Raw genomic sequence first — 57,303 nt, 5'->3', positions numbered from 1 at the left:
TGAACCCGGTGCGGCGGTCCAATGTGGACCCGAACCTGCCGACCTGGGGCCGTGCCGAGTACGAGTGGGTCGGCTGGGACGGCAACGAGAACATCGCCTCGTACATGCCGTTCGCCGGGCACCCGAACTCGATCAACCAGGACTACTACGTCTCGTGGAACAACAAGCAGGCGCGCGACTTCACGTTCGGCGGCTTCGGGCACAGCGCCGTGCACCGCGGTGACCTGCTGGACCGCCGGGTCAAGGCGTTGCTCGCGTCCGGCCAGAAGGTCACGCGTGCTTCTCTGACGAAGGTGATGGCCGAGGCCGCGGTGGCCGACCTGCGCGCCGAGCAGGTGCTGCCCGAGCTGCTGCGAGTGCTGGAGTCGGCGCCGTTGGACGCCTCACTCGCCCCGGTCGTGCAGAAGCTGAAGGACTGGCAGCGCTCCGGCTCGTTGCGCAAGGAGACCGCGAAGGGCAGCAAGACCTACGCCCACGCCGAGGCGATCAGGATTCTTGATGCGTGGTGGCCGCTCCTGGTGCAGGCGCAGTTCAAACCATCGCTGGGTGATGGTTTGTACGACGCCATCGCGAGTGCCCAGCAGGTGGACGAGTCTCCGTCCGACACGCACGGCTCCGCGCCGCACAAGGGTTCGTCGTTCCAGTACGGCTGGTGGGGCTACGTGGACAAGGATCTGCGCAAGGTCCTCGGCGACCCGGTGCAGGGCGCCTTCCCGCAGAGCTACTGCGGCGGCGGCACGTTGTCCGGCTGCCGCACGGCGATGGTCTCGTCGTTGCAGCAGGCCGTGGCCAAGCCCGCAAACCAGGTCTACCCAGGTGACGCCGACTGCGCCGCCGGCGACCAGTGGTGCGCCGACACGATCATCCACCGCGCCATGGGCGGCATCACCCACGACAAGATCCACTGGCAGAACCGCCCGACCTACCAGCAGGTCGTGCAGTTCCCGTCCCGCCGAGGCCAGAACATCACGAACCTGGCCGTCTCCGGAACCGCTTCCGCGTCGTCCCACGAGACGGGAGCGAACAACCTCCCGCCCCGCCAAGCACTGGACGGCAACCCGTCGTCCCGCTGGGCGAGCGACTGGAGCGACAACCAATGGATCCAGGTGGACCTTGGCTCTGTGCAACGAATCGGTCGCGCAGTGTTGCACTGGGAGTCGGCCTACGGCAGCGGCTACCGCATCGACGTTTCCAATGACGGCGCGACTTGGCGGAACGTTTTCGCAACAAGTAGTGGCGACGGCGGCGAGGATGTCGTAGCGTTTGCAGCACAGGACGCGAGATACCTCCGAATGACGGGTACCCAACGGGCCACGCGTTACGGATACTCCCTGTACGAGCTTGAGGTCTACAGCTTGTAGGCCTTCGAGATGAGGACGCCGATCCACCCCCAGGGGTCGGCGTCCTCTACTTATTTCAGGCCCTGAACAGGTAGTTCCGCGCGGTCTGCCCGATCTTCGCGGTCGGCACCCACTGGTTGCCCTGCCACGTGCTCATCCGGTACCCGCGCTCGTCCAGGAAGTCAGCGACGTCCTGGACCCGATACCCGAACCGTTCGACGTGCCGTTCCTCGATCTCCAGCAACAGCGCCGGCTTGAACCGCTCGATGGTGTCCTTGCCCCCCTCGAGCACCCGCAGCTCGGCCCCCTCGACGTCCGCCTTGACGAAGTCGAGCCGCGTGATCTTCTGCTCCTCGACGAAGTGGTCCAGCGTGTCCGTCTTCACCACGACGTCAAGATGCTCTTCGAACTCCTCGTTGGACCCGAGCCCCTTGGCCCCCACCGTGAGGAACGACCGCCCGGTGACGGGACTCCCGTGCCGCACCGGCACGCTCATGACCTCGCGCCCCTGCCCGTTCCCCAAAGCCACCGAGTACCTCTTGATGTTGCTGCCCTCGCGCGGCCGCAAGACGTACGACAGGGCCGGATGCGCGAACACCAACGGCTCAACGCTGTGCACAGTCCCTTGTGGACCGACCAGTCTCGACAACGTGACCGTGTAAAGCCCCAAAGCAGCCCCGACGTCAACACAGACGTCTCCAGGCTTCACGATCTTGCGGAGCCCAATCAGCTCCGCCTCGGCATAGGGCGTGAGCCGGGCAAGCGCCCGCAACCCGGCAACCACCGCGGCACTGCGAAGTTCGGTCAACACCCGAACCAGCCTAGACGTGTCCGTTCGTGTGCTGTTCGCCCGCTGGCAACCCGATCTGATCAGCGAACTCGGCAGCGATGCTGGAGCCCCCGTAAACACTCAACGCCTTGGCCAGGTGCTGCCGCAAGTCCTTCCGATGCTGATCCTCAAGCTGAGGCAGAGCCCGCTCAACACTGCTGACCAACGACTCGGCCCAGTGCTTAGTCGGCTCCAGCTGCGCGATCTTGACCAGCTCAGCGAGGTGCCCGGACAACTTCACGGCCTCCTCAACCTGATACCCGTTGCGCTGCAACCACCAAATCGTGGCCGTCCCAACGTCCGTGAGCACCTCGTCCCGCAAGTACCGCATCTCAGCCCGCTCAACGTCCCGCTCAGCCAACTTGAACGTGGAGTTCCGCAGCAACTCGATGTGCTTGCGCGCCATCTCCAGGTCTTCGTCGCTGACGCTGACCTTGACGGTCTCGGCCCTGGCCCACACATGCGTCCCAGGCACCTGCCGCTCAGTCGCGAGCTCGTCCCCGAGCTGATGCTGCAACGCCGCATGGTGCACCAACATCGCCTTGCCGCTGATCTCCTTGGCCCGCTGCAAAACGTGGTGGATGGCCGCACTCTTGGGCGCGTTGTGCCTGAGCCCAGTGGCCAGATCAAGCCGCCACACCACCGTCAACTTCACGTGGAAGTCCAACCCGTAAACCGCACTGGGCAACGGCGTCTCGAACTCCTGCTGATGACTGCTGGCCGGCGGCACGAACGTGAAGTCCTCGGCACGCCTGGGCACCCGCCGGCGCCACCAAGCCTTCAGCGCACCAAGCGGTCCAGGACGGAAGTCGGGCCAAGGTCTGCTCACGCCCCTTGCGTACCTGACGTTTGTGCCCGACAGAAGGTGGCCTGCCTCACTTCCCTCCAACGGCCGCAGGCTTCTCTCGCCAGCCCTCACGGTGCGTTACCTCACGGCCTGTCCGGCGCGTTGGCGGGGGCGCTGGTCAACTCGGTGGCGGCGCCCCGGTAGACTGCTGTCGCCAGCCCTAGTAGCTCAGGGGATAGAGCATCGGTTTCCTAAACCGTGTGTCGCAGGTTCGAATCCTGCCTGGGGCACCACCTTTCGCCGGGTGAAATCAAGCCTTGACCTGCAGCAATGCGGTCGAGGCTTGATCTTTTTCAGCGACCCGACCGCACAAAGCTGATGTACGGCTCGTAGGCCGACAGGTCGCGGTGCGGTTCGTAGGTGCTCAGGTAGTAGTAGTCGGCCACGATGTTGGCCTGTTGTTCGGTGTTGAAGTCGGCGAACGTCTTCCCGCGCAGGCCGTCCGCGCCGCCGTAGTCGTAGAGGCCCTTCCTGAAGAAGCCGGCGATGGCGGTTGGCAGCAGGCTGAGGACGCTGCGACCGTGTTGGTACTGGTAGGCGTGGGTCAGCTCGTGGACCAGCCAGCGCTCGTAGCGGGCCTGGTGTTGCGGTGTGGTCAGAACTCCGCGGGGGAAGGTGACCAGGCGGGGCAGGGTGCGGGCTACGCCGAAGCTGCCCAGCAGGCCGCCTTCGGCCAGGCGGATGAAGCTGATGTCCAGGGCGTCGCCGAACACCTGGCTGGCGATTTCGGCCTCGCGGGATTCCAGGTTGCGGCGGAACACGGGTCGGAACACCTCGCACCTCCCTGACCCGCGGATGGTAGGCGGGTTGCTCCAGCGCGTGCAGCGCGTCAAAAACTTTCGCTCGGGCGGAAACCTTTCCACCCGGCTGCGGCAACCAGGTGCTGAAGGAAGATCGAGCGCTGGGAGTTGCTGCGATGAAGAAGCCCGTGACCATGCCGGACCGGAGGCGGACACGCACCCGCCACCGGAAGGTGATCGCCGCGGCGCTGACCGCTTCGGCGGTCGCCGGTTCCTGCTTGGCCTACCTGTACGCACGGCCCAACGACGTGGTGGCTGTGGATGCCGCCGCGTACTACCAGTTCGTGTCGGCGAAGAGTGGCAACGCGCTGGACGTGGCTGGGTCGGACAACGCGGACGGGGTGCGGATTCAGCAGGAGCAGCCCGCCAGCGGGTCTGCCAGCCAGCAGTGGCGGGTCAAGGCGGTGGAGGGCGGGTTCTACCAGCTGGTCAACCACAACAGTTCGAAGGTTCTCGGCGTGCGCGAGACCAATGTGGAGCAGCAGGCGGACACCGGTGCGGACTCCCAGCAGTGGAAGATCAGTGAGGTTGGCGACGGCGAGGTGAAGATCGTCTCGCGCAGCAGCGGGATGGTGTTGTGCGTCAACGAGGGTGCGGACAGTCAGGCCGTTGTGCAGGCTGCCGACCAGGGTGGTGCCGGGCAACGGTGGAAGCTCGCGAAGTCGGTCACTGCGGCTACGCCCAAGCCTCCTGTGTTGGTCGCGCAGCCTAAGCCGTCCACGTCGGCGGCGCCCTCCCCCTCCGCACCACCGGCGACAAACGGCCGGTACTCGTGGCGCAACGTGCCGATCGCCGGTGGCGGGTTCGTGACCGGGTTTGTCTTCAACCCCAGCCGCAAGGATCTGTTGTACTCGCGCACCGACATGGGTGGCGCGTACCGCTGGGATGCCAAAGAGAACCGGTGGATCCCGTTGACCGACTGGGCCGGGGAGTGGAACCTGCTCGGCATCGAGAGCATGGCGACCGACCCGGTCGACCCCGAACGGCTCTACCTCGCTACCGGCACCTACACCAACGAGTGGGCCGGCAACGGCTCGATCCTGCGGTCGACGGACCAGGGCAGGTCGTTCCAGCGCACCAACCTGCCGTTCAAGCTCGGCGCCAACGAGGACGGCCGGTCCATGGGCGAGCGGCTTGCGATCGACCCCGCCGACCACGGCACGTTGTACTTGGGCACCCGCAAGAACGGGCTGTGGCGCAGCACCGACTTCGGCGTGACGTGGAACCAGGTCGAGAGTTTTCCCGTCAAGGACGGCGGCAGCAGCGGTGTCGGCCTGTCCTTTGTGACCTTCGGACCCGGTAAGACGATCTACGTGGGTGTGGCCGACAAGAGCACGTCGCTGTACCGCTCGACCGACGGCGGCAACACGTGGCAGGCCGTGCCCGGTCAGCCCACCGGTCAGCTGCCGCACCACGGTGTCCTGTCCGGTGACGGATCGCTGTACCTGACCTACACCGACGTCCCCGGCCCGAACGGCATCAAGGCCGGTTCGGTGTGGAAGTACACGCCCTCAAGCGGCGCGTGGAAGGACATCTCGCCGATGCCCGGCAACGGTTTCGGCTTCGCGGGGCTCGCGGTGGACCCGCAGCGTCCGGGCACGGTGATGGTCACGACCATCGATCGCTGGTGGCCGTCGGACGAACTGTTCCGCTCCACCGACGGCGGCGCCACCTGGAAGGCGCTCGGCGACAAGTCGGTGCGCGACGCGTCCGGAGCGCCGTACGTCGGTGACCACATCGGACACTGGATGGGCGCGCTGGCGATCGACCCCTTCGACTCCGGCCACGTCATCTACGGCACCGGATCAGGCCTATGGGCGAGCAAGAACGTGACCGCGGCGGACGAAAACCGTTCTGTCCACTGGACGATCCCCGTCAAGGGACTGGAGGAGACCGCGGTGCTCGGCCTGGTCGCGCCGCCCAAGGGCAAGCTGATCAGCGCTCTCGGTGACATCGGCGGATTCCGCCACGACAACGTGAACGAAGTGCCGGCAGCTGCCACGTCCGGACCGCGTTTCACCAACACCACCGGCATCGACTTCGCCCAGGCCAAGCCGAACGTCGTCGTCCGCGTCGGTTACGGCAACGAGGCGCGCGGTGCGTACTCCTCCGACGGCGGTGCCACCTGGGCAGCGTTCGCCGGTGCACCGGTCAACGGGGCGGGCGGCGGCACGGTGGCGGTCTCGGCCGACGGAACCACGATCGTGTGGACCGCGTCCGGGCAGCCGCCGCACGTCTCGACCGACCAGGGCCGGACCTGGAAGGCGGCGACAGGTCTGCCGTCCGGCACGCAGGTCGTCGCCGAGGCGGGCACCTTCTACGCGCTCAGCCGCGGCACCCTGTTCGCCAGCACCGACGGTGGCAAGAGCTTCACCGCACGCGCCAACGGTCTTGCCGACGGACGTCTCAAGGCCGGCACTGGCGAACTGTGGATCACGCACGGCGGCGGGCTCCTGCGTTCCACCGACGGCGGCGCGAGCTTCACGAAGCTGAACGGTGTGCAGAGCGCCGACGGCGTCGGCTTCGGCAAGGCCGCTCCCGGTGCCCGTCACCAGACCGTCTTCCTCATCGGCACGGTGAACGGCGTCACCGGCATCTTCCGCTCCGTCGACGGCGGCACGGCCTGGACGCGGATCAACGACGATCGCACCCAGTTCGGCGGCACCATCGGCGGCGTCATCACGGGCGATCCCGAGGTGTTCGGCCGCGTCTACGTGGGCTCCAACGGTCGCGGCGTGCTGCTCGGCGAGCCGTCCTGATCACCGGGCGGCCACGGCCCATGCCCCGGGCCGTGGCCGCCTGGCCTACCGAACCAGCAGGTACATTGCCGCCCGATGGGGGCATGGCAGGGAGAGGGCAGCCAAGCAACATGGTCGTCGACCACAGATCGGCGGAGTTCCACGACTTCTTCGAGCGACACCACGCGGAACTGGCCCGCTTCGCCTGGTTGCTGATCGGCGAGGCGGAGGCCGCCGACGACCTGGCCGCGGACGCGCTGGTCGCGTTGTGGCAACGCTGGGACCGGCTGCGCGAGGCAGAGCACCCGCTCGCGTACGCCCGCGGTGTGGTCGCGAACATGGCGCGGGAACGCATCCGTGCCGCGACGCGGGAACGGCGCCGCATCGCGCTGTTCTGGTCGCGTGGTCCGCAGCAGGTGCAGGACCCGGACGTCGCCGCGGTGGTGGACGTCCGGGCCGCCCTGGACCGGTTGCCGTTCCGCAAGCGGGCGTGCGTCGTCCTGCGGCACGCCTTCGACCTGTCCGAAAAGGACACCGCGCTCGCGCTGGGGATCTCGGTCGGTGCGGTGAAGAGCCAGACCTCGAAGGGAATGGCCGAGTTGGAACGCGTGCTCGGGGCACGAGCGGCCGGGGACGTGGCCGCGGGGAGGGGAAGCCGGTGAACGAGCAGATCAGCAGGCAGCTGCGGGAGGCGGCCGAGGCGCATCAGCCGAACCGTGCCCGGATCCTCGCCCGCGTCGACCGCGGTCTGGCCAACGCCACGGTTCGCCCCACGTCCGGCATCGCCAGGTCGTGGCCCAGGGCGGCGCTCGCCGGGGTGACGGCGGCCGGAGTCCTGGTCGCCGCGGGGATCGCCTTCGCGGGCTTCGTCCCCACCGGACCGCCCGCGGAAACCTCCATCCCCCTCGCCCCGCCCTCGACGACCTCCACGCCGCCCAGCACCACCAGCAGCTCGCCTCCTCCAGTGGCGCAGAGCCAGTCGACGCCGGGCACCGCGACCCCGCCGTCGACCACCGGCAACCGGCTGTCGGACGGGCCGTTGTCCGCCAAGGGATCCGTCGACCCGAACAGCCACGCCTTCTGGACCCAGGACCAACTCGTCCTCGAGGTGGCCCAGCCGCTGACCAAGCTGATCGTGCAGGTGCACATCGCCCAGACCGGTGGCGTGCAGCGCTCCGGCCAGTGGCAGACCGCGCCAGGTGACGACTTCACCGTCACCGTGCAGGAGATCGACGGCGAGCTGGTCTACCAGTGGGAGCTCAAGCCGGGCCGCACCGTGCCGGCCGCGCAGCAGATCTTCGCGGCGCAGTCCAACCACACCGGCGGCGCTCGGGACGGAAAGGCCGACCGCTTCGGCGTGATGGCCACGGCAGGCGGTCGCGACTACGCCGTGTGGGGTGGTTTCACGCGCTAGCGGCGGTAGCGGACTTCCGTCAGCTCGGCGCCGTCCTCTGTCTCCGTCTTCGTGACGCCGTCGGCGCGGAACCCGATGCGTTCGTAGAAGCGGCGAGCCTGGACGTTCGTGTCCAGCACCCAGACGATCACGTCCGGCTCGTCGCCCAGCGCGGCCTTCGTCAGCTCGAAGCCCAGGCCCTTGCCCGCGGACGAAGACAGCACGTAGATCGCGTACAGCTCGAAAGCCGCGTCGGCGTCGCGGGACTGGCCGGCGGAGGCGAACCCGACCACCTCGTCGTCGACGAGCGCCACCCAGACGCCGCCGTCCGGGATGAGGCGTTGCCACATCGCCGTGCGCCGTTCGACCGACTGTGCGGCGAGCACCTCGTCCGGCATCAGGCCGGCGTAGGCGCTGCGCCAGGTCTGCACCTGCACGGCAGCGATCGCAGGTGCGTCATCGACAACAGCGAGACGGACTGCCATGGCATCCCCCAGTGGCATGATCGGGTGCATGCGGATCATCGTCGACGCGGATCCCGGCATCGATGATGCCCTCGCTTTGTACTACCTGCGCGCACAACCGGACACCGAAATAGTCGCCATCGGCACGGTGCACGGGAACGTGCCGGTCGACGTGGCGACGGCCAACGCGCTCAGGCTCACCGAGCGGCTGAACATCGACGCGCCTGTCGCCATGGGCGCCGCGAAACCGCTCGCGCAGCCGCTCATGACGGCGGAGGACGTGCACGGTGCGGACGGACTCGGCGGGTACGCGGGAGACGACCCGACGACGACGCACACGCACGAAAGCGCGGCCGAGCAGATCGCCCGTTTGGCCCGCGCAGAGCCCGGCGAACTGAGCCTGCTCGCGATCGGGCCGCTCACCAACGTCGCGCTGGCGCTGCAGATCGAGCCACGCCTCCCGCAGCTGCTCGACCAGGTCGTGGTGATGGGCGGCGCGCTGAACGTGCCGGGCAACATCACGTCCTACGCCGAGGCCAACTTCTGGCACGACCCGGAGGCCGCGGACCTCGTCCTCGGTGCCGGCTTCGAGCGCCTCACGATCGTCGGCCTCGACGTCACGATGGCGAGCCATGCACCGGGCGAGTGGCTGGAAGCGCTCCCGCACGACAACTACGCGCGGCAGTTCCTCCGGTTCTACGCGGACTTCTACGAGAGCTTCCTGGGCAGGCCCGGCTTCGTGCCGCACGACCCGCTGGCCGCGGCGATCATGCTCCACCCCGAGCTCGCCACCTACGTCGAGGACCGGTTCGCGATCGAGCTCACCGGCCGGTACACCCGCGGCGCGATCGTCGCCGACCAGCGCTTCCTCGCCGACGGCAGCCCGTTCGGCCGGGACATCGGCCTCGACCGGACCACGGCCAGGTACGCCGTCACGGCCGACAAGGAGCAGTTCCTCGACCAGTTGAGGCACGCTGTGACACAACCATGACGAACCACCGACGCGATCCGGACAAACAGCCGGGACCGTCGGAGGTATGAACGTCCACTTGAAACGATGGCTCACGGTCTCGGCTGCCGCTGTGGTCATCACGGCGGGCGTCGTGGTCGGGGGTTCCTACTGGCGGCTGGAGAGCAATCTCAAGACCGTCGATCTCGCCAAGGAGATCGGAAACGCCAGGCCTCCGTCGACGCCCGGCCCTCCGTCGACGCCTGGCCGTCCGCTCAACATCCTCCTGATCGGCAAGGACGACGGGCGGTCCGACACCGCCATGGTCGTGCAGCTCAACGCCGCGGGCGACCAGGCGCGGGTCGTCAGCATCCCGCGCGACACGATGGTGCCGAGGCCCCGGTGCGGGAACAACCCGCCGGCGAGCATCGCCATGTTCAACAGCGCCTTCTCCACCGGCGGAGCGGCGTGCACCGTGGCCACGGTCGAGCAGCTCAGCGGCATCCGGATCGACCACTTCGTGCAGATCGACTTCAACGGGTTCCGCGACGTGATCGACCGGCTCGGCGGCATCGACATCACCATGCCGGAGCCGATCGACGACGAGAAGAGCGGGCTGCACGTGCCGGCCGGGCCCAGCAAGCTGGACGGGACGCAGGCGCTCGCATTTGTCCGGACGCGCTACAGCATCGGCGACGGCAGCGACCTCAACCGGATCAAGAACCAGCAGCTGTTCATGCGCGCACTCAGCGAAAAGATCGCGAACGAAAACTGGCTCGCGAGCCCGCAGAAAACATTCGCGCTCGCCGACATCCTGACGAAGTCGATCGTCACGGACTCCGAAATCGGCTCGATCAGCAAACTGGCGGACCTCGCGGGAAAACTCACCGCGTTGAAACCGGAGAGCATCACCTACGTCACGCTGCCGACGGAGACCTACCTGCCGGACCCGAACCGGGTTCAGCCGAAGCAACCAGAAGCGGAGGCGCTGTGGAAGGCGGCCTGACCTAGCAGGCGGCGCCCTGCCATTCGCTGCGGGTCGGCACCTCGGGCCACGGCTGAGGAGACCCCCGGAACTCCTCAGCCGTGGAAGTTTTGCCCCAGTCAGCCACTACCACTGTGACGGTCTCCCGGTCTCGTGAAGGACGTGGGATCGAGGTTGTCAGACCACCTCGCTAGGGTGGGTCACTGACGGCCTGTCCGGTGTCTGCACCGCAGCTCAGACGGGCGGTCCTCGTTTTCCGGTCCGGACGAGGTGGAGGCCCCTTGGGACCCCGTGGCGTCTTCGCGGAGCGCTTTGCGCTGCTCTACGCGGAGGCAGGAGACCCACCGCTGAAGCGGGTCACGGAGTCGGTCACCCGTGCCCGCCGAACGGACGAGCAGGGCCGACCGGTTCGCGTACCGGCACAACGCGTCAGCGACTGGCGGCGCGGGCGCAACGTGCCCGCCCGGTTCAGCGGGCTGAGCGCGGTGCTCGAGATCCTCGTCGGCGAGGCGCGCAAGCGGAAGCCCCAACCGGCGATCGACGGGCTGTACGACCTCGACGCGTGGCGCACCCTCTGGGAAGAGGCGCTCGCGAGCCCGGTCACGGAAACCGACACACCTCCGCCGGAAGACAGCGCGGTCTGCCCGTACATGGGTTTGAGCGCATTCGGCCCGCAGGACGCGAATTGGTTCTTCGGCCGGGAAAGGGCGACGAACGCCCTGCTCGCCAGAATCAACGAGAACGGCATCACGATGCTCGTCGGCGCGTCCGGTGCCGGCAAGTCGAGTTTGATGAAAGCGGGTGTTCTCCCCCGCCTCGACAAAGACGCCATCGTCATCACTCCGGGCACCGATCCGCTCAAGGAGCTCGAACTCCAGGTGCCGGACCTGATCGTCGCATTGGAGGCCGCCGCCGACTCCGAGGTGCTGGTGGAGTTCGCGCACGAGGTGCAGGTCGCGATCGGCGACCGGGTGGTGGTCGTCGACCAGTTCGAGGAGGCGTTCACGCTCGGCGGCGACGAGAACCGGCTGCGCGTCTTCGTGCAGGCCCTGCACGCGGCGGCGGGGAAGACCTCGGTGCTGCTGGGCGTGCGGGCCGACTTCTACGCCCGCTGCCTCGACTTCCCCGAGCTCTCGGAGGCCCTGCAGAACCGGCAGATGGTGCTCGGCGCGATGTCGACGGCCGAGGTGCGCGACGCCGTGGCGAACCCCGCCAAGGCCGCGGGTCTGCAGCTCGAACCCGGCCTGGTCGACCTCATGCTGCGCGATCTCGGCGCGCACAACCGCAGGGGCAAGGACGCCTACGACGCGGGCGCGCTCCCCCTGCTCAGCCACGCCTTGCTGGTCACGTGGCAGCGCAGGCAGGCGGGCCGCCTCACGATCTCCGGCTACCGCGCGGCCGGCGGTATTCAGGGCGCCGTCGCCACCACGGCCGAACGCGCCTGGTCCGACCTCGACGAACCCGGCCAGGCCGCCGCCAAGCAGCTGCTGCTCCGGCTCGTCCGGGTCGGCGACGACACCCAGGACACCCGCCGCAGGTCCAGCCGCCACAGCCTGCTCGAGGCCGCCACGAACCTCACCGCCACGGAACGCGCGCTCGAGGTGCTCACCCGCGCCCGGCTGATCACGGTCGACTCCGGCAGCGTGGAGATCACGCACGAGGCGTTGCTGCACGCCTGGCCCCGGCTGCGCAGCTGGATCGACGAGGACCGCGCCGGCAACCTCGCGCGACAGCGGCTCGAAGAGGACGCCACGACGTGGGCGACGACCGAGCGCGACTCGTCGCTGCTCTACCGCGGCGCACGGCTGGAAGGCGTGCGGCAGCAGCAGAACGTCACCGCGGTCGCGAAGGAGTTCGTGCGCGCGTCCGAACGCCAGCACCGCAAGAGCCTCTGGCTGCGGCGCAGCGCCGTGACGCTGGTGGTGGTGTTCGCGCTGATCGCGGCCAGTGCGGCGGTGATCGCCGTGCGGCAACGTGACGACGCGCTGTTCTCCCAGGTCACCGCGGAAGCGGTCCGGGTGCTCGACAGCGACCCGTCCTTGTCGGCGCAGCTGCTGCTCTCGGCACACCGCCTGCGCCCGGACGACATGGGCGTCAACTCCCGGCTGCTGGGCATGCAGCAGTCCCCGCTCGCGTTGCCGCTGAACGGCCACACCGGCGCGGTCTACCTGACCACGTTCAACAAGGACGGCACTGTCCTCGCCACCGCGAGCTACGACCGGACGGCCCGCCTCTGGGACGTCCGCGACAAGTCGAACCCGAAGCCGCTCGCCGTGCTCTCCGGACACACCGATTGGGTCAGCACCGCCGTCTTCAGCCCGGACGGCACCCTGCTCGCGACCACCGGAGCGGACAAGACCATCCGCCTCTGGGACGTCCGCGACCCCGCGAAGCCCAACGAGATCAAGAAGATCGAGACCGGCAACGGCACCAGCTACCTGCTCGACTTCAACCACGACGGCACGATTCTGGCGGCGGCGAACGACGACAAGTCCGCCCGGCTGTGGGACGTCCGCAACCCCGCCGATGCCAAGCCGCTCGGCGAACCGCTGCGCGACCACACGTCACCGGTCCGCTCGCTCGCGTTCAGCCCGGACGGCACACTGCTCGCCACCACGGGAGACGACCAGACCGTCCGGCTGTGGGACGTCGCCACCAGAACGCGGGTCGGCAAGCCGATGACCGGCCACACCGACGGCATCCACACCGTCGCGTTCAGCCCGGACGGCAAGCTGCTGGCGTCGGGCAGCGACGACAAGACGATCATGTTGTGGGACCCGGCCACGCAGAACCCGGTCGGCCCGGCGCTCGTCGGGCACACCGGTTCGGTCTGGTCGGTGAAGTTCAGCCCCGACGGCAAGATCCTCGCGTCCGGTGCGGGCGACTCCACCGCGCGCCTGTGGAACCTCAGCAACCCGGCCGCAGCGAGCCAGCTCGGCCGGCCGCTCGCAGCGCTGAGCGGCGGTCTGTTCGCGGTCGGCTTCTCGCCGGACGGCCGTTCGCTCGCCACCGGCGCGAACGAGAACGCGGTGCGGCTGTGGTCGTTGCCGGACAACGTGTTGCTCGGTCACACGTCACGGGTGAGCCGGCCGGGGTTCCGCGAGGACGGCAAGCTGCTCGCGACCGGCTCCGGCGACAGGTCGTTGCGGCTGTGGGACATCTCCGACCACGACCACCCGAAACAGGTCGGGCCACCGCTGCTCGGGCACGAGTGGGGCCTGGGGCAGCCCGAGTTCCGCCCGGACGGCAAGGTGCTCGCCACCGCGGCCGGCGACAAGACCGTGCGACTGTGGGACGTGAGCGACCCGGCTCGCACCGTCCCGCTGGGCGAGCCGATCAAGCTCGACACCAGGTTCAGCTCGCCGTTCGCGTTCAGCCCCGACGGCACCGTCATGGTCACCGGCAGCGACGACAAGTCGTTGCAGCTGTGGGACGTCCGCGACCCGGCCAAGCCGAGCAAGATCGGCGAACCGCTGAAGGGCCAGGACGGGTGGATCAACCAGGCCGAGTTCAGCCACGACGGCAGGACGCTCGTCTCGGCGAGCAGTGACGGCACGTTCCGCCTGTGGGACGTCACCGACCTCGCGAAGCCGCGCCTGCTCGGCAGCCCGATCAACGACCACCGCGACCCGGTGCAGCAGGCCACGTTCACGCCGGACGGCAGGACGCTGATCACGGCCGGCGGCGACAAGACGATCAGGCTGTGGGACATCTCCGACCGGGAGCACCCGAAACGGCTCGGCGTGCTCACCGGCCACACCGGTCTGATCAGCTCGATCACGCTGACGCCGGACGGGAAGCTGCTGGCGAGCGGCAGCACGGACAAGACGATCAGGCTCTGGGACGTGAGCGATCCCGCCGCGGCGTTCGCGGTCGGCCAGCCGATCACCGTCGACTCGAGCAGCGAGACGCACGTCCAGTTCGGACCGGACGGACGCGTGCTGGGCACCGGTTCGACCGACGGCGCCGCGCGACTGTGGGACCTGGACGTGTCCCACGAGGCCGATCGCATCTGCGCGACCACGCGGGGCGCGCTCACCCGCGAACTGTGGGAGGAACGCCTGCCGCAGTTGACCTTCAAGGACCCCTGCGCAGGCCGCTGACCCGCCAGAGGCTGGGAGACGACCCGAACTCAACTCACCGCCCGCACCCCATCGGTTACTGTCCGCGCCATGCGTCTACTTGCTCGGGTCGGCAGCTTGCGCGCGGTTGTGGCGGTGACCGTCGGGTTCATCGCTCTCAACCTGCTTCTCGTGGTGCTCGGCAACATCACGGACTACGGCACGAACGAAGCGTTCGTGCAGCACGTCCTCGCCATGGACACCACGTTCGGCAAGGAACTGAAGTGGCGGGCGATCACCAGCTCCGCCGTCGTCACGATCGTCTACCTGGCGATCATCCTCTGGGAAGCGATCGCGGCGGTCCTGCTGACCGCCGGCACCGTCGCCTACCTCCGCGACCGGGAGGACAGCGCGCGCAAGCTCGCGTCCACCGGCCTGCTGATGATCATGGCGCTGTTCCTCGGCGGCTTCATCACGATCGGCGGCGAGTGGTTCGCGATGTGGCAGTCGAAGGACTGGAACGGCATCCCCGCGGCCCTGCGCATGGTGACCATCGCGGGCTTCGCGCTGATCCTCGTGCACCTCAGCCCGCGTCGGGCCACTCAGTAGTCGGCTCCACGCAGAACACCGGCCCGACCCCGGCATCGGCGCCGAGCTCATTCCACCAGTCCCGCTGCTCAGCGTCCTCGATCGCGTCGATCACCACGAGCCCGCCGGCCTCGTGCACGAACCCGACGAGGTCGCTGAGCACGTGCGACACCAGCTCATCCGGCTTCTGCGCACGCCCCTTGACCCGCACGGCCCGCACACCGAGTGAGCGAACCAGCTCGATCTCGGCGGTGGACCCCTTGAAGTCGCGGGCCCCGATGTGCACACCCATGTCCGACAACAAATCGAGGTTGTCGGCGGCCTCGCTGTCCTCGGACGCGAGCACGTGCACCGGGAACCCGAGCAACAACCGCCCGGTGGGCAACCCGGTGTCCGCAAGCACCCGCCGCACGTCCCGCACGAGATCCGGACTGTTGGCCATGCTCTCGGTCAGGCACACCGCGAGGATCTCGTCGTGCGCACTCGCGGCCTCGGCGGCCCTGCGCAACATCCACTCGCCCAACGGCAACATCAACCCGGTGTGCTCGGCCATCGACACGCACTTCTCGTGCGCGATCAGCCCGGCATCCCGATGCCGCCAGTTCAACTCCGCCTCGACGCACACCCGCCCGGTCCCGTCCAACCGCATGACCGGGTTGAACACGACCTCAATCTCACCGTTCTCCCACGCCCCAGGCATCACCGCCGCGAGCGCGAACTCCTCCTGCTCCCGCTTGTCCTGCGTCGCATCATGCAGCCCCCACTGCCGACGCCCACTGCGCTTGGCCCGCCGCAACGTCATGTCCGAAGCCCGCAACACCTCGGCCGGATGATCACCAGGATGCAACCGCGGCAGCACGCCAATGGTCGCCGACACCGCCACCCCGTGCTCACCGAAGTAGACCGGCTCGGCCAACTCGTGCTCGATCGTCCGAATCGTGGAGTCCACGTCCGGCGTGTTCGGCCCGTTCTCCACCAGAACCGCGAACTCGTCACCCTCAAGCCGAGCAACCATGGCCTTCTCGCTCGAGAACACCGAGCTCAACCGCTCAGCCACGAGCCTCAGCACCTTGTCGCCGATCTCGCGCCCAAGCCCGTCCGTGATCACCGCGAAGGCGTCCAGATCCAGGTGGTACAGCGTCACGCCATGCTCAATATCGCTGTGCAGCAACGACTCCAGCCGCGTCGTCAGGTACTGCCGGTTCGGCAACCCGGTCAACGCATCGTGCAACGACTGGTACTGCAACCGCCCACCGAGCAACGTCAACTGGCTGTCATCATCGATCATCACGACAAAATGCTTCGGGTTGTACTCCGCATCCTTTTGCACAGTCGCCGCGAGCAACACCCGGAAATGCTCCCCGTCCCGATCGATCAACCGGGGCCGCTCCTCAACCCGCCGCATCCGCCCGTACCGCAAACTGGCCAAGGCATCGTTGATCAACGGCAGATCCGCAGGCGCGATCAAGTCCGTGAGCGTCATCCCGGCAACGTCCTCCCGCCGAAGGATGTTGCACAGCGCCTCGTTGGCCCGCTCGAGCTCCCCGTCAAGACTGACCATCGCAATGCCGGTCGACGAGTGCACAAAAATGTCCTCGAACCGCTCCTCGCTGGCCTGCAAGTCCAGCTGCACCGCTCTGTTGGCATTGAGCAACGCCTGGCTGACACTTTCCTGCTGCTCCAGCACAACGGCCTGAATGGCCGCGGTGTAAGCCGCCGCCAAACTCCCGATGATCAACGCGGCGGTACGAGCGTCGGCCCCCTCCTGCTCGACAAAGGCCGCCAGTACCTCGACCGACTTCCGCAGGCTCTCCGTCCCAACGCAGTGGATCTCAACCAGGCGAGAACCAACCCGGGCAGCGCTTGCCGGATCCCCAGTCAGCGCCTCAGCCACGACGTTCAACAGCTCGTGCAACTCTTCGGTGAGCTTCGCAGCCGACAGCGGTATGTACGCAGTCCGACTGACCTTGATCGCCCAGTCGCGCGCCAACTCGTCACGTCCCCTCGGGCGTGACGGTCTCGCGTCGTCCTGGCTCGGCAAATCGTCCACCTGACCTGCTCGGCGAGCAACGGTGCGGAAGCCTACAGCCAGCAAACCACAACGACCCCCTGCGCGACCCGCTTCGCCCCAACGGGGGTACAGCGATCTCGCAGCGTTACAGCCTTCACTCGCTCGATCGGAGCAATTTTCCCACGAAGGGGCCCCTAGGAGCCGCTCATTCGGGCCACAGGCGCCAACCGGACCAGAGCATGCGGTGAACGGACACCGGCGATGGCGCAGCCGACCCGAAGCCGCAGGCGAGGCGTTTGAACGCTTGAAACGCGGTGCGGGCGGACCGCACCACCTGCGCAACAGCGCCCACGCCGGAACGGCGGACGGCCCGGCGAACCGGCGACTCAAGCCCCGACGATATGCCGCAACTGAGCCAGCAAATCAGACCGAGAAGTAGACCCCAACCGCTGCCTCATCCGAGCCATGTGGTGCTCAACAGTCTTGGCCGAGATGAACAACCGATCCCCAACCTGCCGATAAGTCATCCCCTCCAACACCAACTGAGCCACCTCCCGCTCCCGATCACTCAACTTCCCGGCATCCTCAACCACCACCGGCGAATCAGACTCAGCCGCCCGCCGAGCAGAAACCGGCCGCCCCTGCAACAACCGAGCACAGTCGAGCAACCGAACCATCGCCTGCCGATCAGAAGTCCGAATGGCAGCCTGCCCAGCCAACCGAGAAGCGTCCCACCACAACCCAACCGCGTGGAGGCTACGAGCAGCCAACTCAACCCGATCCGGATCAACCTTCCCAGCGACAACATCGAGCCAACACTCAGCCGCGGCAGACACAATCGCGCAGTACCGAGAGTGCTCCCGGTTGACCGCCAACGCAGCAGCATGCTCCTCAGCAGCAGCAGAGTTCTCATCAATGATCGCCGCGTGCAAAAGACCCCAATGCAGCTGGGTAGTCCACAACGGCGGATTCCCCAACGCCCGCAACAACCCCAACGCCTGCGCAAGATGCGGCGCGAGCCGCTCCTGATCCCGCAACCGAGCCGCTGCAGCGGCAAACTCCCCCAACGGCAGCAACGAAAACAGATCAACAGGATGCCGCAAAACGGCCTCACAAGCCTGTTCCCAAGTCCGCCGCAGGGTGGCCAGGTCACTGTTGCGCCGAGCCACCCCAACTTCCAAAGCCACCGCAAAAATCCAGTCGCGAGGCTCGAACACCCCGCGCACCGCCATCAACCCTTCCCGGGCCACCGCCAAGTTCCCGCGCAACATGTGCAACCAAGACTGCAACAACCGATGCCGCACAGACATCAGCACACCACCGGTGCCAGTCTCGACAGCACGATCCAATACAGACTCAGCGACGTTCGGCTCACCACAGTGCACAGCCACCAAAGCAGCCAACGCAGCCGGCGAGTCCGGCAACAACACCGCCCCACCGGCAGGTTCGAGCATCGAAGAAGCGCGCACCAAAGTGGACAACGCAGCAGTCTCAGCACCGGAAACCGACTGCCGAACCCCCTGCAGCATCAACGAAGCCGCACCACCGAGCATCGTCGGCGGCTGAGGCGGAGTCTCCTCGAACCGATGCCCGGTACCGATCAACCCAACCCCGGCGAACGCAGCCGCATAAGGAGTCGCAGCCCAGCGGAACAACTCAGTGCTCCGAGCCAACTGCCCCCGGTGCGCCAAAGCAACAGCCGCAACCTCCGCAGCAGTACGCCGATGCGGCGTGTCAGAGGCGCTGATCACCTGATCAGCGAGCCGCAACGCACCATCCAGGTCGCCGGCCATGGCCGAAGCCGTGGCCCACGCGGCAGCGGTCTCGGCGGAAGGCGCCCCTCCACCGGTAGAAGCCTTGAACAACCGGGCAGCAAGCGCAGGATCAGAAGAAAGCGCCTCACGAGCAGCAGCCGCAAAGACAGGCCCACCGATACCGGTGTCCAGCAACGGCCGCACCAGCTCCAGAACCGGGCCACCGCGCTCAAGCTGCAGCTGCGCCAACTTCTGCCGCACGGCGATCCGTCGCTCGGCGCGAGTCAGCGCCCCAACGGCTCGGTGCGCCAACGGGAGCAGCGTGCCGTCCTCGGCCAGCATGCCGGTGGCGCGAGCGGCTTCGATGATGTCGCTGACCTCGTCGAAGTCCTTGTCCAGCAACGCCGACAGCAGGTCCAGCCGCTGGGCCGCACCGGCCTCGGCCGCCAGCAGGAACTTCTGCAGGTCCGGGTCGAGCCAGTCGAGCTCGGCCCGGAACGCGCTCAGCACCTCGGCAGGTACTTCGGTGACCGCACCGAGCTGCGCGACGAACCCCGGTACGCCGCCGGTCTGGGCGAACACGAAGTCCACCACGGGCTTCGGCGCGTGCAGGAACTCGCGGACCTGCTCGCGCGAGAAGGGCTCCAGCGACACGGTCACCGCGCCACGGGTCAGCTCGGCCAGCACCGAGCGGCGCGGCCAGGGCCGGTACGCCAGCACCAGCAACGGCTCGGCAGCCAGCTCGCGCAGGGCGGCGTCGTCCAGGAGGTGCGCGTCGTCGATGACGCGCACGGCGGAGTTGGTGATCTCGTCCAGCAGCGCGGTTTTGCCGTAACCGCCAGGCGCGACAACGACAACGCGCAGGCGGGAGCCCTCGGCAGCGTCGTTGATCCGGTCGAGGACGCCTCGCACGGAAGCGTCCAGCACCAACCTGGCTCGCGTGGTCACGCTCAACGGCCGTCCTCATCATCGTGTTTGTCGGACTTGTCAGATCGGGAGCCGGACCGGCGGCCGACGGGTTTCAGCGCGCTCGCCATGCGCTTCACCCGGCGCGGGGGCAGCTCCAGCGGCGACAGGTCCACCGGCGGGCGGGGCGGTGGGGCGGTGAACTCCTCGTCGTCGGCCTGCACGACCTCACCGACGGGGAACCGCAACGACGCCTCGCGGGTGTGCACCAGAACCGAAGTGTCGAACGGTTCCGGCTCGGCTTCGGGACCCAGCACGACCAGCCGTGCGGCCACCGCGGCGCCCTTCGCGACCGAGTGCTCCGGCGCGACCTCGGCCAGTACCCGGCAGTCGACCGCGGCGGACAGCGCGTCGCCGATCACCGGCATCCGGCAGCCGCCACCGACCAGCAGCACCGCATCGGGCTGAACCGCGCCCACCGCACGGACGAAGGTGCTCACCAGGTGGTCCACGGACGGCCGGATCTCCTCGACGAACTCGTCGCGGGTGATCTCGACGCCGCTGATCACGACCGACGGCCCGAACGCCCGCTTCGCCGCTTCGCACTCGGCGACCGACACGACACCGTCCTTGCCGAGCCGGCCGCGCACCAGGGCGGCCAGCAGGTCGTCGAAGTCGGCGCCGGTGTGGTGGTCGACGCCCTCGACGTGGTTGAGCAGCTCGAAGGTCCGGTGCTGCGAACGCCGCACGACCGACGCGGAGAACGCGTGGCTGCCGAGCGAGAACACGGCCAACGACGAGTCCGGCACCACCCGTGAGCGCACGGCGTGGTTCTCGGCGGCCGCGAGGGGCTCCGGCACGAGCGTCACCTCGTGGACCCCGACCGCCCGCAACGCCGCGTGCAGCTGACCACGCCGATAGGGGCCCCACCCGGCCGGGTGAGTGACTGCCAGGTGACGGGGCTGTTCACCCTCTCGGGCGACCACCTCGCCGACGACCCACATGATCAGCAACGCGGTGAGCTCCTCGGCCGAGCACGTCTCCGGGCCCAGCGAGAACGGCACCGCGTCACCGACTCTGCGGGCGAAGCCGGTAGCCGTCCAGCCTGGTGTGCCGAACTCCCCCACCGAGAACGTGCCGGCATCCGTGAGCTGCAGAAACGACGGCACGACCAGGGCTATCTCGGCATCCCGGCCACCGTCGAGACGGCACACGGCAGCAGTCGTGCGGGTGGTCCCCACATCGACTCCGAGTACGTACGCCAAGTCTCTTCCTCACCTGTTCGCAGCAGCGACCAGTACCTACACGGGTGAACGAGAGGCGCTCAAGCGGTGCCCCTAATCCCCTAGGGGCTTAACGAGCGTCACCCCATTGGGGAACGGGGATCTACTGGGAGTGATCCCCGATGTTGGGGGTGGGCCCGCTCTCATAGCTTTCCGGCACACACCCCAATTGATACGTGCGTCAACAGGAGAAGAGTCCTACAGATGATCGAGTCGACCAGCACCCTCCACGACTTCGTGCTCAACCTCCTCAGCGACCCGGCGCTGAAGGCCGCGTTCGCGACCGACGCCCAGGGCACTCTGGAGCAGGCTGGCCTGGCCGACATCACCGCCGTCGACGTGCAGGAAGTCATCCCGCTGGTGCTCGACCTGGTTCCCGCGGTGGACGGCCTGCCCGCCGTCGACAGCCTCAACCTGGACCTGCCGGCGGACGACCTGCTCGCTCAGGGCCCGCTCGGCGCCATCAGCCAGCTGCAGGCGGTCGCGTCTCAGCTGACCTCGTCGGGCCTGAACCTCAGCGACATCCAGACGTCGTCCGCCGGCGTGCTCGCGGCTGACGAGACCGGCCTGAACCTGATCGCCGCCAACAAGACCCTGGGTGAGTTCACCTCGGCCGGCCTCGGCCTCGGCGGCGACTTCTCCGCCGTCGGCGACGTGACCTCGGTCCTCGACCAGACCGCCTCCCCGGTCACCGGCACCGCGCTCGACGTGGCCGACACCGCGACCGCGACCGTCGACGGCACGCTGGCCACCGCCACCTCGGCTGTTCCCGGTGCCGACGGCCTCCTCGGCCACCTGGGTGGCGTGGGCGGCCTGACCCACGACGCGCTGGGCGTGCTCGGTGGCGCCGACGCCAACCTCGGCGCGCTCAACGTCTCCGGCCTGCACGACCTGACCAGCGGCAACGTGATCGCGAACACCACCGACACCGTGGGCGCCGTCCAGCACACCGCGTCCGGTGTCGTCGACACCGCCACCGGCGTCGCGAACACCGCGACCGGCCTGGTGGGCGACACCGCCGGTGTCGGCAACGTGCTCGGCAACGTCACCGACGTCGCGCACAACGTGCCGGTCGTCGGCGACGGCCTGGACCTGGGCGGCCTGCTCGGCTGAGCCACCTGACCGATCGCGAACCGGCCCTGTCGCAGCTGACAGGGCCGGTTCGGCGTCTACCAGGCAAAACGGTCACCCCGGTTCGCCTGGTGAGCAACATCACCGCCCTCTGCGAGCAGCCCGGTCTCACCCGAACTGAACCGGTCTTGCGTTCGAGGCTTTCACCCAAGGGGGTGAACACGGCACTATGAGTCAGGTGATGGCACCGCCCTGGCTCGATGTGCTCGACGAGACGATCGGAGCCTGCGTCACGCACCGGAGGCCCGATCTGGAGGCCCGGCTGCGGGAGAAGCGAGCTCAGCAACTCGACCCCAAGCTGCGCGTGCTCGTCGTCGGCGAGTCCAAGCAGGGCAAGAGTCAGCTCGTCAACGCGCTGCTCAACGCGCCCGTCTGCGCGGTGGGCGACGACATCACGACGACCGTGCCCACGTTCGTCCAGCACGCGGACACCCCGTCGGCGGCGCTGGTCCGCAACGCCTCGGCCCGCGGGTCGATCTTCCACACGCCGACCGAGCGCATCGCCGTCCCGATCGAGCAGGTCACGAAGCAGGCCACCGCCCAGTCGCAGCACGTCGTGCGGGCCGAGATCGGCATTCCGCGCGCGTTGCTCGACAGCGGCCTGGTCCTGATCGACACCCCCGGAGTGGGTGACACCCGATCAGCGCACACCGCCAGCACGTTCGCGACGCTGATGCAGGCCGACGCCGTGCTGCTGGTCTCCGACGCCACCGGCGAGCTGACCGCGGCGGAGATGACGCTGCTCAAGAAGGTCATGGAGGCCTGCCCGAACGTCACCGTGGTCGTCACCAAGATCGACCTGGTGCCGAGCTGGCGCAACGTCGTCGAGCGCAACAAGGCCCTGCTCGCCCGCGCCGGCGTCCCGGCCAAGCTCATCCCGGTGTCCTCCGCGCTCCGCCTGCGCGCTGCGAAGACCGGCGACCAGCGGCTCAACACCGAGTCCGGCTTCCCCGAACTGCTGGCGTGCGTGCAGCGCGACATCGTTGCTTCAGCGGACCTCCTGGCCCGCCGCGCCGTCGCGGTGGTGGCCTCGTCCGCCCTCACCCAGCTCGTCACGCCGTTGCGCGAAGAGCTGACGGCGCACGACTCGTCCCGCACGGTCGCCACGATCTCGACGCTGCAGGAAGCCCAGCGCCGCGTCGACGAACTGCGCCGCCGCTCCGCCCGTTGGCAGAACGTGCTCAACGACGAGATGGCCGACCTGATCTCCGACGTCGAGTACGACCTGCGCGACCGCACGCGCAAGATCCTCCGCGAGGTCGACAAGACCTACGACGAGGCCGATCCCGCGATCGGCTGGGACAAGTTCGAGCAGTGGCTGGAGGACAACCTCAACGAGGCCGCCACCACGAACTTCGCCTGGCTGATGGAACGCGCGGAGTGGGTGGCCGCGAAGGTCGCCAAGAACTTCCCGGTCTACCGGGAGGACCTGATCCCCGGTTCGGTGCTGCCGGACGACCTGCTGGAGCCGGTGAGCAAGCTGGAGAAGCCGAAGATCGAGCCGTTCTCGATCTCGCAGAAGCTGTTCACCGGTCTGCGCGGCTCGTACGGCGGCGTGCTGATGTTCGGTCTGGTCACCTCGCTCGCCGGCATGCCGCTGATCAACGTGATCTCGCTCGGCGCCGGCGCCCTGTTCGGCGGCAAGTCCATTCTGGACGAGAGCGACCAACGACTGAAGCGCCGTCAGGCCGCCGCCAAGGCCGCCGCGCAACGGCACGTCGACGACTTCTTCGTGAAGTTCTCCAAGGACGTCCGCGACTCCGCCCGGCACATCCAGCGCTCGCTGCGCAACCACTTCAGCACGCTGGCCGAGGAGCTGCAGGAGACGTTGCTCGAGTCGGCCCGCAGCGCCAAGCGCGCGGTGCAGGACGACCAGACCGAGCGCGAGCGCCGGCTGCGCGAAGGTCGCAAGGAGCTGGACAAGCTGGTCACGCTCTACAAGCGGGTGCAGCAGCTCGGCGGTCCGGCGATGGAGCTCACCGCGTGACCTTGGACCGAGTCGTCTGGTCGATGCTGCAGGAAGCACTGGCCGTCTACCGCGACAGCCCGCGCGCCACCGGGTGGTTGCGCTCTCACATCGAGCGCTACACCGAACCCGTGCGGGTCGCGGTGGCCGGCCGAGCCCGCATCGGCAAGTCCACTGTGGTCAACGCGTTGATCGGTGACGAGTTCGTACCGCTGAACTCCTTCGTCTGGTACCGGGGTGGCACCGAGGCGCGAGCCCACGTGTTCTCCGGACCCGGCCGGCCGCACGAGGTCGCGGTGGGCAGGCGCGGTAGCAGGAACCACGTCGAGATCGGCCAGTTCGACCGCGCCGACCGCGTGGTCGTCGAGTGGCCCGCGCGGACGTTGCGGGACATCGTGCTGATCGACACCCCGTCCGAGGCCACGCCGGAGCAGGTCCTCGGCGAGGCCGACGCGTTGCTGTACCTGATGCGGCACGTGCAGGACGACGACCTGAAGTTCCTGCAGGCCGCCAACGATCACCCGATCGCCAGGGTCGCCAACGTGCACACGGTCGCGGTCCTCGCCCGTGCCGACGAGATCGGCGCGGGACGGATCGACGCGTTGTCGTCGGCCAAGCAGATCGCCCGCCGCTACCGCCGCGACGTCGCCGTGCAACCGTTGTGCCAGAACGTGGTCTCGGTCGCCGGGCTGCTGGCGGTGGCCGCGAAGACGTTGCGGGAGGACGAGTTCACGGCGCTGCGGACCCTGGCGTCACTCGGCCGAGAAGAGCTCGAAGACCACCTGCTGTCGGCGGACCGGTTCGTCGGTGAGCAGTTCCCGCTGTCGATGGAACCCGCGGTGCGGCAGGCGTTGCTGGAGCGGTTCGGGATCTTCGGCGTCCGGCTGATCACCGCGTTGATCCGGCAGGGCTTCGACACGCAGGTCAAGCTGACCGGCCAGCTGGTGCAGCGCAGCGGCCTCGGCGAGCTGCGCGACTCGATCGCGATCCACTTCACCGAGCGGCGGGAAGTGCTGAAGGCCAGGTCGGCGCTGCTGGCGCTCGACGTGCTGTTCCGGATGGAGCCGCGGCAGAACGCCCGCAAGCTGATGGCCGACCTGGAACGCGTCGTCGCTTCCGCGCACGACTTCCGCGAGCTGCGGCTGGTGGCGGCGCTGCAGGGCGGGCGCACGAAACTGCCGGCCGACCTGCAGACCGAGGCGCTGCGACTGATCGGCGCGGAGGGCACGACCTCGTTGGCACGTCTGGGTTTCGACTACGAGGCCGACCCGCACGAGCAACGGGAGGCGCTGCTCGACGCGCTGGTGCGGTGGCAGGCGCAGGCCGCCGACGTGCACGCGCCGAACGACCAGCGCCGGGCCGCCGAGGTCGTGGTCCGCACGTGCGAAGGACTTCTTCCCCAGCTTTACTGAGGCACGATTGGTTCCATGGAACTCGTGCGTTGGGGAGACGAGCACTTCGAACACATGCTGCGCTGGGCGACCGATCCCCGGATGACCAGGTACGTCGGCAACGGGAAGCCCTGGGCGCCCGAGTACGTGGCCGAACGGCACGAGCAGGCGTTGCAGCACTGGAACGAACACGGTTTTGGCCTGCACCTCGTCATCGAGGACGGGGTCGTCGTCGGGCTGGCGCAGCTGGCGCACCGCGGTCCCGACGAGATCGAGATCGGATACTGGGTCGACCCCGAGCACTGGGGCCGCGGCCTCGCCTCCCGGATCGCCTGCGAGCTGCGGGACCGGGCGTTGTCGTTGCGACCGCGCGTGTTCGCCGGCCACGACGCGGAGAACATCGCGTCCGGGCGGGTGCTCGAGAAGGCCGGACTTCGTTATGTCACCAGCAAGTACATTTTCGGCAGACTGCAGCACGGCTACGCATTGGGAGTGGGCATGACCGATCAGGGCGTTCTGCGCTACAGCGCCTTCACGAAGGATCCGGCCGGCGGCAACCCGGCGGGTGTCGTGCTCGACGCGACCGGCCTGTCCGACGACGAGATGCTCGTCATCGCCGCGAAGGTGGGCTACTCCGAGACGGCGTTCGTCCTGCCGCGCGGAGGGCGCGAGTTCGACGTCCGGTACTTCAGCCCCAAGGCGGAGGTGCCGTTCTGCGGCCACGCGACCATCGCCACGTCGGTCGCGCTGGCCGAACGGATCGGCGACGGACCGCTGACGTTCCACACACCGGCCGGTGAGATCACCATCGAGACCGCGGCGGGCACGGCGACGTTGACCAGCGTGCCGACCAGCACGTCCGAGGCCTCGCCGGAGCTGGTTCAGCAGGCATTGGAAGCGTTGCGGTACAAGGAGATCGGCGACGCTCCGGTGCACGTCGGCTTCGGTGGCGCGCGGCACCTGCTGATCGGACTGAAGGACCGCGAGCAGCTCGCGCAGCTGGACTACGACTTCGACGCGTTGCGCGACCTGATGCTGGCGCACGACCTGACGACGGTGCACCTGTGGTGGCGCGAGTCCGCGGATCTCGTGCACGCCCGCGACCCGTTCCCCGTCGGTGGCGTGGTGGAGGACGCGGCGACGGGTGCTGCCGCCGCCGCGTTCGGTGGTTACCTGCGCGACCTCGAAGGGCCGCAACGGTTCGTCATCAGCCAGGGCGAGGACATGGGCAGGCCGTCACGGCTCGAAGTCGACGCCACGAGCGAGGATCGCCGCGTGCGCGTGACCGGTGCCGCTGTGGTCATCCCCTGATCGGCTCCAAGACCACCACGGGAATCTCGCGATCCGTCTTCTGCTGGTAGTCGGAGTAGGCCGGCCAGACCTCGTTCATCAGCTTCCACAGCCGGTCCCGCTCGTCGGGGCCGGCTGTGCGAGCGCGCGCCTGGAACTTGTCGGCCGCGACCTGCACGTCCACCACGGGCTCCTCAGACAGGTTGAGGTACCACGCCGGGTGTGTCGGCTTGCCGCCCTGCGACGCCACGATCACGTAGTCGTCGCCGTCGGGCTGGTAGATGAGCGCGGTGCGCCGCAGCTCGCCGCTCTTGCGCCCCTTGGTGGTCAGCAGCAACGTGTGCACGCCCGGCCGCCACTCGTGGCCCTCGGCGCCATCGGTCTCGACGTACTTCTGAATGTGCGCGTTCACCCAGCCAGTGGGAGAGTCCTTCACCGCCATGGGTTCGACGCTACTGCCGCGGAGCGCAGGGTGCGCGGCAGCAGCGTCGAACCGAAGGGGTGCGCACCCTCCCGCACCGGACCCGTTGCGCTGCCGCAAGCGCCGGGCCGGAAGATCGATCGAAGTCACTATGCCCCGATCGAAGGGTGGCGGCGCATTCAGAACGGGGATACAAGGTCTTTATGCCCGAGCTGGAGCTCCGCCACCTCCGCGCGGTACGCACCATCGCCGAGGAAGGCAGCGTGACCAGAGCCGCCACGCGGCTCGGACTGACCCAACCCGCCTTGTCCGCCCAACTGCGCACCGTCGAGCGGCTGGTCGGCGGGCAGCTGTTCGACCGAACGCGCAACGGTTGCGTGCCAACGGACCTGGGTCGGCGTGTGCTGGGCACGGCGAGACTCGTGCTCGACGAGATGGCTCAGCTGATCAGCACCACGAGAGAGACCGACCGCGGCGGGCCGTTGTACTTCGGCTGCATCTCGATCCTGTACTTCGCGCCGCTCGTCGAGGGGTTGCGGCAGCTCAACGCCGACGTGCGGGCGGAGGTGCGGCAGTCGTCCGCTGAGGTCGTGGACCTGTTGGAACAGGGCCACGTGCACGTCGCGCTGTTCGAGTTCTTCGACGGCATGCCCTCGCGCGACCTCGCCGGCATCGAGTTGCGCAAGCTGGTCAGCGAACCGGCGTTCGTCGCGGTGTCGGACAAGGACCCGCTGGCCGAGCAGGACGAGATCGGCCTCTGCCAGCTCGCCGACCACGACTGGGTCACGCCGACCGCGCAGATGATGGGCAACCGGATGACGATGTTCCAGGCCTGCGCGGACGCGGGGTTCGTGCCCAAGCTGACCCACCACACCGGTGAGTCGAGCACGGCCCGCGGCCTGGTCGCGAGCGGTGCGGTGTCGTTCGCGGCGGCGCCGTCGCGCACCGGCGACGGCATCGTGATCCGCAAGCTGCGCGGCACCCCGTTGATGACGGACATCTTCGTGGCGACGCGCCGGGACTCGCCGGTGGCGGGGCGGGCGCACGAGGTGTTCGCGTGCGCCGCCGACGCCTACCGGTCGGTGCTGGACCGCAATCCCGAGTACCGCAAGTGGTGGGACGCGCACCCGGAGGCGCACCCCGAGTTCACCTAGACGGTGATCGGGCGGGTGGGGCGGCCGATCAGCTTCTCCAGGTCCGGGCGAACCTCGGCGTACACACCGTCGCGGATCTCCTTGAAGAAGCCGACGACGAACGGCGGCAGGCCGGCCGCGATCAGGTCCTCGTCGCTGACGTCCTGGTACCGGTCGCCGGCGACCTCCGGGAACGACCAGGACGTCGAGCCGGTGAGCTCGTAGGTCTGGTTCTCGTGGCCCTCGGTGGTCAGCGCGACGGCCGCGGCGAGGGCGAAGTCGTCACGGGCGGCGCTCGCGACGCGGCCGTCCTTGGTGGAGACCGCGACCACGTCGCCGGCCAGCGCATCCAGGTAGTTCTCGTGGTACATGCTGTTGCGCAGGAACGTGAACGTGATGCCAGTGGCGCGGACGGCCTCTTCGGCGGCCTTGTGCACGACCGCGACGGCTGCCGGCGAGGTGTCCGCGTCGACGATGCTCGTGTAGAAGATGTGGCCCACGCCGTGCTCCTTCGCCTTGGCGATGGCGTTGGCGTGCTGCTGGATCCGGACGTCCGAGTCGTGCGCGCCCGACGACACGATGAGCAGCTTGTCGGCGCCACGGAAGTCGAGGGTCTCCGGCTGGTCGAAGTCGCCCTGGCGGACCTCGACGCCCGCCACGTCGAACTTCTGCGGGTCGCGGACGGACACGATGACCTGCTCGTCCGTGCGGTCGAGGACGTAACGGACGACTGCGTTGCCGAGCTGGCCGGTTGCACCGGTGATGAGGATCGTCATAGCCACGAAGTTATGGTTAGCGCTAACCTGTGGAAAGTACCCACTTTGAAGTTGGGTACTTACTCGGAGGTGAGCATGCAGGTCACGGTGTGTCCGGAGCGGGCGATCATGGAGCACGTCACAAGCCGGTGGGGCGTCCTGGTGCTCCAGGCCCTCTCGAACGGCGAGGCGTGGCGGTTCAGCGAGCTGCGGCGGGAGCTGGAACTCGCGAGCGAGAAGATGCTCACCCAGACGCTGCGGACGCTCGAGCGCGACGGCTTCGTGCACCGCGAGGTCAAGCCGGTCATCCCGCCGCACGTCGAGTACACGCTGACTCCCCTCGGCAAGGGCGCGGCGAACCACCTCGTGGCGCTCGCTCATTGGATCGAGGCGAACCACCCGGAGGTCGCCCAGGCGCAGCGCCGCTACGACGACGCCTGAGGCACGCCGGAGTGTCGACAGATAGACATCGGGTTACTCACTCGAATGCGCAGTGAAAGATCTCACTAAGACCCGAGAAGTAGCAGTCATAGATCGGATGGGTCACGATTAGGGGGCGCGATCTGGCCCCTCGCGCTGGCACAATGGACCAATGGCCCAACCGTTCACCGACGAAAGCCATCCGGCTGAGCCCTATCCGGGTACTCGTCCAGACCACTGTTTTGTCCACGTCGATGAAACCGGCTGGCCAGTACGACCGGACCTCACCATGGAGTCGGGATGGCGGGTTGAGCCGGAGAACATCGACCTAGACCAATGGCTCGCAAACCACGGTGAACCCCCGTTGGCCGCCCGCATGCCGGTGCTCGGCTACGGCTCGAACGCCAACCCCAGCAAGGTCACCTGGCTCCGCGAGGAGCTCGGTCTCGAAGGCCCCGCGGTCGTGCTGCGCGCACGTTGCGAGGGCCTTTCCGCTGTCTGGGCCGCGGGCACGCGCACCCGTGACGGCCAGCGCCCGGCGACCCTCGCGGCCGAGCCCGGCCACGTCGAAGAGCACTCGGTCTGGTTCGCCACGCCCGAGCAACTGCGCGTCCTAGACCGCTGCGAGGGCCGCGGACTGCGCTATCGCCTCGTACGCCTGCACACGGGCCGTGTGGTGCTCTACAACGGCGGTGTCATCGACAGCGTGCTGGCCTACACGGCCGGCTCCAAGAAGCGGATGCCCATCCTCGTCAACGGCCGTATGGTCCGTTGCGAGGACGTCTCGCAGCGACGCGCCCTCGTGCTCGGCGGGAGGCCTGCGTTGACCGACGGACTGGACGTGACCGAGGTGCAGGGCGAGCCGTCCGCCGACGACTGGCCGGAGCTGCTGTTCGTCTACGGCACGCTCCAGCCGGGCGCAAGCGCTTGGCACCTGATGGAGCCGCACGTCGTGGAGTCGGAGGAGACCCACCTGCCCGGCACCCTGTTCGACACGGGCCAGGGCTACCCCGCGCTGCGTCCCGGCGCAGGGCTGGGCGTGCCCGGTTTCGTGCTGCGGTTGAAGTCGCCGGAAGAGGCGTTGCCGCTGCTGGACGAGTACGAGGGCGAGGACTACCGCCGCGTGCGGGTCGTGCTGCCGGACGGCCGGATCGCCTGGACGTACCTGTGGACGGCGGCGGTGCAGGGCATGTCCGAGCTGCCCAACGGGTGGGACGTCCACCAGATCCGGTGAATCTCCGGCACGTTGTGTTGGCCAGTTCGTGAATGGGCACATCCTCACTGGTAGGAGGTGCACCCATGACTCGACGGTTGATCGCTTGCGGCCTGCTGGTGCTCGCTTCCGTGACGGCCTGCGGGGACAGAAACGCGGACACCGGGTCCGCCGCGCTGCCGACGTCGACTCCGTCGTCCTCCGCTTCACCCGCGGAGGCCGCCAACTCGGGCGCCGCCGCTCCGGCTGTGAAGCGCTGTGACTCGTCCGTGTTGAAGGGCCAGGTCGACCCGACCGACGCCGGCGCGGGCAACCGGTACGGCAAGTTCGTCGTCACGAACTCCAGCACCGCGCCGTGTTCGTTGAACGGCTACAGCGGTTTCCAGTTGGAGAGCGCGGCCGGTGTGGTGCCGACCAAGTTGGAGCGCAAGGCCGATCCCGGTCCCGCCGCGCTGACGTTGGCGCCTGGCGGTAAGGCTTCCGCGAACCTGCACTGGGGCGTGGTGCCGGCGGGCGGCGAGCCCGTCGAGGGGCCGTGCCAGCCGGAGCCGTCGAAGGCCACGGCCATCCCTCCGGACGAGACGGTGCCGCTGACCGTGCCGTGGACGCTCGGACCTGTGTGTTCTGGTGGCCGGATCGAGATCAGCGCGTTCTACGCTTCGTAGATGCACGCACCCGGATGGCTCGCCGTGTTGCCGCACGGCGAGCGCATCGCCTCTTCGTTGCGCGCCGCCGGTGTTCTGGCCCTGGTGACCGAGGACATCGAGTCGGCGGCCGAGGACGCCGAGCTGCCGGTTGTCCTCATTGGACACTTCACCGGCGCGCCCGCCGCGGTCCGGTACGCGCAGACGCACGAAGGGATCGCCGCGCTGGTTCTGGTGTCGCCGGTGCTCGGGATCTGGGACGGCGCGTCCGACGAGCTGGCCGACCTGATGGACGAGGTCAACTTCGGGCGGCCGCTCGGTGAGCTGCCGACGTTGTGGCTGCACGGGTCGGACGACGAGATCGTGCCGATTTCGGACACGCGGGCGGGCACGGACCGGATTCGCGGTTCGGCGTTCGAGGAGCACGTCGTCGAGGGGTTGCTGACCGACGCGGAGGCCGTCACGCGGGTGCTGGAGTTCGTCCGCAGGGTCGTCTGACACCATTTTGGGTGTGGACGACCTCGTGCTGCTGATCACCGTCGTGGTCGAGGCAGCGGACGAGCAACAGGCGCGGGCCGCGTGCGACGCGCTCATCAGCCGTACCGGGGCGCAGGTCGTGGACGCCCGTGACTGCTCGGACGAGGAGCCGGGCTGCTGGGCCGTCGTCATCACGGAGCCGAGTGCGGAGAAGGCCACGCACAGCGTCTCCGCGGCGCTGGCGCGGGCCGTTCGCACCTTCGTGCGCGGGCTGGGTGACGGCTTCCCGACGCCGCGGGTGGCGTGCGAGCCGCCGACGGCGTGGACGGTGCTCGACGACCCCGAACTGATCAGCGGACTCGTCCCGGGGGCGGAACGCGTCCTGGTCGAGGCGTGGGCAGGAGATGACCCGTTTGGTGCAGGTACTCCCCGTGACAACTCACCCGTGAGGTCGTCTTGATTCACCCGCCCGGCCGGTAGGTCTGCACAACGGGGTGTTAGCAGCTTTGTGAGTGTCACTACACGGGTAGTCAAGGGGCCAGGGCCGCGCCTAACTGATCATTAAATCAAGGCCCGTTCGAGTGGATTGAGGCATCCACCCAGTTAGCCGATCTTCGGTCTCAACTGTGAAAATCACGCCACAATCTCTACTGAGGGTGGTTGTACGACCGCCCTGTTCCGGGAGGGTTCGGGAGCCGACATGGCCAGCATCGAAGAGGTCCGTGCCGCAATTGCCCAGGCGATCGACAAGGCGAGCCAAAGCCAGTCGGCCCTCCAACAGGCGGCTGAGCTCGCCGAGGACGCGCAGCAGTTGCTGACATCGGTCACGCAGGGCTCTGTGCAGGCGGACGTCGAAACGACGAACGCTCAGTTCGCCCAGGTCGTGTCCGGCGTGAGCGAGCTGCAGAACTACCTCGGCGCGGGCATTTCCGGGGCCGAGGGCATCAACAGCAGGCTTTGATGGCATCCATCGCCGAGGTTCGCGCCGCGCTCGAGCAGGCGAGCGAGATCCTGCGCGAGTCGTACCGGAGTGTGCGGTCCGCCCAGGAGGGCCTCGACGAGGCGGTCGCGATCCTCGCCGAGTCGAGCGAGAACCACCACGAGTCGCTGCTTCCACCGGAGTTCGTGCGTGCCAAGGAAAGATTCCCCGATCAGCTGGAACTGATGGTGGGAACCCTAGAGCGCATCCAACGACTCACCGTGGAGCTGTGATGAGCAGGCGCGACGACCGGCGACGCAGGATCGAGGAGTCCTTCGCGGAGTTCCAGCGCGCTGTTTCGGCCGCGCTGGGCTCTGTGGCGCGCGAGCACCGGGCGCTCGCCACCGAGCACGCGAAGGACATGTTCGAGTTCACCGTGCGCGGTATGGGCGTCGACAAGGCGCTGCAGGACGCCGCGCTCGCCAACGTGACCCCGTTCCTGGTGGTCGACGAGAAGCGGGAGAAGAACCCGCGGCAGGCTCCGCTCTCGATGGCCCAGTTCGCTGAGCGGCTCGCGCAGATCAAGCACGACTGGCAGCAGTCGTACCACGAGTGGACGGCCACGGGTCCGGACCAGCTGACCGCGCTGGTGAACACGGTCGCGGCCGGGCCGGCGTCGTGGCCGCACGAGTCGTGGCTCGGCACGCCGGGCACGCACGACGGCAGCGAGGGCGTGCCGGAGCTGTGGCGGATCGGCACCGGCGTGGTGACGTCCGCGCCGGAGTCCCAGCCGTTCCCGGTGGCCGTTCCGCTGCTGGACCAGGCACATCTGCACATATCGTCCACTTCGGACAGTCGCCAGCAGGCGGACACGCTGGTGGAGAACCTGTTGCTGCGGGTGCTGTCGCACTTCCAGCCGGGTCTGGTGCACGTGCACGTGTGGGACATCGGCCAGCTCACGGGATCGTTGCCCGGGCTGTACCCGTTGACCCGCGCCAACTTGCTGACGGTGCACGACCCGGCGCGGCTGCACGAGCTGCTGGACGAGCTGTCCGAGCACATCCGCCAGGTGCACACGAAGGTTCTGGTCGACGGCCACCTGACCGTGCGTTCGGTCAGCGGCGAGGGCCGGCGCACCGAGCCGTGGCGGATCGCCGTGCTGTTCGGCAACCGCAAGGCGTTGAAGGAAGAGCACCAGCAGCAGCTGCAACGGGTGGCGCGCAACGGTTTGGCGTGCGGCGTGCAGCTGTTCATCGTGGACATCCCGATCACGATCAACTCGCCGGTGGAGACGGTGTCGTTGCGCGGCGACGGCACCGCGACGTGCACGATGACCGGCAAGCACGTGACGGTGACGCTGGACGACGGTTTTCCGCGGACGCTCGTGCCGCGCGCCTGTGCCGCGATCGCGGAGAAGCGCGAGGAACGCCGGACGCGCATGGGCAAGTTCGACGACCTGCTGCCCGAGCACCTCTGGACGGAGAGCTCCGCCGCGGGAGTCATCGCGCCCGTCGGGTTCGACGACGGTGAGCAGGTCTGCGTGCATCTCGGCGACACCTCGCCGCACGCGTTGATCGGTGGCCCTTCCGGTTCCGGCAAGACGAACTTCCTGTACGCGATGCTCGGTTCGCTGTGCGCGCGGTACTCGCCGAACGAGCTGGAGCTGTACCTGCTGGACTTCAAGGAAGGCGTGTCGTTCGCGCAGTTCGCGCCGGGCCGCAAGGACCCGTCGTGGCTGCCGCACGCGCGCCTGGTCGGCGTCAACGTCAACACCGACCGCGAGTTCGGCGTGGCGTTGCTCCGGTTCCTGTCCGACGAGATGCGCCGGCGTGCGGACGCGGCCAAGCAGCACGAGGTCACGAAGCTCGAACACCTGCGCGCCGAGGACCCGGAGGGCCGGTGGCCGCGGATCGTCGCGGTGATCGACGAGTTCCAGTACCTCTTCGGCGAGCGCGACCAGGTGACCGCAGCCGCGACCCAGCTGCTGGAGGACGTGGCGCGGCGCGGTCGTTCGCAGGGCATCCACCTCGTGCTGTCCTCGCAGGACGTCTCCGGCATCGAGGGTTTCTGGGGCAAGTCGGCGATCTTCGAGCAGTTCACCGTCCGCATCGCGCTGCCCAAGGCCCGCCGCGTGCTGGCCGAGCCGCAGAACGACGCCGCCGTCGAGCTCCCGCGCTGGCACGCGGTGATCAACCACGAGTCGGGCGTCAAGCCGGGCAACGAGATCTGCCGCATCCCGGACTCGACGTCCAAGGGCACCATGGACTCGCTGCAGAACAACCTGTGGCGCAGCGAACCCGGCCAGGCCCCAGGCCTCTTCGACGGAAGCAAAATTCCCTTTCTCGACGCACTGCCGGACTTCCTCGAACTGCGGCCGGGCGATGCTTCGCCTACCGTGCTGTTGGGACAGGTGATCGACGTCGCGGGCAGCGCGGCCAGGGTTCGGTTCGCCCGCACCCCCGGCCGCAACATCGCGGTGATCGGCTCCGTGGTCCAGGACGCGGCCGCCGTGCTCGGCGGAGCGGCCGCGTCACTGGGCAGGCAGCACGAGCCGGTGGAGGCAGCGTTCAGCCTCGCCTGCCTGGTCGACGAGGCCATGCCGCAGGCGTTGCATCTGGCGAAACGCTTGAGCGCGGACGGCCATGATGCCTCGGTGATCGGCATCGACGGCATCCGCGAGCTGCTGGACCGCACCGCGGCCCGGCTGCAGGCGATCAACACGGGCACGTCCGACACGCCGCCGTCGCCGCACTACCTGGTGCTCTACGGCGTCGACGCGGCGCACACGTTGCTGGAGCAGAAGGATCCGACGACGCGTGCGTCCGGTTTGGACAGCCTGCGCACGGTGCTCAAGCACGGCCCGGAGAACCGCACGCACGTGCTGGGCTGGTGGCGCGGCGTCACGAGGCTCAAGGCGAGCCTCCCACCGGGTGTCTACGACGACATCGGCGCCTGGGTGGCGTTCGACGTCCAGGGCAAGGAACTGCTGTCGCTCGGACCGGAACAGGTGATGGCGTGGTCGCCGCGACCGCGCCGCGGCCTGTTCTTCGACCGGTTCGAGCACTCGCGACCGCAGGTGATCATCCCGTTCGACACTGGAGAAATGTGATGAACCCGATGATGACGACCACGTTCGAGTCGGTCCCGTCGCAGCGTCAGAGCGAGGAGGTGATCGAGGTGCCGGCGGTCGAGAACGTCTCAGCGGTTGAGCGCTACAAGGAGATCATCGCCATCGCCACGGACGCGGCGGCTCGCCAGCGCAAGCTGGACGAGGTGCGGTGCGCCGAGCTCGCGGAGCGGATCGCGGCGACCCAGCAGCAGATCTCCGAGGTGCGCGACCGCGAGCGGGTCGTCCGCATGGGTGCCGCGTTGCACTGGGAGCAGGCCGTCGAACAGCTCTGGAACGAGCGCTGGCTCCAGATGGTCACGCCCCCGCTGCCCGACGAGTCCGTGCCGCCACGGCCCCAGGGCGAGTACAACCGCGCCATGGACGTCGCCTACCAGGCCCTGGAGGACTCGTTGGCGAAGCGAACCCTGTTGCGCCGCAAGCAGAAGGACTGAGTGCGCCGCTTACGCACGCCCGCCGACGTCCAGGACGCCTCCGCCGACCCCATGGTCCGCTGGGCGGCCCAGGCGCTGTCGGCCGGCGGTGCTGCCTGGGAACACCGGGGCGCGGTGGCCGTCCACGCGCCCTACCTCACCCGACGTCGCCGGCTGGTCATGTCCGGGCCGGCTGAAGGCGTGGCCTCCCTGCTGGCGGCGCACGGCCGGGGCGTCGAGTTGCGTCCGCTCATGGAACGGCCGCTCGCCTGCGAGGTGGCGGAGCTGATGCCCACGCCGTGGGTGGAGGACAAGCCCTTCGGCTGGATGGACCGCTCCGGTTCCCTGGCTCTGCCCGCTGACGTCTCCTGGCTGTCCTCTGTGGACGAGGTCCCGCCGCTCCTGCGCGCGGCCAACCCGGACTCCTGGGCCTGGCCGGGCGAACACGGCGTCCGGCGCTGGGCAGGCATCCGCGCCGACGACACCCTGGTGGCCACCGCAGCCGAGGCGTGGTCGTCAGCGGATGTCGGCTTCATGATGGGCGTGGCCGTCCACCCGTCGCACACGGGCCAGGGCCTGGGCGAGCGCGTCTGCCAGTTCGTCACGTCCTCCCTGCTCACCCTGTACGGCACCTGCGCCCTCTTCGTGGACAACTACAACGCCCCGGCCATCGCGCTCTACCGCAAGCTCGGCTTCGCGTACCGAGACGTCACCACCCTTCTTCCTGCGGTCTAGCTCACATCCCGGAACACTCCTCCGTCGAGGGCTGTTGAACCGGATAATTGATCCGCAATTCCAGGATGGAGATGGTTCGACCATGACCAGCACCGCACTCGAGGTCCGGCTCGCGTCCCGCCCGAAGGGCTGGCCGACCGAGGACACCTTCGAGATCGCCGAGGTCGACATCCCCACCCCCGGTGAGGGCCAGATCCTCGTGCGCAACGTGGTCATGAGCGTCGACCCGTACATGCGCGGCCGCATGAACGACGTCAAGTCCTACGCCCCGCCGTTCCAGGTGGGCCAGCCCCTCGACGGCGGCGCGGTCGGCGAGATCGTGGCTGTCGGCGACGGCGTTTCCGGACTGGCCGTGGGCGACAACGTCCTGCACGGCCTCGGCTGGCGCGAGTACGCCGTCGTCAACGCCGCCCACGCGGTCAAGGTCGACCCGAACGTGGCCCCCCTGAGCGCCTACCTGGGCGTCCTCGGCATGCCCGGCCTGACCGCCTACGCGGGCCTGCTGGCGACCGCCGAGTTCAAGGAGGGCGACGTCGTCTTCGTCTCCGGCGCAGCAGGCGCCGTCGGCCAGCTCGTGGGCCAGATCGCCCGCCTCAAGGGCGCCTCGCGCGTCATCGGCTCGGCCGGCTCGCCCGAGAAGGTCAAGTACCTCACCGAGGAGCTCGGCTTCGACGCCGCCTTCAACTACAAGGACGGCCCGGTCGCCGAGCAGCTCGCGGCCGCCGCCCCCAACGGCATCGACGTCTACTTCGACAACGTCGGTGGCGAGCACCTCGAGGCCGCCATCTCCTCCCTGAACGTGCACGGCCGAGTCGCCATCTGCGGCGCCATCGCCCAGTACAACGACACCGAGCCCCCGGCCGCCCCGCGCAACCTCGTCCAGGTGATCGCGAAGCGCCTGACCCTGCGCGGCCTGCTGGTCGGCGACCACAAGAACCTGCAGCAGCAGTTCATCGCCGAGGTGGGCGCCTGGATCGCCTCCGGCAAGTTGAAGTACACCGAAACCGTCATCGAGGGTGGCGCCCGCCAGGCACCGTCGGCGTTCCTGGGCATGCTGCGCGGCGACAACACCGGCAAGATGCTCGTGCAGTTCTGAGCTAAAGCAGCTTGCCGGGGTTGAGGATTCCGGTCGGGTCCAGCTGGGCTTTCACGGCGCGCAGCACGTCCACCCCGATGGACCCGATCTCCTTTTCCAGCCACGGCTGGTGATCGCGCCCCACCGCGTGGTGGTGCGTGATCGTGCCGAGCCGCGAGATCGCCTCCGACGCCGCGACCTTGGCGCGCTGCCACTGCCCGACCGGATCCGCGAGATCCCGCGGCACCAGCACGGTGAAGTACAGCGAGGCCCCGGTCTCGTAGGCGTGCGAGATGTGGCACATGACGACCGGGTTGCCCAGCTCTTCAGCCAAAGCCGAGCGCACCGCGTCGCGCAGCTCGGACACGCGGGACCAGTGCGTGGCGGTTTCCAGCGTCTCCACGCAGACGCCCGCATCCAGCAGAGCGTCGCGCTGGCGCGGACCGTTGAACCGGCCGTGCAGCCAGGAGGCACCCATGGCGCGGCCGAGGCGGACAACCTTCTTGCCGCTCAACGCACTCATGGTGGCGGACCGCGACCGGCACTCCCACCCGAGGATCACCAGGCAGGGCTGCTCGACACCGCGGAACCGCAGGTACTTCTTCAAGGTGGCGGCCTTGGGTCCGGCCAGCTCCAGCGCGACCTCAGTCTCGTCCACATCGGACAGACGAGTGATGTCGGCCAGCACCCCGTCCTGAGCCAGCGTGCGCACGAGGTCGACCCCGGCTTCCCAGCCGTCCACGACGAAGCCCTCGTACCGCGGCCCGTACGGCTTGGGCCGCACCCGGACAGTCACCTCGGTGATCACGCCGAACAGGCCTTCGCTGCCCAGCACGAGCTGCTTCAGATCCGGGCCGGCGGCCGAAGCGGGCGCAGCACCGACAACCCATTCCCCGACCGGAGTGGCGACGCGGACCGACTCGACCATGTCCTCGAACCGGCCGTAGCCGGACGAAGCCTGCCCGGCGGACCGAGTGGCGGCGAACCCGCCGATCGTGGCGCGCTCGAACGACTGCGGCACGTGCCCGAGCGTGAACCCGTGCTCCCCCAGCAATCTGTCGGCCTCAGGCCCGGTGACCCCCGCCTGCAGCACCGCCACCCGCGACACGGGGTCGATGGAGACCAGCGAGCCCAACCCGGCCAGGTCGAGGGCGACGACGGCGGACTTGGAGCCGCGCAGGGCCTCCACGCCACCCACGACGGACGTGCCCCCGCCAAAGGGAACCACGGCGACGTCGTGCTCCACGCAAACCTGCAACACCTCCACGACCTCGGCCGGAGTCGCAGGCTGAACCACCGCGTCCGGGACCGCGGGCGTGCCGTGCCCGCGGTGGCGCAGCAGGTCGAGATAGGACAATCCGCCGGCGCGTCCCAGCCGGTCATCGGCATCGAGTGAGATCGTGCTGACCGCTTCCAACGCCTCGAAAGCGTCCTCGGACAGCGCCGACTCGGGTGCCGACAGCGGCACCTCCTCGAACGGCTCCCCCAGCCCAACGCGCTGACTCAGCCAAGCCAGCGCGTGCGGCGGCAACGGCGTGGTTTCGGTAGTCCATCGAGCCCTGGTCACTGCTACAGTGTGACACATGACGTCTCAACGTCACACCCACGACGCGCTGCTCGACGCCACCCGTGAGTGTGTTCTGGAGGTGGGGGTGCGCCGGACCACCCTCACTGACGTGGCAAAACGCGCCAACGTGAGCCGGATGACCCTCTACCGGCGTTACCCGGACGTGGACCACCTCGTCCGTGCGCTGATGACGAGAGAGTTCGCTGCCCTGCTGGCCCAGGTGGAGCAGACCGCCGGCCGGGGCAACGCCCGTGAGCAGCTGGTCGGCAGGGCTGTGGAGGCGATCAAGGCGCTGTCGGGCAACCCGCTCATGCAGCGCGTCCTGCAGCTCGACGCCGAGCTGATGCTCCCGTACCTCACCGAGCGCCTCGGCAGCACGCAACGCCTGGTCGAGCAGTTCCTCGTCGGCCAGATCGAGGCCGGCCACCTCGACGGGTCGATCCGGTTCGGCGACGCCAAGACGCAGGCTCGCGTGGTGCTGCTGACCACGCAGTCGATGGTCCTCTCCACGAAGCCCGCCACGTCCGGGCTCGACTTCACCTCGCTGCTGGACGAGCTGGCCAAGCAGCTGGACGGAGCTCTGCGACCGTGAACACGTCCCTGAACGCCGCGCGCCGCTTGGACGACCTCCAAGCAGCACAGCGCGAGGTCGCCGATGTTCTCGTGATCGGCGGCGGCGTCACCGGCACGGGCGTAGCGCTCGACGCGGCGTCGCGGGGATTGAAGACCGTGCTGCTGGAGGCGCACGACCTGGCGTTCGGGACGTCGCGCTGGTCCAGCAAGCTCGTCCACGGCGGCCTGCGCTACCTCGCGAAGGGCGACGTGAAGCTCGCCCACGAGAGCGCGGTCGAGCGCGGCATCCTGATGACCAGGACGGCTCCGCACCTCACTCGCACTTTGCCGATGCTGTTCCCGTTGCACGCGGGCGCGAACCACTTCGTCATGGCCGGCCTCAAAGCGGGCAACGCGCTGCGCATCACCGCCGGCACCCCCGCCAGCGTTCTGCCGCGCCCGCGCCGGGTGCCCAAGCACGAGGCGCTGGCCCTGGTGCCCGGCCTGAACCCGGACGAGCTCACCGGCGGCCTCCTCAACTACGACGGCCAGCTCGTCGACGACGCCCGCCTCGTCGTGGCTCTCGCCCGCACCGCTGCCGGGTATGGCGCGCGGATCATCACCCGCGCGAAAGTCCTTGCTTTGCAAGGCGATGGCGCCGAAGCTCAGGACACTCTGACCGGCGCCACCTTCAGCGTGAGGGCGCGAGCGGTGATCAACGCGACCGGCGTCTGGGCGGGCACGCTCGCGCCGGTGCAGCTGCGCCCGTCCCGCGGCTCGCACCTCGTGGTCGACGCGAAAACGGTTGGTCTGACGGGAACCGCGCTGACGATTCCGGTGCCGGGCGAACGCAACCGCTACGCACTGCTGCTGCCCCAGGCGAACGGCCGCGCGTACCTCGGTCTCACCGACGAGCCGGTCGACGAGATCCCGGACGTGCCGACGGTGCCGGAGTCCGATGTGGACTTCCTGCTCGCGACCGCTTCCGGCGTCCTGCAACGAAATCTCACCAGGTCCGATGTGATCGGCAGTTACGCAGGCCTGCGGCCTTTGCTGGAAGCCGAAGGCCAGACCGCTGACCTGTCGCGCCACCACGCGGTGCTCAAGGCGCAGAACGGCGTGATCACGATCGTCGGCGGCAAGCTCACCACGTACCGGAAGATGGCGGCGGACGCGGTCGAGGCGACGGGTCTGACGCAGATCCCGTGCCGCACCAAGGACATCCGCCTGGTCGACGACCGGCCGCACCCGACCACGCCGATCGCGCCGGGCGTCACGGAGGCCGACGTCGTCCACGCGATCCAGCACGAGGGTGCGCTGGACGTCGACGACATCCTGGACCGGCGCACGCGGATCGGGCTGGTGCCGGCGGATCGCGCGAAGGCGGCGCCGGAGATCGCGAAGCTTCTCGCCGCCGTGTGAAACGGAGGAGCCCGCTTCCCACACACGAGAACGGGGCGCCCCGAAGGACGCCCCGTTCTCAGCGCAAGAACTCAGCTCACTCGCCGATGACCGGCTTCGCGGCCTTGGGCGGGTCGACCAGGGCCTCCCCGTCGATCCGGACCTTCCGCTTGTGCTCGCTGTTGCCGCCCTGCTGAGCGCCGGCACCGGCGCCCATCGGAGCACCACCCATCATGCCGCCGGCACCACCGGGACCGCCGCCAGGACCGTGCGCGGCGCCACCGCCGCCACCGGCCGCGGCACCACCAGCGGGGCCACCGGAAGCCATGACACCGGCCGCGCCACCGAACTGCGCTGCCGTGCCACCGGCGCCACCACCACCGGCCGGGCCACCGAGGCCGGCGGGCATACCGCCACCGCCGCCACCGCCGCCCATGCCCTTGGGGATGCCGCCGCCTCCGCCACCACCGCCGCCACCGGCAGCCGCGGTCGCGGCGTTGTCAGTGGTGGTCGGGCGGTACCAGTCGGCGTTCGTCGTGGTCGGCGTGGCGCCGATCGACGGAGGCTTCGTGACGCCACCGGCCGACGTGGTCGTGTCCGCCGGCTCCCAGTGACCCGGCACCCAGCGCCCGCCGCCGGTGCCACCGGGACCACCGGTTCCCGGCATCTCGCCGCGCGGGACGCCCACCGTGCCGCTACCACCGCCTGGGGGCCGGTGGTGGTCGGCATCCGTGTGGCCGGGGCCGGGGTAGCCGTGGTGGCCCACCTGGCCGGGAGGCCGGCCGGAGCCGCCGCCCTGGCCGCCAGGAGGCGTGTAGACGGGGCGCACGCCCGGACCGGCACCGACACCGGCGCCCTGGCCGTACGGGCCCTGCCAGCCGGTGGTGTCGCCGCCCCCGTAGCCGGGACGGACGTTGGAGAGACCGTCACCGGCGGTGTTGCGGCCGGGTCCCTGGCCGCTGACACCGCTCGTGAACGTTCCGCCCGCGCCGGTGTGGGCCTGGTTCTGCTGACCGCTGCCGAGGCCGTCGAAGCCGCCGGAGGTCGGCCGGTTGACGCCACCGCCACCGCCACCCGCGCCCTTGTGCGCCATCGACGAGATCGCGTCGATGATCTGCTCGGCGACCTTGGCGATCTGCGAGACCTGCTTGACGAGGTCCATCAGCTTCTTGACCGAGCCGAAGAGCTTCTGGATGAAGTCCGCCAGCTTCTTCGCGTAGTTGACCGCGGTCGAGACGATGTCCGCGATCGCGCCCGCGATGGCCGCGCCGAAGGTGAGGACCGACGCCGCCAGCCACTGGATGATCTTCATGACCATGTCGGCCACGGCCTGGCTGATCAAGTCCATGATCTGCTTGCGGACATCGGCGACGAGCTTGCCGGCGCCCTCGACCGCCGCGGCGATGCCGTGCGTCGCCTTGGACAGCGACTCCATGCTGTCGGCGTGCTTCTTGGCCGCCGTGCGGTAGGCGTCGGCCGCCCTGCCCTGCCACTCACGGGTCTGCGAGACGCAGATGCGTTCGTACTCGGTCGCGATCTCCTGCACCTGCTGACCGGCGGACCGGTAGGTGCCCGCCATCCTGGAGATGGACTCCGGGCTGCCGAGCAGCGCGTCGAACGGCTCGCGCAGGAAGTCGACGTGCTGGATCGCCCAGCTGAAGCCGGCGGCGAGGAAACCGCTCAGCGGGTTCCCGGACATGCCGACCATGCCCATCGCGGTGTTGGCCATGCCCAGGCCGGCATTGACCCAGTCGCCGCGCTCGATGGACGAGTAGGTGTTGGAGATGCTGCTGATCAGCTGCTGCGGGTCGGTACCCTGCGAGGTCGACGTGCTCATCCCCGGCCTCCGTTGAAGCCGAACATGTTGTCGAGGTCGACCTGCTCGTACTGCTCGATGGTCTCCTTGAGCCCGGAGGCCATGTCCATCAGCGAGTTCGTGGCCTTCCCGAGCACGTCCTGCCCGAGGCCGGCCTTCTCGAGGATGTACTGGGCGAGGAAACCGCAGATGACGCCGAAGGCCTCGGTGGTGAGCGAGCCCGGGTCGCACGTCTCGGTGGCCTTGCGCAACCGATCGGTGAGCCGGTCCACGTTCGCGGCGTGGTTTCTCAGCTCGTCGAGATCGATGTTGAAGTGCTGCTGCATGCTCTAACCCCCTCCTGCACTCAGGCCATGACGTCGGGCGGGTTGGTGAAGTACTCGTCGTCGGGCCGAAGGTCCTTGCGCTCCAACTCCGACTTCGGTTCTTCCTCGTCGGTTCCGTCGCCCGCGTATCCGTTCGGCATCTGCGCCTTCACGAAGTCGAGCGCCGGGCTCTCGCCGACGAACTCGCCCATGATCTGCACGACCTGGCCGGACGCCTCGCGCTGGGCCTTGGTGGACGCGGCGAGCACGGCTGCGGCGATCTCGCTGGGGTCCATGCCACGAGCCTCCGGCTTGATCCGCAGGTCGGTCAGCACCCCCGTGGCGTTGACAGTCACCGTGATCAGGCCGTCCGGCGAGCTTGCGCTCCCACCTACACCGCCGAGCTGGCCCACAGCCTGCTCAGCCTGCTGCTTCGCCTGCTCGATCTTGGCCCCGTACGTCTTGAGCCACTGATCGGGGTCGATGGTCTCCATGGTCACCCCCGTTGAGTGAATTGGTCGTTCGTTCGATTCGCCGTAGACGCCCGTATCGTTTCACTCGTTCCCTGCTCACCGATACTTTGAGTCCGATTACCGCCATCCGGGCTAACGAAGGGGTGCACCGTGCCTGAGGGAGTGCTGGAGATCGACGGGATCTCCAAGCGCTACGGAGAGGTCGTCGCCCTGCGGAACCTGTCTTTTGACGTTCGTGCGGGTGAGCTCTTCGGTTTTGTCGGCAGCAACGGCGCTGGGAAGACCACGGCCATGCGGATCGCGCTGGGCGTGCTCGCCGCCGACTCCGGCGAGGTGCGGTGGAACGGAAGAGCCGTCGACCTGGACACAAGGCGCCGAATTGGCTACATGCCGGAGGAGCGCGGCCTCTACCCGAGGATGAGGGTGCTCGACCAGTTGGTCTACCTGGCCGAGCTGCACGGCATGAGCACCAACGAGGCCCACACGAGCGCGGAGAACTGGATCGCGCGGCTCGGCCTGCGCGACCGCCGCAACGACGAGGTGCAGCGGCTCAGCCTCGGCAACCAGCAGCGCGTGCAACTCGCCGCCGCCCTGGTGCACGAGCCGGACGTCCTGGTGCTCGACGAACCGTTCTCCGGCCTCGACCCGGTCGCGGTGGACGTGATGAGCCAGGTGCTGCGCGAGAAGGCTTCCGGCGGCGTGCCCGTGGTGTTCTCCAGCCACCAGCTCGACCTGGTGGAACGGCTGTGTGACCGAGTCGGCATCGTCAGCGCCGGTTCGCTGGTCGCGAGCGGAACGGTGGACGAACTCCGGTCCGGTGGGGTGCCCCGGCTGGTCGTTGAGTCGCCAACCACCGACTGGACTGTCACGCTGGACGGTGTGCGGGTGATCGAGAAGAACGGGACGCGGTGCGTGCTCGAGCTCGCTGACGGCGTGGACGACCAGGCGGTGCTGCAGGCCGCGCTCGCCGTGGGCCCCGTGCACGAGTTCTCCCGCCAGCGCCCGACGCTGACCGAGCTGTTCCGCAACGTCGTGACCACCGAGGCGAGGAGCACATGACGGCCCGAGCGGTCTCGTTGGTGGCACGGCGCGAGTTCGTCACGAAGGTGCGCACCAGGTCGTTCCTGATCGGCACCGCGGTGATCATCGCCGTGCTCGCCGGGTACGTCGTGCTGCAGTCGGTGCTGTTCGACGACCAGCAGCGCAGCGTTGTCGGCCTCTCCGGCCAGGCCACGCAGCTCGCGGATCCGTTGCGGGACAAGGCGAAGTCGTTCGGCATCGACGTCGAGACCCGCGACGTCACGACCATGGAGAACGCCGAGCAGCAGGTCCGCGACGGCTCGCTGGACGCGCTGGTGACGGGCGCGCCGCCCACGTTGAAGATGATCGTCAAGGGCACCGGCGACCAGGTGCTGACGACGGCGCTGAACGACGTGCTGCGCCAGCAGGTCCTGGTCGCCCAGCTCGCCGAGGCGGGCATCACGCCGCAGCAGGTGGCGCAGAACCTCGCGAACGTCAACGTGGCCGTCACGGCGCTGGAACCCGTTGACCCGCAACGAGGTCAGCGCCTCGCGATCGGGTTGATCGTGGCCGCGCTGCTCTACTACTCCCTTTTGGTCTACGGCACGATGGTCGCCCAGGGCGTGGTGGAGGAGAAGTCCAGCCGGGTCGTGGAGATCCTGCTCGCCACCGTCCGGCCGTGGCAGTTGTTGCTGGGCAAGGTGATCGGGCTCGGCGCGGTCGGTCTGCTGCAGCTGCTGGTGATCTCCACGATCGGGCTCGGGCTGTCGTCCGCGTTCGACGTGATCGACGTGGGCGCTCTGGGCGGCACGGCGCTGCTGACCGGTGTGCTCTGGTACCTGCTCGGATTCTTCTTGTACGCCACGGTGTTCGCGGCCGCCGCGTCGCTCGTGTCGCGCCAGGAGGAGCTGCAGTCTGTGCTGACGCCGATCAGCATGACGATCATCGTGGCGTTCGTGGCCGGCATCAACCTGATGATCGGCAGCCCGTCCGGCCCGACGGTGACCGTGCTGTCGCTGCTGCCGCCGTTCGCCCCGATCCTGATGCCTGGCCGGATGGCGATGGGCGTGGCGACGCCGTGGCAGGTGGTGCTGGCGGTCGTGCTCGCGCTGGCGGCCATCGCGGCGATCACGTGGCTGGGCGGCAAGGTCTACGCGAACGCAGTGCTGCGAACGGGCGCTCGCGTCAAGCTCCGCGAAGCCCTCCGGACCTAGGCGTGGAGCCGGACCAGGCGCGGAAATTGCTCCAGCGCCGCGTCGACGCCTACGCGGACGAGTTGTGCGACAAGATGATGCGGATGCTCGATCAGCTGACGGCCCTGCGCGAGTCGGTCGACCAGGACACGACCCGGCCGGCGGTCGACGCCGCACTCGCCCTGTTCGTCGCCGCCTGCCGCAACGTCGCGTTCGACCACTCCTTCGACTCCCGGCCTGGACCGCGACCACAGCCTCAGCTGATCGCGACACCAGACCGGGCCGCCGTCGACGCGGTGGTCGACAGGCTCGACTCGCTCCAACGGCTGTGCGACCAGCAGGGCGAGTTCCAGGAGTGGGTCGACGCGCTCAACAACGCCAGGAGGTACTGGGCGGCGGCGACCTACGTCCAGCACACCCGCGTGACGCTCACTTGATGGCCTGGTAGCGGTCGAGCGCCACCTGGCGTTCGACCGCGTGGTCGACGATCGGTTCCAGGGTGTGCGAGTCCGGCGCGTACTTGCGGACGTAGGCGCCGTCCGGGTCGAACTTCTTGGCCTGGGTCAACGGGTTGAACACGCGGAAGAACGGCGCCGCGTCCGTGCCGCAGCCCGCGACCCACTGCCAGTTGTGCTGGTTCGAGGCGAGGTCTCCGTCGATCAGGTGCTTCATGAAGTGCCGTGCGCCCCACCACCACGGCAGGTGCAGGTCCTTCACCAGGAAGCTGGCCACGATCATGCGGACCCTGTTGTGCATGAAGCCTTCCTGCAGCAGCTGCCGCATCCCCGCGTCCACGATCGGGTAGCCGGTGCGGCCCTGGGCCCAGGCTTCGAAGAGCTCCTCGTCGTGGTCGTGCTGCATCCGGTCGAACTTGCGGTCGTAGTTCTCGCGCGCGGTTTCCGGGCGGTGCCAGAGGACGTCGGCGTAGAACTCGCGCCAGGCCAGCTCGCTGCGGAACGTGCCGTCGCAGTCCTTCAGCAACGTTCGGGGGTGCAGCACGCCGAACCGCAGGAACGCCGACAGTCGGCTGGTGGCGTCGAGGTCGGGGCGGTCGCGGGTCTTGTCGTAGTCCGCCAGCCGCTCGTCGCGGAACTGCTCCCACAACGCCTGGGCATCCGGGAGTTGTTCTTTGACAGCCGGAAGTTTCGCGCTGTGTGCCGGCTTCATCCAGTCCAGAGTGGACGATGACGTGTCGGCCGGCTTGCACCAGCCGTGGTCGAGCCAGGCGTTGCGGAACGGCGTGAAGACCTTGAACGGCGTGCCGTCCGCCTTGCGCACCCTGCCCGGCGTCACGGCGTAGGGCGAGCCGGAGCGGACGAGTTCGATGTCCCCCAACGCTTCTTCGACAGCCTGGTCACGGTTTCGGCCGTACGGCGCGCAGTCCGCGGTGATGTGGACGCTGCCGGCCCCGATCTCGCGCGCCACCCGCGGCACGGCCTGCACCGGGTCGCCGCGCACGACCATCAAGCGACCGCCCAGCTCGTCGTTCAAGGCGTGCAAACAGCGGTGCAGAAAATCGATTCGCGGCTGCCCCGACGGTTTCAACAGCCGGTCGTCGAGAACGAACAACGCGAGTGCCTGAGGAGATCGTTCCGCCGCCGCGAGAAAGGCAGGATGATCGGTTGTGCGCAGATCGCGGCGGAACCAGACAACAGAGGGGGAGCTCACCCTCTGACGTTACAAAGCAAAAGGCGCGCCCGCAGCACGGGCGCGCCTTTCGAGAACTACGTTCAGCGGTTCTCCATCGCGATGAAGTCGCGCTCCGTCGGGCCGGTGTAGATCTGCCGCGGGCGGCCGATCTTGGTGGCCGGGTCGTTGATCATCTCGCGCCAGTGCGCGATCCAGCCGGGGAGCCGGCCGAGCGCGAACAGCACGGTGAAGAACTTCGTCGGGAAGCCCATCGCCCGGTAGATCAGACCCGTGTAGAAGTCCACGTTCGGGTAGAGCTTGCGGGAGATGAAGTACTCGTCGCTCAGGGCGGCCTCTTCCAGCTGCTTCGCGATGTCGAGCAGCTGGTCGTCGGCGCCGAGCTTGTTGAGGATCTCGTCGGCCGTCTTCTTGATGATCGCGGCGCGCGGGTCGTAGTTCTTGTAGACCCGGTGGCCGAAGCCCATCAGGCGGACGCCGTCCTCCTTGTTCTTGACCTTGTTGACGAACGACTTCACGTCGCCGCCGTCGGCCTTGATCTTCTCGAGCATCTCCAGCACCGCGCTGTTCGCGCCGCCGTGCAGCGGGCCGAACAGGGCGTTGATGCCCGCGGAGATGGACGCGAAGAGGTTCGCCTCGGACGAGCCGACCAGGCGCACGGTCGACGTGGAGCAGTTCTGCTCGTGGTCGGCGTGCAGGATGAACAGCAGGTCGAGAGCGCGGACCAGGTCCGGGTCGAGGTCGTAGGCCTCTGCCGGGAAGCCGAAGGTCATCCGCAGGAAGTTCTCCACCAGGCCAAGCGAGTTGTCCGGGTAGAGGAACGGCTGACCGACCGACTTCTTGTAGGCGTAGGCCGCGATCGTCGGCAGCTTCGCCAGCAGGCGGATCGTGGAGATCTCGACCTGGTTCGCGTCGAACGGCGACAGCGAGTCCTGGTAGAAGGTCGACAGGGCGGACACCGCGGAGGACAGCACCGGCATCGGGTGCGCGTCACGCGGGAAGCCGTCGAAGAAGCGCTTGAGGTCCTCGTGCAGCAGGGTGTGCCTGCTGATCTTGGACGAGAAGTCGTCCAGCTGGGCCTGGGTGGGCAGCTCACCGTAGATGAGCAGGTAGCTGACCTCGATGAAGTTCGAACGCTGGGCCAGCTGCTCGATCGGGTACCCGCGGTAACGCAGGATGCCCGCGTCACCGTCGATGTAGGTGATCTCGGAGGAGCAGGAGGCCGTGTTGACGAAACCGGTGTCCAGGGTTACCAGACCGGTCGTCGACAGCAGTTTGCCGAGTTCGATGCCGGACGCGCCTTCGGTCGCCGACACCACCTTCATCTCGAGCTCTCCGCCCCCGTGGCGCAGCGCGACGGTCTGGGTGTCGTTCGGCGCAGTCGTCGCGTCGGGCATTCAAGTCCCTCTCAACGCTCGGACGGGGTGGCGGCAGGTCGCACGGCCTGCCGTCGTCTCGGACCACCCCGTTGGGATCTGAGTCTTCTAAGTTCACTCACGCTAGTCGGCGGAAGGCCCGCCTCGCAGCAGCGGTGTGAACCGATTCTGTGAGATGGGACCGGCATCACATCCGTAATGCCAGTTCTAGCGCGGCTCCCTCACGGTAGTCCGTTCCCCGGTTTTATCCAGCCAACGCAGCGGTGAGTTCGCTCGCAAAGGGCGGTTCGGCGCCCGCGCGGGAACATGTGATCGCGGCCGCAGCACCCGCGTAGGTCAATGCGTCGGTCCATTCCTCGCCACCGAGCGCACGGACCTTCTCCGCGCTCAGCGCGTCGTGGTCGTGCAGCCACGCGAGCAGGGCACCTTGCACCGTGTCGCCCGCGCCGATCGTGTCGACCACGTCCACCTTCACCGGCGGCACGTCGACCTGTCCCGTGGCGGTGATCACTGAAAGACCGTCGCCACCCTTGGTCAGCACCACGGCGGCCGGTCCCTGTGAAATCCACGTCCTTGCGATCTCGATCACGTCGCCGAGATCGTCACTGCCTTCAGCGAGCCATTGCGCGTCCTCGACGGACACCTTCAGGAGACCGACGTCCGGCAGCCACGACCGGAACCGGGCCCGGTAGGCGCCCGGATCGTCGATCAGCCCGGCCCGGATGTTGGGGTCGAGGACCGTCAGCAAGCGCTTGCTTTCCCGCCGCAGAACGGTCTCGTAGACGCTCGCGCCGGGCTCCAGGACGAGTGACAGCGTGCCGAATGAGACGGCCTGTGCTGCTGAGGGCAGCGGTCCGGGATCCTCGACGAGCCGGTCGGCCGTGCCGTCGACGTAGAACGAGTAGCGCGCGGAGCCGTCCTCGGCGAGCCCGACGACGGCGAGCGTGGTGTTCTCCGGCCCGCGCTGGACCAGCTCGGTCCGCACGTTCGACGCGTGCAGCCGCTTGATCAGCTGCTGCCCGAAGTGGTCGTCCGACACCCGTGACAGGAAGCTCGTCGGCACGTCCAGCCGTCCGAGCGCGACGGCGACGTTGTACGGCCCGCCACCGAGCTTCGGTGCGAGCGGCGTCAGCTCGTCGTCCCCCACCGGCACCATGTCGACCAGTGCCTCACCAGCAACCACGATCACTTCGAGCTCCCGTCTCTCTGAAGCCCATCCAACAACAACTCACCCAGCGCGGTGAACGCCTCGGCGTCTGAAACGCCTGCCCGTTTCGTGAGGACACCCGTCTGGATGCTCTCGATGAGCAACCCGGCCATCTCGGCGAACAGCACCGCGTGCACCTCGCGGAACACGTGCAGCTCGACCCCGTCCTGGATGAACGACTTGATGCGCTCGGCCGCAGCGCGCGCGTTGCGCTCGTACGTGGCACGCGTCGGCGGGAAGTCCGACACGTCCGCGATGAACGCAGCCGACGCCTTGCCGAGCTCCTCCGCCGCGCCAGCGAGGTAGCTGCCGATGCGTTTGCGCACGTCAACGAGGCCGGCGATGCGCTTCTCGATGCGCTCGGCCGCTCCCTTGAAGTACCGCCCGACCACCCGCACGGCCAGCTGTTCCTTGCTGCCGGCGAGCGCGTACAGCGTCGACTTCGAGCAGTGCAACCTGCCCGCGATGTCATCCAGCGTGAGATGTCCGAAGCCCTCGGTGAGGAAGAGAGCCTCCAACCGGGTGAGCAGCTCGGCCTGCCGCTGCGTGAGAGCCCGCGTCATAGCTGACGACCCTGCCACATTGACTGGCAGGTGTACTGCGGTACGTCCTACAGTACAGCTACTAGTACACACCGGAGGTCGACGATGCCCGCCGAGCGGCTGCTCCCCACGCAAGAGGCAGAAGACCTGATCGCGCTGGTCAGGGAGATCGCACGGGACGAGCTGAAGCCCCACGCCGCGGACGCCGAGGAGAACGAGAAGTTCCCCCGCGAGGCGTTCCGCCTGCTGGGCAGGGCCGGCCTGCTGGGCCTCCCGTACGCCGAGGAGTTCGGCGGCGGGGCACAGCCCTACGAGGTGTACCTGCAGGCCCTCGAAGAGGTCGCCTCGGCGTGGATGACGGTCGCCGTAGGCCTCTCCGTGCACGTGATGTCCTGTTACGGCCTCGCCACCTTCGGCACCCGCGAGCAGCAGGACCGCTGGCTGCCCGAGATGCTCGAGGGCGAACTCCTCGGCGGCTACGCCCTGTCCGAGGTCCAGGCGGGCTCCGACCCGGCCGCGATGTCGACCCGCGCCGTCCGCCAGGGCTCCGAGTACGTCGTGAACGGCACCAAGGCGTGGATCACCCACGCCGGCGCCGCCGACTTCTACACCCTGATGGCCCGCACGTCCCCGGACGGCGGTCGCGGCATCTCCTGCTTCCTCGCTCCCGGCGACGCACGCGGCCTCTCCGCCGACACCCCCGAGCGCAAGATGGGCCTGACCGGCTCGATCACCGCGCAGCTGCAGTTCGACGACGTCCGCTTCGGCGCGGACCGCCTGATCGGCGCCGAGGGCGACGGCCTGAAGATCGCACTGTCCGCTTTGGACTCCGGCCGCCTGGGCATCGCCGCCTGCGCGGTGGGCCTGGCCCAAGCCGCGCTCGACGAAGCCGTGGCCTACGCCAAGACCCGCACCCAGTTCGGCCGCCCGATCATCGAGTTCCAGGGCCTCGAGTTCCTGCTCGCCGACATGGCCGCCGCCGTGGAATCCGCCCGCGCCACCTACCTGCACGCGGCCAGGCTGCGCGACCGCGGCCGCCCGTTCCGCCAGCAGGCGTCGATCGCCAAGCTCATCGCCACCGACGCGGCGATGAAGGTGACGACCGACGCCGTGCAGGTGCTCGGCGGCGCGGGCTACACCCGCGACTTCCCGGTCGAGCGCTACATGCGCGAGGCCAAGGTCCTGCAGATCTTCGAAGGCACCAACCAGATCCAGCGCCTGGTCATCGGCCGCGGCCTCCGCTAGCGCTCCCGGTAGAAGGGGTCGGCCACGACCCCTTCACCCTTCCGCTCGTCGAACGCGTAGACCTCGCGCCCCTCCACGTACACGTGCAGGGCCCGGCTCATCACGTCCAAGGGATCCCCGGACCAGATCACCACGTCCCCGTCCAGCCCCGGCTTCAGCGCTCCCACCCGGTCCTGCAACCCCATGATCTTGGCCGGGTTGACCGTCAACGCCTTGATCGCAACCTCCGGGTCGAGCCCTTCCTTCACCGCCAACGTGGCCTGGTGCACCAAGAAGTGGATCGGCACCACCGGATGGTCCGTGGTGATCGCCAGCTCCACCCCGGCCCGCGCCAAGATCCCGGGGTTCCGCAGCCCCCGGTTGCGAACCTCCACTTTGGACCGCGACGTGAACAACGGCCCGATGATCACCGGAATCTGCTTCTCCGCAATGAGATCCGCGATCAAGTGCCCTTCCGTGCCGTGGTTGATGATCAGCTTGTAGCCGAACTCCTCCGACAACCGGATCGCCGTCGCAATGTCATCAGCCCGATGCGCGTGCTGGCACCACGGCAGCTCACCGCCGAGCACCTTGGCCAAGATCTCTTGCGTGTTGTTGCGCTCGAAGGCTTTCCCGTCGGCCTCAGCCTCAGCCTTCTTGGCCACATAATCCTGCGCCTTGGTCAGCGCGTCCCGGATGACCGCCGCCACCCCCTGCCGCGTGGACGGCAACTTCCCCTTGTCGCCGTACACCCGCTTGGGGTTCTCCCCCAACGCGCTCTTCACGCTGACGGGCTCCTTGACGAGCATCTCGTCGACGGTCCGCCCCCAGCACTTCACCGCAACCGTCTGCCCACCAATGGGGTTGCCCGACCCGGGCTTGATCACCGCCGTGGTCACGCCACCGCTGAGCGCGTCCCCGAACCCCAAATCAGCCGGGTTGATCGCATCCAACGCCCGCATCCGCGCACCGACGGGATCCGTCATCTCGTTGGTGTCCTGCCCGGCCCACCCCTCGGCCTCCTCGTGGACACCGATGTGCCCGTGCGCCTCGACAAAGCCGGGCAACACCCAGGCCCCGTCCGCGTCGACGACCTCAACCCCGTCCGGGATGTCGACGTCCGCACCAACCGCGACGATCTTCCCGTCCTGAATCAGGACAGTGCCGCCCTCGACAGGCTCCCCGTCGACGGGCACGACGTAGCCCCCGGTGATCGCGATGTTCATGGTTAGCAACGCTAACGGTTGCGCCCGCGTTCCGCTACGACAGCGCCTTTTCCTACAGGGGCTTGATCCCCCACCGGGCACCCCAGGACTCCCCAGGAGCCACCCAGATCAGATCGGTTCCGGAGTTCAACGCGTCCGGCGGGCACGTCATCGGCTCGATCGCCACCGCCCGCCCGCGGTCCGGGTAGGAGTCCGGCGTGTAGACCTGCACCCACCGGAAGGCCGGGTCCGCCCACACCTCGACCCCTCCGCTGTCCGACGACAACGAATGGTGCACCAGCCCGTCACGCGCCGGCTCACACCCACCGAACGGCGTGTCCAGGTGCACGTTGGCCAGCGAGCGCCCGGCGCGGAAGTCGAACTCGGTCCCCTCAACCGGCTCAGCTGCCCCAGAGGGCACCATCCGGTCAACATCCAGCGGCAGCACAGTAGTGGCGGAAAGCGTCAAAGTGCACGAGTCAGTGGCAGCATTCCCAGCCCGCGGATACGGATGCGTCCCCACCCCGAACGGCGTAGGAACATCCCCGACGTTCTTGACCCCGTGCGTAACAGTCAGCCCATGATCATCCAGCGCGTACGACACAGTGGCGCGCAAAGCCGCAGGCCACCCAGCCTGAGGCTCGATCAAGGTCTGCAACGACACCAACGACCCGGTGTGCTCCAGCACCGACCACGGCCGCCGCCGAACCAGCCCGTGAATCGCGTTCCCCCGCGCGGGCTCGGTAACTTCAAGCTGCTGGACCACCCCGTCCAGCACCCAGGAAGCCCCAGCAGTCCGGTTGGGCCACGGGACCAACACGGCCCCGGCGCTCATCGGCGGCTTCTCGTCCGGGCCGAACGTCTCCACATACGGAACGCCGTCCACCTCGAAAGACCGCAGGCCTGCGCCTACAGTCGTGATCACAGCGGTGGCACCCTCGTACGAGATCCCCAACATGAGGCTGAAGCCTACGGGGCCAGAGGAAGGATTCCCCATGAAGGTTCATCACCTCAACTGCGCGACGATGCGTCCGCCCCTGGTCGCCGGCGGGATCGTGGCGCACTGCCTGCTGATCGAGACCGACCAGGGGCTGGTGCTGGTCGACACCGGTTTCGGCACGCACGAGGTCATGAACCCGAAGGGCACCATCGACGGCCTCAGCCGCACGTTGCTCAAGCCGCTCCTGGACATCAACGAGACGGCGATCTACCAGGTCGAGAAGCGCGGTTACGGCGCCGAGGACGTCCGGCACGTCCTGCTCACCCACCTCGACCTCGACCACGCCGGCGGGCTGCGGGACTTCCCGAACGCCACCGTGCACGTGCTGGACACCGAGCTGGAGGCCGCGACCAACCCGCGCAACGTCAAGGAGCGGGCGCGGTACCCGAAGGCGCAGCGTGCAGGCGTCACGTTCCAGACGCACAAAGCAGAGGGTGAGGACTGGTTCGGGTTCGAGGCCGTCAAGAACATCCCCGGCCTCCCCGAAGACATCCTCATGGTGCCGCTCATCGGCCACACCCGCGGCCACACGGGCATCGCCGTCAACTCCGACGACGGCTGGCTGCTGCACGCGGGTGACGCGTACTTCTACCGCGGCGAGGTCGAGACGCCGCCGAGCAACATCTTCGCGCTCAAGCTGACGGCCAAGCAGACCGAGACGATCCGCCCGCAGCGTCTGTCCAATGTGGAACGGCTGAAGGAGCTCAAGGCGCAGGGCGAGGTCGAGGTCTTCTGCGCCCACGACCCGGTCGAGCTGGCTCGCCTCGGATGACCTTCATCAAACAGATCCGCCTCGACCAGAACGCTGACACGCACCGGTACCCGTTCACGCTGCCGGTCGTGCAGCACCTGCTCAAGAACCCGATTGAACTGCGGAAACCCGTCACGTTCCTGGTCGGCGACAACGGTGCGGGCAAGTCGACGCTCGTCGAGGCGATCGCGGTGGCGGCCGGGTTCAACGCGGAGGGCGGCACGCAGTCGTTCAACTTCGCAACCAAGGCCACCGAGTCGTCGCTGGGCGACTACCTCACGCTCAGCTGGGGCATCAAGAAGCCGCGCACGGGATTCTTCCTGCGCGCCGAGTCGTTCTACAACGTGGCGACGGAGATCGACCGGATCGGCGACGGGATCCACGCGTCGTACGGCGGAAAGTCGTTGCACGAGCGGTCGCACGGCGAGAGCTTCATGGACCTGATGACGCACCGGTTCGGCAGCAGAGGGCTCTACGTGCTGGACGAGCCGGAGGCGGCGCTGTCCGTCAAAGGCTGCCTGACCGTCCTGCGGCGCATGCACGAGCTCGTCGACGAGGGCTCGCAGTTCATCATCGCCACGCACTCGCCGATCCTGCTCGCCGCGCCGAACGCGCAGATCCTGGAGATCACGGACGGCGTCATCGACGAAGTCCCTTACGACGCAGCGGAACCGGTCGCGCTCACCCGCAACTTCCTGGGTGAGCCCGACCGGTTCCTGAGGCACCTGCTGGACTGAGCTACTTGCCGAGCTTCTCCGGGTGGATCTCCACCTTGCCGTGCAGCACGCGGTTGATGCCCCAGAGCACCAAGCCCGCGAGCAGCAGCCAGCCCGCGATCTTGTAGTCGTCCCACGGCCGGCCGGACAGCACCGGCATCGCGAGGTACCCGCACGTGAGCGCGCCGAGCACCGGAGCCCACGTGGGCGCCCGGAAGTGCTTGTGCTCGGACTTTTCGCGACGCAGCACGAGGCACGCGACGTTGACGATGGTGAAGACGATCAGCAGCAGCAACGACGTCGTGCCGCCGAGCTTGCCGATGTCCGCAGTGGACACCAGGATCACCGCGACGCCGGTCGTGAAGACGATCGAGATCCACGGCGTGCGGCGGAACGGGTGCACCGTGCCGAAGAACCCCGGGATGATCCGCTCGTTCGCCATGCCGTACAGCAACCTGGACGCCATCAGCATGTTGATCAGCGCCGAGTTGATGACGGCCAGCAGACCGATCAGCGCGAAGATCCACAGCGGGAATCCCGGCGCGCCAACGGTGACGACCCGCAGCAACGCGCTGCTGCCTGCCTTCGCCAGTTCGCTGGACGGGATCAGCAACGACGACGTGATCGCGACCATCACGTAGATCGCGGCCGCGATGGCCATGCCGACCAGCATCGCCCGCGGGAAGATCTTCACCGGGTCACGGCACTCCTCCGCCATGTTCACCGAGTCCTCGAACCCGACCATCGCGAAGAACGCGAGCGCCGTCGCCGAGGTGACCGCGAGCAGCACGGTCGAGCCCGACGGCACGTGGATCTCGGTCAACCGGGACGGCTCACCGTCGCCGACCGCGATCGCGTACACGCCGATCGCGATGATGATGACCAGACCGGAGAGCTCGATGCAGGTCAGGATCACGTTGGCCTTGACCGACTCCGACACGCCGCGGAAGTTGATGATCGCCAGCGCCGCGATGAAGACGATCGCGATGCCGGTGATCACCAGCGACTCCGGGCTGAGCGTGACGTCGAAGAACTCCACCAGCAGCTGCCGCAGGTACGTGCGGCCGAAGGCGAGCGCCGCCGAGGACGCCGAGGTGATGCCCGAGCACATGACCGCGAACGCGACCATGAACGTCAGGAAATGGATCTTGAACGCTCTGTTGGTGTAAAGCGCCGCTCCCGCAGCCTTGGGATACTTCCCCACGAGCTCCAGGTAGCTGAACGCGGTGAGGAACGCGACCACGAACGCG

The 57,303-nt window shown here is 68.3% G+C and carries 52 protein-coding genes and 1 tRNA gene (2 of these 53 running past the window's edge); 33 read left to right on the top strand and 20 right to left on the bottom strand.

Annotated features, from left to right (window positions below):
- Positions 1–1,361: the end of a penicillin acylase family protein gene (locus tag DI276_RS32350; protein WP_112270439.1), read on the top strand. The gene continues 1,837 nt to the left of window position 1, outside the view; only the last 1,361 of its 3,198 coding nucleotides appear in the window; its start codon lies off the left edge, out of view; it ends in the stop codon at positions 1,359–1,361.
- Between the two features lie 55 nt (positions 1,362–1,416).
- On the opposite strand, the gene DI276_RS32345 is transcribed toward DI276_RS32350, so the two are convergent.
- Positions 1,417–2,151: an FkbM family methyltransferase gene (locus DI276_RS32345; RefSeq protein ID WP_198681042.1), complete on the bottom strand. Its 735-nt coding sequence runs from the start codon at positions 2,149–2,151 to the stop codon at positions 1,417–1,419.
- Positions 2,152–2,161: 10 nt separating this feature from the next.
- Positions 2,162–2,998 carry a hypothetical protein gene (locus DI276_RS32340; RefSeq protein WP_232837065.1) on the bottom strand — a complete coding sequence of 279 codons (837 nt, stop codon included), beginning with the start codon at positions 2,996–2,998 and terminating at the stop codon, positions 2,162–2,164.
- 175 nt (positions 2,999–3,173) lie between these two features.
- On the opposite strand from DI276_RS32340, the gene DI276_RS32335 reads away from it, so the two are divergent.
- Positions 3,174–3,249 (top strand) — tRNA-Arg (locus DI276_RS32335).
- Between the two features lie 60 nt (positions 3,250–3,309).
- Here the strand turns inward: DI276_RS32335 and DI276_RS32330 are convergent.
- Positions 3,310–3,789, bottom strand: coding sequence for a hypothetical protein (locus DI276_RS32330; RefSeq protein WP_112270437.1), 480 nt, complete (start codon positions 3,787–3,789; stop codon positions 3,310–3,312).
- 143 nt (positions 3,790–3,932) lie between these two features.
- Here DI276_RS32330 and DI276_RS32325 point away from each other — a divergent pair, with 143 nt between their 5' ends.
- The 3 genes from DI276_RS32325 (at position 3,933) to DI276_RS32315 (ending at position 7,968) form a co-directional block, all read left to right on the top strand.
- Positions 3,933–6,575, top strand: coding sequence for an RICIN domain-containing protein (locus DI276_RS32325; protein ID WP_112270435.1), 2,643 nt, complete (start codon positions 3,933–3,935; stop codon positions 6,573–6,575).
- A gap of 110 nt (positions 6,576–6,685) precedes the next feature.
- A complete protein-coding gene (locus tag DI276_RS32320) occupies positions 6,686–7,216 on the top strand; it encodes a SigE family RNA polymerase sigma factor (protein ID WP_112270433.1) in 531 nt (176 codons plus the stop codon).
- The gene (locus DI276_RS32315; RefSeq protein ID WP_112270431.1) at positions 7,213–7,968 is read left to right on the top strand and encodes a hypothetical protein; all 756 of its coding nucleotides are present in this window, start codon (positions 7,213–7,215) and stop codon (positions 7,966–7,968) included. Before DI276_RS32320 ends, DI276_RS32315 begins: the two co-directional genes overlap by 4 nt.
- Here DI276_RS32315 and DI276_RS32310 read toward each other — a convergent pair.
- On the bottom strand, positions 7,965–8,432 hold the full coding sequence (locus DI276_RS32310; RefSeq protein ID WP_157985076.1) for a GNAT family N-acetyltransferase: 468 nt from the start codon (positions 8,430–8,432) through the stop codon (positions 7,965–7,967). The two genes, DI276_RS32315 and DI276_RS32310, sit on opposite strands and share 4 nt — an antisense overlap.
- Positions 8,433–8,460: 28 nt before the next feature.
- Between DI276_RS32310 and DI276_RS32305 the strand changes: the two genes are divergently transcribed.
- The 4 genes from DI276_RS32305 to DI276_RS32290 all read left to right on the top strand — a co-directional run bounded on the left by DI276_RS32305 (position 8,461) and on the right by DI276_RS32290 (position 15,015).
- Positions 8,461–9,402 (top strand): nucleoside hydrolase, encoded by a 942-nt coding sequence (locus tag DI276_RS32305; RefSeq protein WP_112270429.1) that lies wholly within the window; start codon positions 8,461–8,463, stop codon positions 9,400–9,402.
- Positions 9,403–9,448: 46 nt separating this feature from the next.
- The gene (locus tag DI276_RS32300) at positions 9,449–10,366 is read left to right on the top strand and encodes an LCP family protein (protein ID WP_112270427.1); all 918 of its coding nucleotides are present in this window, start codon (positions 9,449–9,451) and stop codon (positions 10,364–10,366) included.
- Between the two features lie 260 nt (positions 10,367–10,626).
- Positions 10,627–14,448, top strand: coding sequence for an nSTAND1 domain-containing NTPase (locus DI276_RS32295; protein ID WP_112270425.1), 3,822 nt, complete (start codon positions 10,627–10,629; stop codon positions 14,446–14,448).
- A 69-nt stretch (positions 14,449–14,517) separates the two neighbouring features.
- Positions 14,518–15,015 carry a DUF2165 domain-containing protein gene (locus DI276_RS32290; protein WP_112270422.1) on the top strand — a complete coding sequence of 166 codons (498 nt, stop codon included), beginning with the start codon at positions 14,518–14,520 and terminating at the stop codon, positions 15,013–15,015.
- Here DI276_RS32290 and DI276_RS32285 read toward each other — a convergent pair.
- The 3 genes from DI276_RS32285 to DI276_RS32275 all read right to left on the bottom strand — a co-directional run bounded on the left by DI276_RS32285 (position 14,990) and on the right by DI276_RS32275 (position 20,930).
- Positions 14,990–17,044: a bifunctional diguanylate cyclase/phosphodiesterase gene (locus tag DI276_RS32285; RefSeq protein WP_198681041.1), complete on the bottom strand. Its 2,055-nt coding sequence runs from the start codon at positions 17,042–17,044 to the stop codon at positions 14,990–14,992. The two genes, DI276_RS32290 and DI276_RS32285, sit on opposite strands and share 26 nt — an antisense overlap.
- A 347-nt stretch (positions 17,045–17,391) precedes the next feature.
- Entirely contained in the window at positions 17,392–19,479 is a 2,088-nt protein-coding gene (locus DI276_RS32280; protein WP_232837117.1) for a helix-turn-helix transcriptional regulator, read from the bottom strand.
- A 230-nt stretch (positions 19,480–19,709) separates the two neighbouring features.
- Positions 19,710–20,930: an Hsp70 family protein gene (locus tag DI276_RS32275; RefSeq protein ID WP_157985075.1), complete on the bottom strand. Its 1,221-nt coding sequence runs from the start codon at positions 20,928–20,930 to the stop codon at positions 19,710–19,712.
- 222 nt (positions 20,931–21,152) lie between these two features.
- Between DI276_RS32275 and DI276_RS32270 the strand changes: the two genes are divergently transcribed.
- The 4 genes from DI276_RS32270 (at position 21,153) to DI276_RS53310 (ending at position 26,747) form a co-directional block, all read left to right on the top strand.
- Positions 21,153–22,061, top strand: a complete 909-nt coding sequence (locus tag DI276_RS32270; RefSeq protein WP_112270414.1) for an IniB N-terminal domain-containing protein — start codon at positions 21,153–21,155, stop codon at positions 22,059–22,061.
- Positions 22,062–22,260: 199 nt separating this feature from the next.
- Positions 22,261–24,066 (top strand): dynamin family protein, encoded by a 1,806-nt coding sequence (locus DI276_RS32265; RefSeq protein WP_112271373.1) that lies wholly within the window; start codon positions 22,261–22,263, stop codon positions 24,064–24,066.
- Positions 24,063–25,457, top strand: a complete 1,395-nt coding sequence (locus tag DI276_RS32260) for a hypothetical protein (RefSeq protein WP_112270412.1) — start codon at positions 24,063–24,065, stop codon at positions 25,455–25,457. The genes DI276_RS32265 and DI276_RS32260 overlap by 4 nt, the downstream gene beginning before the upstream one ends.
- A gap of 15 nt (positions 25,458–25,472) precedes the next feature.
- Positions 25,473–26,747, top strand: a complete 1,275-nt coding sequence (locus DI276_RS53310; RefSeq protein WP_112270410.1) for a PhzF family phenazine biosynthesis isomerase — start codon at positions 25,473–25,475, stop codon at positions 26,745–26,747.
- On the opposite strand, the gene DI276_RS32250 is transcribed toward DI276_RS53310, so the two are convergent.
- On the bottom strand, positions 26,737–27,168 hold the full coding sequence (locus DI276_RS32250) for a nitroreductase family deazaflavin-dependent oxidoreductase (RefSeq protein WP_112270408.1): 432 nt from the start codon (positions 27,166–27,168) through the stop codon (positions 26,737–26,739). The two genes, DI276_RS53310 and DI276_RS32250, sit on opposite strands and share 11 nt — an antisense overlap.
- Before the next feature lie 182 nt (positions 27,169–27,350).
- On the opposite strand from DI276_RS32250, the gene DI276_RS32245 reads away from it, so the two are divergent.
- Complete coding sequence (locus DI276_RS32245; protein ID WP_112270406.1) at positions 27,351–28,301, top strand: LysR family transcriptional regulator; 951 nt, start codon at positions 27,351–27,353, stop codon at positions 28,299–28,301.
- On the opposite strand, the gene DI276_RS32240 is transcribed toward DI276_RS32245, so the two are convergent.
- Positions 28,298–29,056, bottom strand: coding sequence for an NmrA family NAD(P)-binding protein (locus DI276_RS32240; protein WP_112270404.1), 759 nt, complete (start codon positions 29,054–29,056; stop codon positions 28,298–28,300). The two genes, DI276_RS32245 and DI276_RS32240, sit on opposite strands and share 4 nt — an antisense overlap.
- Positions 29,057–29,101: 45 nt before the next feature.
- Here DI276_RS32240 and DI276_RS32235 point away from each other — a divergent pair, with 45 nt between their 5' ends.
- The 11 genes from DI276_RS32235 (at position 29,102) to DI276_RS32185 (ending at position 38,079) form a co-directional block, all read left to right on the top strand.
- Positions 29,102–29,476, top strand: a complete 375-nt coding sequence (locus tag DI276_RS32235; protein ID WP_408610598.1) for a winged helix-turn-helix transcriptional regulator — start codon at positions 29,102–29,104, stop codon at positions 29,474–29,476.
- A gap of 343 nt (positions 29,477–29,819) precedes the next feature.
- The gene (locus DI276_RS32230; protein ID WP_232837064.1) at positions 29,820–30,689 is read left to right on the top strand and encodes a gamma-glutamylcyclotransferase family protein; all 870 of its coding nucleotides are present in this window, start codon (positions 29,820–29,822) and stop codon (positions 30,687–30,689) included.
- 65 nt (positions 30,690–30,754) lie between these two features.
- Positions 30,755–31,333, top strand: coding sequence for a DUF4232 domain-containing protein (locus DI276_RS32225; protein ID WP_112270400.1), 579 nt, complete (start codon positions 30,755–30,757; stop codon positions 31,331–31,333).
- Entirely contained in the window at positions 31,334–31,810 is a 477-nt protein-coding gene (locus DI276_RS32220; RefSeq protein WP_112270398.1) for an alpha/beta hydrolase, read from the top strand.
- Between the two features lie 13 nt (positions 31,811–31,823).
- On the top strand, positions 31,824–32,249 hold the full coding sequence (locus DI276_RS32215) for a hypothetical protein (protein WP_112270396.1): 426 nt from the start codon (positions 31,824–31,826) through the stop codon (positions 32,247–32,249).
- A 240-nt stretch (positions 32,250–32,489) separates the two neighbouring features.
- The gene (locus DI276_RS32210; RefSeq protein ID WP_030467713.1) at positions 32,490–32,750 is read left to right on the top strand and encodes a hypothetical protein; all 261 of its coding nucleotides are present in this window, start codon (positions 32,490–32,492) and stop codon (positions 32,748–32,750) included.
- Positions 32,750–33,001: a hypothetical protein gene (locus DI276_RS32205; RefSeq protein ID WP_030467714.1), complete on the top strand. Its 252-nt coding sequence runs from the start codon at positions 32,750–32,752 to the stop codon at positions 32,999–33,001. Before DI276_RS32210 ends, DI276_RS32205 begins: the two co-directional genes overlap by 1 nt.
- Positions 33,001–35,817, top strand: a complete 2,817-nt coding sequence (locus tag DI276_RS32200; protein WP_112270394.1) for an FtsK/SpoIIIE domain-containing protein — start codon at positions 33,001–33,003, stop codon at positions 35,815–35,817. The genes DI276_RS32205 and DI276_RS32200 overlap by 1 nt, the downstream gene beginning before the upstream one ends.
- On the top strand, positions 35,817–36,269 hold the full coding sequence (locus tag DI276_RS32195) for a hypothetical protein (RefSeq protein WP_112270392.1): 453 nt from the start codon (positions 35,817–35,819) through the stop codon (positions 36,267–36,269). The genes DI276_RS32200 and DI276_RS32195 overlap by 1 nt, the downstream gene beginning before the upstream one ends.
- Positions 36,270–36,983 carry a GNAT family N-acetyltransferase gene (locus DI276_RS32190; RefSeq protein ID WP_112270390.1) on the top strand — a complete coding sequence of 238 codons (714 nt, stop codon included), beginning with the start codon at positions 36,270–36,272 and terminating at the stop codon, positions 36,981–36,983.
- An 82-nt stretch (positions 36,984–37,065) separates the two neighbouring features.
- Positions 37,066–38,079, top strand: a complete 1,014-nt coding sequence (locus tag DI276_RS32185; RefSeq protein WP_112270388.1) for an NADP-dependent oxidoreductase — start codon at positions 37,066–37,068, stop codon at positions 38,077–38,079.
- A 1-nt stretch (position 38,080) separates the two neighbouring features.
- Here the strand turns inward: DI276_RS32185 and DI276_RS32180 are convergent, their stop codons facing one another.
- Complete coding sequence (locus DI276_RS32180; protein WP_112270386.1) at positions 38,081–39,643, bottom strand: FAD-binding oxidoreductase; 1,563 nt, start codon at positions 39,641–39,643, stop codon at positions 38,081–38,083.
- Here DI276_RS32180 and DI276_RS32175 point away from each other — a divergent pair.
- Both DI276_RS32175 and DI276_RS32170 read left to right on the top strand, forming a co-directional pair.
- Positions 39,642–40,217: a TetR/AcrR family transcriptional regulator gene (locus DI276_RS32175; RefSeq protein ID WP_112270384.1), complete on the top strand. Its 576-nt coding sequence runs from the start codon at positions 39,642–39,644 to the stop codon at positions 40,215–40,217. The two genes, DI276_RS32180 and DI276_RS32175, sit on opposite strands and share 2 nt — an antisense overlap.
- Positions 40,214–41,599, top strand: coding sequence for a glycerol-3-phosphate dehydrogenase/oxidase (locus DI276_RS32170; protein ID WP_112270382.1), 1,386 nt, complete (start codon positions 40,214–40,216; stop codon positions 41,597–41,599). The genes DI276_RS32175 and DI276_RS32170 overlap by 4 nt, the downstream gene beginning before the upstream one ends.
- 76 nt (positions 41,600–41,675) lie before the next feature.
- On the opposite strand, the gene DI276_RS32165 is transcribed toward DI276_RS32170, so the two are convergent.
- Genes DI276_RS32165 through DI276_RS32155 form a run of 3 tightly spaced genes read right to left on the bottom strand, consistent with a single transcriptional unit; the run spans position 41,676 to position 44,193 of the window.
- Positions 41,676–43,415 carry a WXG100 family type VII secretion target gene (locus DI276_RS32165; protein WP_112270380.1) on the bottom strand — a complete coding sequence of 580 codons (1,740 nt, stop codon included), beginning with the start codon at positions 43,413–43,415 and terminating at the stop codon, positions 41,676–41,678.
- Positions 43,412–43,720 (bottom strand): type VII secretion target, encoded by a 309-nt coding sequence (locus DI276_RS32160; protein WP_112270378.1) that lies wholly within the window; start codon positions 43,718–43,720, stop codon positions 43,412–43,414. The genes DI276_RS32165 and DI276_RS32160 overlap by 4 nt, the downstream gene beginning before the upstream one ends.
- 20 nt (positions 43,721–43,740) lie before the next feature.
- Complete coding sequence (locus DI276_RS32155; protein ID WP_112271369.1) at positions 43,741–44,193, bottom strand: YbaB/EbfC family nucleoid-associated protein; 453 nt, start codon at positions 44,191–44,193, stop codon at positions 43,741–43,743.
- Positions 44,194–44,322: 129 nt separating this feature from the next.
- Between DI276_RS32155 and DI276_RS32150 the strand changes: the two genes are divergently transcribed.
- The 3 genes from DI276_RS32150 to DI276_RS32140 are packed head-to-tail and all read left to right on the top strand — an operon-like array spanning position 44,323 to position 46,822.
- Positions 44,323–45,231 (top strand): ABC transporter ATP-binding protein, encoded by a 909-nt coding sequence (locus DI276_RS32150; RefSeq protein WP_112270376.1) that lies wholly within the window; start codon positions 44,323–44,325, stop codon positions 45,229–45,231.
- Positions 45,228–46,406, top strand: coding sequence for an ABC transporter permease (locus DI276_RS32145; RefSeq protein WP_112270374.1), 1,179 nt, complete (start codon positions 45,228–45,230; stop codon positions 46,404–46,406). Before DI276_RS32150 ends, DI276_RS32145 begins: the two co-directional genes overlap by 4 nt.
- 2 nt (positions 46,407–46,408) lie before the next feature.
- The gene (locus DI276_RS32140) at positions 46,409–46,822 is read left to right on the top strand and encodes a hypothetical protein (RefSeq protein WP_112270372.1); all 414 of its coding nucleotides are present in this window, start codon (positions 46,409–46,411) and stop codon (positions 46,820–46,822) included.
- Here the strand turns inward: DI276_RS32140 and DI276_RS32135 are convergent.
- The 4 genes from DI276_RS32135 to DI276_RS32120 all read right to left on the bottom strand — a co-directional run bounded on the left by DI276_RS32135 (position 46,815) and on the right by DI276_RS32120 (position 51,178).
- Entirely contained in the window at positions 46,815–48,053 is a 1,239-nt protein-coding gene (locus DI276_RS32135; protein ID WP_112270370.1) for a cryptochrome/photolyase family protein, read from the bottom strand. The two genes, DI276_RS32140 and DI276_RS32135, sit on opposite strands and share 8 nt — an antisense overlap.
- A 62-nt stretch (positions 48,054–48,115) precedes the next feature.
- Complete coding sequence (locus DI276_RS32130) at positions 48,116–49,429, bottom strand: citrate synthase (protein ID WP_112270359.1); 1,314 nt, start codon at positions 49,427–49,429, stop codon at positions 48,116–48,118.
- Between the two features lie 223 nt (positions 49,430–49,652).
- The gene (locus tag DI276_RS32125) at positions 49,653–50,597 is read right to left on the bottom strand and encodes a carbohydrate kinase family protein (RefSeq protein WP_112270357.1); all 945 of its coding nucleotides are present in this window, start codon (positions 50,595–50,597) and stop codon (positions 49,653–49,655) included.
- On the bottom strand, positions 50,594–51,178 hold the full coding sequence (locus DI276_RS32120; RefSeq protein ID WP_112270355.1) for a TetR/AcrR family transcriptional regulator: 585 nt from the start codon (positions 51,176–51,178) through the stop codon (positions 50,594–50,596). The genes DI276_RS32125 and DI276_RS32120 overlap by 4 nt, the downstream gene beginning before the upstream one ends.
- Positions 51,179–51,262: 84 nt before the next feature.
- Between DI276_RS32120 and DI276_RS32115 the strand changes: the two genes are divergently transcribed.
- The gene (locus DI276_RS32115; protein ID WP_112270353.1) at positions 51,263–52,402 is read left to right on the top strand and encodes an acyl-CoA dehydrogenase family protein; all 1,140 of its coding nucleotides are present in this window, start codon (positions 51,263–51,265) and stop codon (positions 52,400–52,402) included.
- On the opposite strand, the gene DI276_RS32110 is transcribed toward DI276_RS32115, so the two are convergent.
- Together DI276_RS32110 and DI276_RS32105 are read right to left on the bottom strand one after the other, a co-directional pair.
- Positions 52,399–53,607 (bottom strand): amidohydrolase, encoded by a 1,209-nt coding sequence (locus DI276_RS32110; protein ID WP_112270351.1) that lies wholly within the window; start codon positions 53,605–53,607, stop codon positions 52,399–52,401. The genes DI276_RS32115 and DI276_RS32110 overlap by 4 nt on opposite strands.
- A gap of 52 nt (positions 53,608–53,659) precedes the next feature.
- Positions 53,660–54,583, bottom strand: coding sequence for an aldose 1-epimerase family protein (locus tag DI276_RS32105; protein WP_408610597.1), 924 nt, complete (start codon positions 54,581–54,583; stop codon positions 53,660–53,662).
- On the opposite strand from DI276_RS32105, the gene DI276_RS32100 reads away from it, so the two are divergent.
- Together DI276_RS32100 and DI276_RS32095 are read left to right on the top strand one after the other, a co-directional pair.
- Positions 54,582–55,358 (top strand): MBL fold metallo-hydrolase, encoded by a 777-nt coding sequence (locus tag DI276_RS32100; RefSeq protein WP_112270349.1) that lies wholly within the window; start codon positions 54,582–54,584, stop codon positions 55,356–55,358. The genes DI276_RS32105 and DI276_RS32100 overlap by 2 nt on opposite strands.
- Positions 55,355–56,074 (top strand): AAA family ATPase, encoded by a 720-nt coding sequence (locus tag DI276_RS32095; protein WP_112270347.1) that lies wholly within the window; start codon positions 55,355–55,357, stop codon positions 56,072–56,074. Before DI276_RS32100 ends, DI276_RS32095 begins: the two co-directional genes overlap by 4 nt.
- Position 56,075: 1 nt before the next feature.
- Here the strand turns inward: DI276_RS32095 and DI276_RS32090 are convergent, their stop codons facing one another.
- A protein-coding gene (locus DI276_RS32090; RefSeq protein WP_112270345.1) for an APC family permease crosses the window boundary here: on the bottom strand, positions 56,076–57,303 show its 3' portion. Its footprint extends 167 nt past the window's final position; only the last 1,228 of its 1,395 coding nucleotides appear in the window; its start codon lies off the right edge, out of view; it ends in the stop codon at positions 56,076–56,078.

This window comes from Lentzea terrae, from assembly GCF_003265345.1.
GTDB lineage: Bacteria > Actinomycetota > Actinomycetes > Mycobacteriales > Pseudonocardiaceae > Lentzea > Lentzea terrae.
This window is presented reverse-complemented; position numbering and strand designations above follow the sequence as displayed.

What these genes read in the sequence shown, in the direction of transcription:
- DI276_RS32325 (WP_112270435.1), top strand. Translation starts at nt 3,933, where the DNA reads ATGAAGAAGCCCGTGACCATGCCGGACCGGAGGCGGACACGCACCCGC.
- DI276_RS32320 (WP_112270433.1), top strand. Translation starts at nt 6,686, where the DNA reads ATGGTCGTCGACCACAGATCGGCGGAGTTCCACGACTTCTTCGAGCGA.
- DI276_RS32310 (WP_157985076.1), bottom strand. Translation starts at nt 8,432, where the DNA reads ATGGCAGTCCGTCTCGCTGTTGTCGATGACGCACCTGCGATCGCTGCC.
- DI276_RS32305 (WP_112270429.1), top strand. Translation starts at nt 8,461, where the DNA reads ATGCGGATCATCGTCGACGCGGATCCCGGCATCGATGATGCCCTCGCT.
- DI276_RS32300 (WP_112270427.1), top strand. Translation starts at nt 9,449, where the DNA reads ATGAACGTCCACTTGAAACGATGGCTCACGGTCTCGGCTGCCGCTGTG.
- DI276_RS32290 (WP_112270422.1), top strand. Translation starts at nt 14,518, where the DNA reads ATGCGTCTACTTGCTCGGGTCGGCAGCTTGCGCGCGGTTGTGGCGGTG.
- DI276_RS32270 (WP_112270414.1), top strand. Translation starts at nt 21,153, where the DNA reads ATGATCGAGTCGACCAGCACCCTCCACGACTTCGTGCTCAACCTCCTC.
- DI276_RS32265 (WP_112271373.1), top strand. Translation starts at nt 22,261, where the DNA reads ATGGCACCGCCCTGGCTCGATGTGCTCGACGAGACGATCGGAGCCTGC.
- DI276_RS53310 (WP_112270410.1), top strand. Translation starts at nt 25,473, where the DNA reads ATGGAACTCGTGCGTTGGGGAGACGAGCACTTCGAACACATGCTGCGC.
- DI276_RS32250 (WP_112270408.1), bottom strand. Translation starts at nt 27,168, where the DNA reads ATGGCGGTGAAGGACTCTCCCACTGGCTGGGTGAACGCGCACATTCAG.
- DI276_RS32245 (WP_112270406.1), top strand. Translation starts at nt 27,351, where the DNA reads ATGCCCGAGCTGGAGCTCCGCCACCTCCGCGCGGTACGCACCATCGCC.
- DI276_RS32240 (WP_112270404.1), bottom strand. Translation starts at nt 29,056, where the DNA reads ATGACGATCCTCATCACCGGTGCAACCGGCCAGCTCGGCAACGCAGTC.
- DI276_RS32225 (WP_112270400.1), top strand. Translation starts at nt 30,755, where the DNA reads ATGACTCGACGGTTGATCGCTTGCGGCCTGCTGGTGCTCGCTTCCGTG.
- DI276_RS32220 (WP_112270398.1), top strand. Translation starts at nt 31,334, where the DNA reads ATGCACGCACCCGGATGGCTCGCCGTGTTGCCGCACGGCGAGCGCATC.
- DI276_RS32210 (WP_030467713.1), top strand. Translation starts at nt 32,490, where the DNA reads ATGGCCAGCATCGAAGAGGTCCGTGCCGCAATTGCCCAGGCGATCGAC.
- DI276_RS32205 (WP_030467714.1), top strand. Translation starts at nt 32,750, where the DNA reads ATGGCATCCATCGCCGAGGTTCGCGCCGCGCTCGAGCAGGCGAGCGAG.
- DI276_RS32200 (WP_112270394.1), top strand. Translation starts at nt 33,001, where the DNA reads ATGAGCAGGCGCGACGACCGGCGACGCAGGATCGAGGAGTCCTTCGCG.
- DI276_RS32195 (WP_112270392.1), top strand. Translation starts at nt 35,817, where the DNA reads ATGAACCCGATGATGACGACCACGTTCGAGTCGGTCCCGTCGCAGCGT.
- DI276_RS32185 (WP_112270388.1), top strand. Translation starts at nt 37,066, where the DNA reads ATGACCAGCACCGCACTCGAGGTCCGGCTCGCGTCCCGCCCGAAGGGC.
- DI276_RS32175 (WP_112270384.1), top strand. Translation starts at nt 39,642, where the DNA reads ATGACGTCTCAACGTCACACCCACGACGCGCTGCTCGACGCCACCCGT.
- DI276_RS32180 (WP_112270386.1), bottom strand. Translation starts at nt 39,643, where the DNA reads ATGTGTCACACTGTAGCAGTGACCAGGGCTCGATGGACTACCGAAACC.
- DI276_RS32165 (WP_112270380.1), bottom strand. Translation starts at nt 43,415, where the DNA reads ATGAGCACGTCGACCTCGCAGGGTACCGACCCGCAGCAGCTGATCAGC.
- DI276_RS32160 (WP_112270378.1), bottom strand. Translation starts at nt 43,720, where the DNA reads ATGCAGCAGCACTTCAACATCGATCTCGACGAGCTGAGAAACCACGCC.
- DI276_RS32155 (WP_112271369.1), bottom strand. Translation starts at nt 44,193, where the DNA reads ATGGAGACCATCGACCCCGATCAGTGGCTCAAGACGTACGGGGCCAAG.
- DI276_RS32145 (WP_112270374.1), top strand. Translation starts at nt 45,228, where the DNA reads ATGACGGCCCGAGCGGTCTCGTTGGTGGCACGGCGCGAGTTCGTCACG.
- DI276_RS32130 (WP_112270359.1), bottom strand. Translation starts at nt 49,429, where the DNA reads ATGCCCGACGCGACGACTGCGCCGAACGACACCCAGACCGTCGCGCTG.
- DI276_RS32120 (WP_112270355.1), bottom strand. Translation starts at nt 51,178, where the DNA reads ATGACGCGGGCTCTCACGCAGCGGCAGGCCGAGCTGCTCACCCGGTTG.
- DI276_RS32115 (WP_112270353.1), top strand. Translation starts at nt 51,263, where the DNA reads ATGCCCGCCGAGCGGCTGCTCCCCACGCAAGAGGCAGAAGACCTGATC.
- DI276_RS32110 (WP_112270351.1), bottom strand. Translation starts at nt 53,607, where the DNA reads ATGAACATCGCGATCACCGGGGGCTACGTCGTGCCCGTCGACGGGGAG.
- DI276_RS32100 (WP_112270349.1), top strand. Translation starts at nt 54,582, where the DNA reads ATGAAGGTTCATCACCTCAACTGCGCGACGATGCGTCCGCCCCTGGTC.
- DI276_RS32105 (WP_408610597.1), bottom strand. Translation starts at nt 54,583, where the DNA reads ATGGGGAATCCTTCCTCTGGCCCCGTAGGCTTCAGCCTCATGTTGGGG.
- DI276_RS32095 (WP_112270347.1), top strand. Translation starts at nt 55,355, where the DNA reads ATGACCTTCATCAAACAGATCCGCCTCGACCAGAACGCTGACACGCAC.